We start from the raw sequence: 49,804 nt of genomic DNA on the forward strand, positions 1-49,804 counted from the left end.
GCGGCGGAGGCCGGCGGCCGGGCCGGTGATTCGGCCGCCTCGCTGCCGCCGTCCGTGCCGGGCAGCCCCTGGGTCGCGGCGAGCACGGCGACGGCGACGGTGACCACGGCCAGGGCCGTCCCCGCCACCATGGTCCGTCTGCTCCACGCCGGGCTCCCCGGCCGCATCGCGGAGTAGGCGCCGCGCAGCCGGGGGACCGGCGCCATGGCCAGGGCCGCCTCGGGGTCCTCGCTGAGCGCGCGGGTCAGCGCCTCCCGCACGACCGGGCGGGTCAGCCGCTCCCGTGAGTCCTTGCGGAGCAGCCCCTGCACGACCTGGGTGAGGGGCCCGGCGCGCACCGGCGTGCGCAGCGGCAGCCGGTCCACGCCCTTCAGGGTGTTCTCCGGACGCCCCCGGTCCCGGAACGGCGGGCGCCCCTCGACCATCGTGTACAGGATCGCGCCCAGCGCCCACAGATCCGCAGCGGGGCCGATGCGCTGGTCCCGAGCCTGTTCCGGGGACGCGTACGCCGGTGCCGTCAGACGCGGTGCGAGGGTCGCGCCGGCCAGGCCGAAGCCCGTGACGACGGCCGAGTGGTCCTCGCGTACGAACACCTGGCCCGGGCTGAGTTCGCCGTGTGTGATGCCCTGGGCGTACGCGGCGTCCAGTACGTCGAGCAGCTCCAGACCGATCCGCGCCGCCCGCACGTAGTTGAACGTGCCCTGCTCCGACAGGAGTTCACCGAGCGGGGTGCCGTCGATCCATTCGTTGACGATCCACAGGGCGCCGGCCTCCTCCACGGCGTCGACGACCGTGGCGATGCGGCCGGGGCACAGCAGCGCCATGTTCTCGGTCGTGCGCAGCAGGCGGGCGGCGGCCCGGCGCTCGGCCCCGTGCGGGTCCTGCGGAAGCCCGATCTGGGTCACGAGGCACGGGCGGGAGACGTCGCCGGTCCCGGTGTCCTCGGCGTACCAGCAGATGCGGTTGGTCTCCCGCTGGATGATCTCGAGCAGCCGGTACCGGCCGGCGACCAACTGGTGTGTGGAGACGTGCGCCCTGCCCATGGCCATCCCTCGCTGGAAACCTGGCTCTCACCTTTTCCAGAGGTACGGGGAGTGAGCCCGTGCGCGTTCAAGTGGATCGCAACTCCGTGTTCATTCTTGTCTTTCGTTCAAGAGATGGGATCAAGTGTGCGAGAAAGAACGGTCTTTCGAGGGCTCGGGTGCGGTTCACCTCGGCCGCCGGGGCCGCCACGGGGCGCGAGGAATGCACCCGTAACCGGCCGCTCATTGGCAAAATACGGCCCGGCCTGGTGGTACCGGCGGTAAATGCGAACGTGTACAACGTCTGAACTCAAAGCCCTCCGAAGAATTCCGTGACGGATTCCCCGGCAGTGGCCGGATCGTCAGCGCAGACCGAAGCGGCGCGACCAGGCGAACAGGTCGCCCGTCGTCACATTGCCCCCGCACACCACCAGGCCGAGCCGGGCACCGTCGCCGACCCGCTCCAGGACCTGCCGGGCGGCGGGAAGCAGGCAGCCCGCCGCCGGCTCGACCCACACCTTGGCGTGGTCGGCCAGGTCGAGGGAGCCCTGCACGGCCTCCCGGTCCGGAACCACGAGAACCTCGGTGACCAAGGCCGAGACGTGGTCGTACGTCAGCTGCGACACGGACGGGGCGCTGAGGGTGGAAACGATCGACGACAGGGCGACCGGCAGCGGGCCGCCCGCCGCCAGCGCCTCGGACATGGCCTGCGCGCCCTCGGTCTCCACGCCCCACACCCGAACCCCGGGCCGCAGGGCCCGCAGCGCGGCGGCGACGCCGGCGATCAGACCGCCGCCCCCGATGCTCACGAGGACGTCGGTGAGCTCACCGGCGTCGGCGGCGAACTCCAGCCCCACCGTGCCCTGCCCGGCGATCACCACCGGGTCGTCGAAGGGGTGGACCAGGGTGAGACCCTCCTGCTGGAGCCGCGTCATGAGCGCGAACGCGCCGTCCATGTCGTCGGTCAGCCGCACCGACGCGCCGGCCGCCTCCGCGATCTCGACGGCACGGGCGGGTGCCGAACGCGGCATCACCACCGTCGCCTTCACATCGAGGGCCGCGGCCATGACCGCCAGGGCGATCCCGTGGTTGCCGCCGCTGACCGCCACCACCCCGGCGGCCCGCTCGGCCGCACCCAGCGACAGCAGCTTCGCCACCGCCCCGCGCGCTTTGAACGAGCCGGTGCGCTGCAGCAGTTCGAGCTTGGCGGTGACCGGCGCGCCGAGCAGCTCCGACAGTCCCGGGCTGTCCACCGTCGGGGTACGTACGACGTGCCCGGCGATCCGCCCGGCCACGGCCTCGATCTCCGAAATGCCGATCATGGCAGCCATCCTTCCGGCGCGGGGTCGCGGAACGCGCCGTGTCGAACCCTGACGCGGGGGAGGGGGCGAGGTCAAAGCGATGCGAGCGGCGGAGCGCCCGGCTGAGCCGACTGCCCGCCCGGCCCGGGGTGCCGGGCCGGTACGGGGTCGTCCTTGCCCGTCATCGCGGGGCGTTCCGCATCGGCTCAGGTGGTGTGCCTGGCGCTTGTCCCGCGCCTGTCGACCGGCTGGGGCGTTCCTGCTCGGCGGAGGGCCGGCCGGTCGGGGTGGGTCTCGCGCAGATCACCGTGGCCGTGTGCGAAGCGTTCCGCATCGGCTCAGGTGGTGTGCCTGGCGCTTGTCCGGCGCCTGTCGACCGGTTGGGACGTCCCTGCTCGGCCGGAGGGCGGGCCGTTCCCGTCGGTTCAGGTGTCGCGCCGTACGAGGTAGGTGAGCAGCGACCGCAGGTCGTCGGCTGCTCCCGTGGCCAACGGTGCCCCGGCCAGCGATGTCTCGACGGCGGTGAGATGCCGCCGGGCCTCCCTCATCGCCGCCGAACGGCCGCCCGCCTCCTCGATCAACGCCGCGGCCTCATCCGGCGCGTCCCCCGTTTCCAGGAGTGCTGCGACGCGGCCGCCCAGCGGGGAGCCGAGCGCCACCAGCACCGGGAACGTCTTCTTCCGCTCGCGCAGATCACCGTGGACCGGCTTGCCGGTGACCCGGGGATCACCCCAGATGCCCAGCACGTCGTCGACGATCTGGAATGCGACCCCGAGATGCCGGCCCGCCCGGTCGAGCGCGCCGGCCGTCGCGGGGCCGGCACCCCCGAGCACGGCACCCAGTGCTGCCGCGCAGCCCAGCAGCGCGCCCGTCTTGCGCTCGGACATCGCCCGGTACTCGTCCGGCCTCACCCGCTCCGGCCCTGTCCACGGGCGATCGGCGAACAGGAGGTCGTCCGCCTGCCCGCGCACCAGGTCACCCAGCGCCACGGACAGTGTCCGAACGGCCTCCCCGCCCCGCGGCCGCGCGGCGAGGGTCTCGACGGCCAGGGCGAACAGGGCATCGCCCGCGAGTACCGCGGGCCCCGTGCCGTAGGCCTTCCACACCGTCGGGCGGCCCCGCCGTTGAGCGTCGCCATCCATGATGTCGTCGTGCAGCAGGGAGAAGGTGTGCACCAGTTCCACCGCAACGGCCGCCGCCACCCCGGACCGCTCCGGAGCGCCCGCCGCCTCGGCGCCCAGCACAGCGAGCGCCTGCCGTACGCCCTTGCCGCCGGAGGCGACGGCCGGCGCGCCGCCGGCCTCGCACCAGCCGAAGGAGTACGCGGCCATCTCACCGACCCAGGGATGCAGTCGCCCGACCGCTTCCTCCAGGGCCGGCCGGACCAGGGCGCGGCACCGCCGCAGGACCCGCGGGACGTCACCGGCGCCGATCCCGAGATCACACGGCTCGCCCGGTCGTGCTGCCCGAGCGGCCGGGACACTCCGGCCGGAGCCGGTTGCCGTCGCCGCCGTCACCGTCGCCGCCCTCACCGTCGTCGGCAGCGCCGTCACCGCGCCGCCTCCGTCGCCCGCCCGGCCGCCGGTATGCCGAGTTCCTCGTGGGCCCGGGCCACCATCCGGCGGGCGTGCTGCAGACCGATGCGCTCCAGCAGACCGGCGAGATCGGCCAGTTCGGCCGCCGTCTCGTCAGGGGCACGGCCCAGGCGGGCCAGGGACTTGGCGAGCCCCAGCCGCGACAACGCCTCCCCGCGCGGCTCGCGCATCTCCCGGAACTCTTCGAGCGCCTGCTCGTACAGCTCACGCGCCTGCGCGTAACGCCCCGCCCGGTACAGGACGTTGCCACGCATCTTGTGGTTGTAGGCCAGCGCACTGGACAGCCGCATCGCACGGCACGTCGTCTCCGCCTCGCTCAGCAGTGCCAGCGCCCGCTCGGTGTCGCCGTCGCGCACCGACACCACATCGGCCAGCCCGCGCAGCGCCCAGGCGTGGCCGCGCCTGTCGTCGGCACGGGCGGCGATCCCGGCGGCCTCCTCGAACAGCGCGTACGCCGAGTCGTACCGCCCGGTGTTGCGGTGCATCTGCGCGATGCCCTCCAGCGCCCACACCGTGTGCCGCGCCTCCCCGCGCCGGCGGGCCTCGGCGAGCAACTGCTCGTGCAGCCGGCCGACGGCCTCGTAGTCACCCTGGATGCGGCCGGTCTCGGCCAGGCCGGCCAGGGAGTAGCCGCGGACGACGACGTCTCCGCCCTGTTCGCCCAGATCGGCCGCCAGCCGGAGCAGTCTGCGGGCCAGCGGGAGCGCGCCGCGCTGGCGGGCCAGTGTGCCGCCGCTCCACAGCGCCCAGGCCATCGCCCCGACGTCCCCGGCCTGCCGGGCCGCGCGGTAGCTCGCCTTCCAGGCCCGGTCCGCGTCCTCGACCCGGCCCAGCCGGCGGTGCGCCTCGGCCACCGCCAGCCCGGAACGCGCCGCCTCCGCGGGCTGCCCGGCTCGCTCGGCCGCCCTCAACTGCTCGGTCCCGGCGGCCAGGACGTCGGTCAGTGAGGAGTTGACGGACAGGGTGGTGAGCGCGCCCTGGTACTCCGGGGCGAATGCCTTGCCGTACATCGATGCCTTTCGGTCCGTTATACGCATCATGTATACACAGTGCGTATACATGATGCGTATAGAGGGGTGGAAAGCTGCCCCGGCCACGAGGGCCAGGGCATCACCTGTTGCCGGTCAAGACGTCGGCGGCACGGACCGGGTTGCCTCTGAGGTGCAGATCACCCGACGGGTCTTCAGTGCTGGCCGGCCTTCTGCGGGGTCGCCTCGCTCGGCCGGACGACCACGTAGCCCTCGCCCTGGAGCAGCAGTTGCACCGCCTCTCCGGAGCCGCCGCGCAGCATGGAGCCGATGGACTGGGAGCGGTGCAGGGAGGTCTGCAGGCCCGCGGTCCAGCCGACGATCGCGTCCGTGTCGACGTACACCGGGTACTGCGGCGAGACGGGGATGACGAGCGGATTGCCCTCGCACACCAGGCCCAGCTTGCCGTACCCCGAGAAGACGCTGTTGAACAGGCCACCGCCGGTGATACCGGCGCCCTTCACGGTCGCGATGCGGTACGACAACGTGGCGTCGAAACACAGGACGTTGCGGCCGTTGACGGTGAACTCGTCACCGGGCTCGACGTCGACGATGAAACAGTTCTGCGCCTCGTGCGCGAACCAGGCCTCGCCCTGCCCGCGCACCGCCATCAGCGGCAGCCCCTCACCCGTGACCGCGCGCTTGAGCATGCCGCCCACGCCCTGGCCCTTGCGCTCGAACTGGAGGTTGCCGCGGTAGGAGATCATCGCGCCCTGCCGGGCGAGCATCTCGCCGTTCACCGTGTAACGGACGCACTTGGGGTTCTCGATCGTCATACCCGGCGCCACAGCCGGCTGCACCATGTGCTCACTGGAAAAGAGGTCACCCTTCATACCGGCATCCTCGCCCGGAGCGTCTCCCTCCGCCAAGATCGCGCGATGGCGGGACCCGCCGGGCGGTCGTCGGCGTCACCCCCCGAAGAGCTGCGTCCAGTAGGTGCCCGCCCGGCCGCCCCCGGCGAAGCCGATCCCGAGGTGGGTGAAGCCCGGGTTGAGGATGTTGGCCCGATGGCCGGGGCTGTTCATCCAGCCCTCCACGACGTCGGCGGGGGAACGCTGGCCGCAGGCGATGTTCTCCCCGATGGTCCGCCGGGTCGAACCGGCCGCGGCCGCCCGGTCCCAGGGCCGGGAACCGTCGGGGGCGGTGTGGGCGTAGAAGGCGCGGGCCACCATGTCCGCGCTGTGCGCCTGGGCCGCCGTGGTGAGCGACGGATCGGCGGCCAGGGGCGGGAGCCCCGCCCGGGTGCGCTCCCGGTTGGTGAGGTCGACGACGGCCGCCGCCGTGCCCACCAGTCCGTCCGGCGTGAACGGCCTGGCCCACACCGCTGTCCAGAAGGTGTCACCGGACGGGCCGTCGTGCACGTGGGCGAGTCCTGCGTGGGTGAACGCCGGGTCGTGCAGGGTGCGCCGGGCCCCGTCCGTGCGCACGCAGTACGCGACGAACTCGGCGGCCGTGCGCGGCCCGGAGACCAGATGCTCGCCGATGGTGAGGTACGTGAACCCGGAGCCGACGACACGCTGGTAGACGGAGACGCCGTCGCGCGTCTCCACACCGAGCCGCCCGGCGGCGGCCATGGCGGCGGCGTGCTCCCGGGCCGCCGACACCAGGCGGGCGTCCAGACGGAGGGACGGGGAGCCGGCCGCGGTCCGCGCGGAGTTGACCAAGGGCAGGAACCCCTCGGGGTCGGAGGCGGAGGCGTCGGGGGCTGCGGCTTCGGGGGGTGTGTCGTCGACGACGTCGACGCCGAAGTCCCTTGCCAGGCCCGCCAGTCCGTCGGCGTACCCCTGGCCCAGGGCACGCAGCTTCCAGCGGCCGCCGCGCCGGTAGAGCTCCGCGAGCAGGAGGACCGTCTCCCGTCCAGGGGGCGGCGGGGTGAAGCGGGCGAGCGGGCCGCCGTTCGCGTCGGCGACATGGAGCGTGGGGGAGGGCAGGCCGCCGAGCGCGGTCGCGGGGTCCGAGGGGGTGACGACGACGGTGACCCGGGTCGCGCCGGTGCGCAGCGCCGGCGGGTCCAGGGTGAGCGTGTCGCCCCGCAGGACGGCCCCCGGAGCCGACGGCTGGTTGTAGAAGACGAAGTCGCCGTCGCCCCGGACCTTTCCGCCGTCGTCCGTCACGAGCGCGGACACGTCGAACGGACCGGGCACCCGGATGCTCACCGGACCTTGGGGGAGGATCAGATTTCCCCCGGGAACCCACTCGTTCATCGCGCCGCCCTGCCCTCCCCGTGCGGACCGGTTGCCCGGTCAACGGCCGTCGGAGCACGGGGGTTCCCGCCCGGGCCTCCCCGTCGCGGTCGCCCCGGCCGACGCCGGACGCGTCGTGAAGGGCGGCGACCCGGCCGGCTCAGCGGCGCGGCACGCCCGCCGGGCCACCCCGCACAGGGCCGGCGGCCGCACGACTACCGTGTCGTACGCCGGGACGACCAGCAGGAACCTCGCACGCCGGGAACCTCGTCCCGCGACACCCCGCCCGCATCCGACCGACCGGCCGAAGGAGCGCCGACGATGCCCCGCACCGCACGCCCCCGCTGTCGTGCAGCCCTGGCCGCCCTCTCCATCTGTGTCGCGCTGGGCTGCGGGACGGGCACGGTACCGCCGGGGAGCCGGCCGAGCCCGCCGCCCGGTGCTCCGGCGGCGGCCGGGCGCGACGTGGTCACCTGGGCCTCTTCCGCGGGCCACGTCGGCGAGGCGGCGGACGACCGTGGCTACCGGCTGATGGTGCACACCAGCGTCGGCGGCAGCGACCTCAGGGTGCGGCTGTCCAACGCCTTCGGCGACAAGCCGGTGACGTTCGGCAACGTCCACGCGGGACTGCAACGCCGCGGCGCCGCGCTCGTCCCCGGCAGCAACAAGCGCCTGACCTTCGGCGGCGCCCGCTCCGTGACGGTCCCCGCCGGGGGCATCGTCTACAGCGACCCGCTGCCCGGCCACGTCCCCGCCGGGCGCACCCTCGCGGTCAGCCTGCACGTGCCCCGGGCGGGCGGCGCGCTCACCGGGCACTGGCTGGCGATGCAGACGTCGTACACCACGCACGGCGACCACACCGCAGAGGAGGACGCGGCCCACTGGAAGCGGCGGACCGGCTCCTGGTTCTACCTCGACGCCGTCACGGTACGGCCCCGCAAGGGGACCGGCGCCGTGGCCGCCCTCGGCGACTCCATCACCGACGGCTGGCAGTCCACGACCGGTCTGAACCGCCGCTGGCCCGACTACCTGGCCCGCCGCCTGGCCGCATCCGGCACCACGATCGAAGGCGTGGCCAACGCGGGCATCGCCGGTAACAAGGTCCTCCTCGACGGCCCCGGGCAGAGCGCGCTGAACCGCATGGAGCGGGACGTGCTCTCCCTGCCGGGCGTACGCACGGTGTTCCTGTTCCAGGGCGTCAACGACATCAAGGCCGAACCCGGTCCCACGGGTGCCGGGCTGATCGCCGGGTACCGCGAGCTGATCGACCGGGCGCACGCGGCCGGGAAGTGCGTCGTCGGCGCCACGATCGCCCCCTACAAGGGCTGGCAGGAGTGGGACCCCGCCGGGGAAACGGTGCGACGGCAGGTCAACGCCTTCATCCGCGACAGCGGCGAGTTCGACGCGGTCGCCGACTTCGACCGCGTCCTGCGCAGCCCCTCCGACCCCGAACGGATGCGGCCCGCCTTCGACGGCGGCGACCACCTGCACCCCAACGACGAGGGGATGAAGGCCATGGCCGACGCCGTCGATCCCGGGAGCCTCGACTGCCGGGGCGGCTGACCCCGCGCGCCCTGCCACGGCACAGGCCGGCCGGTCAGCCGGACGCCGACGGCTCCGGGGCGATCAGGCCCTCGCGGTAGGCGACCGCCACGGCCTCGCCGCGGCTCGACGCGCCCAGCTTGGCAAGGATGTTGGAGACATGGACGCTCGCCGTCTTGCCGCTGATGAACAGTTCCTCGCCGATCTGACGGTTGCTGCGGCCCAGCGCGAGCAGCCGCAGCACGTCCTGTTCGCGTGCGGTGAGCACGGCCGCCCCGTCGTCGCCGCCGGGCCTGTCCGACAGCCGGCCGCGACGGATCAGGGTGTCCACCCGGTCCCGCAGGGGCGCGGCGCCCAGGAGGTCCGCCGTCTCCCGGACCGCCCGGGCCTCCGCCGCGGCCTCCTCCCGCTGCCCGGCCGCCACCAGGGCCTCGGCGTGGCGCAGCCGGCACCGCGCCCGCTCGTAGACGTCGCCGTAGCCGAACGCGGTCACCGCAGCCGCCCAGGCCGCCACGTCCGGCCCGGAGCGGGCCCGGGCCCACTCCGCCTCGGCCCGCGCCAGCCAGGCCTGCCCCTCGGGGCCCTGGGCTGCGCCGTTCTCGCCCCGGCCGGCCGTGGCCCGCGCCAGTTCCACCAGTTCCGACGCGGTGTCCGTCCAGCGGCGTACCCCGGCCTCGTCCCCGGTCAGCCGCAGCCCGGCGGCCGCGTCGGCCACCGCCGCCAGCGCCAGGGCGGCGAGCCGGACCGTCACATCGGGACGGGCGCCCGTCTCGTCGGTGAGCGCCGTGACCGTGGACCGCATCCACCGCACCGCTTCCTCCGGATCCCCCCGCAGCGCCGCGGCTTCGGTGAGCACGATGCCCGCCACGAGGGCGGCCATCCAGTCGAACGGCCCCTCCAGCAGGGCACGCGCCCGGTCGGCCGCCGCGACGTCACCCCGGGCGAGGGCCACGAACAGCGCGGGGCCCATCGTGTACCCGCCGGCGGCCGGCAGCACCTCGGCGTCGGCCGCCGCCGCCCGCACACACTCGTCCCAGCGGCCCAGCACGCTGAGCACCAGCAGCCGCAGGTAGCGCATCTCCAGCGGATACGGCGACGACAGCAGCCCGGCGCGCCGGGCCCGGTCCAGGCCCTCCGTCAGAAAGGGCACGCACTCCGCCAGGGCACCGGACTCGTAGCAGCCCATGGCCAGGTTGAACAGGGCACGCAGCTCGACGGGCGCGTTGCCCGAACTCCGGGCGAGTTCACGGGCCTTGAGCAGCCGCTGCCGGCCCTCCGGACCGCGCCGCCCCTCTCCGTCGAAAACGGCCAGCGAGATCAGCAGGTCCGCCTGGGCGTCGGTCACCCGCAGCCGCTCCGCCACTCCCAGGGCCCGGCGGGCGACCCTCAGCGCGGTCTCGTTCTCCCCGACGTGCCGTGCGGCCAGGACATGGGTGGCCGCCGCCCACACCCACGTGTGCGACGGAGGGTCCTCCGGGATCATCGCCAGGGCCTCGCTGCTGTAGGCGAACGCCGCCGTCAGGCTGTCCACCCGCAACAGGTCACCGGCGAGCGTGTAGCGCACCCGGGCGGCGAGTTCGGAGTCGGTGTCCTGGCCGAGCTCCGCCAGCGCGGACCGGGTGAGGGCGACCGCGCGGTGCAGCTCCCCGGCGTGCGCGGCCGCAGCGGAGGCCCGCAGGGTCAGCGTCACCCGGTCGACACCCGCGCCCGGCGGACGGGCCTCGGCTCCGACGGCCGGCCACAGATCGAGGGCCGTTTCCAGATGCCGCTGTTCCTCGGCCGGCGCGCCGACCTGCTGGGCGTGGTCGGCGGCCTCCAGCGAAGCGGCCAGTGCCTCGGCCAGGTCGTGGCTCTCCCGGTAGTGGTGGGCGCGCTCGGCGGCACTCTCGGCCCGGTTCCCGCGCCCGGTGAGCAGCCGCGCGAACGCGCCGTGCAACCTCGCCCGCTCCCCGGGCAGCAGATCGGCGTAGACGGCTTCGCGGGCGAGTGCGTGCCGGAAGGAGTACGTGTCGTCGTCCCCGGCGACGAGCAGTTGCCGCCCCACCGCCGCCCGCAGCGCCGACTCCAGCTCCGTCTCCGGCAGCCCGGCCGCCTCCCGCAGCAGATCGTGATCCACCCGGCGCCCGGCGACGGCGGCGGTCCGCAGGACCTGCTGCGCCGTCTCGGACAACTGCTCGAAACGGATCAGCAGCACATCGGCGAGCCCGCTGGGCACCCCACCGGACTCCGTGTCGGTGGCGGCCAGCAGCTCCTCCGCGTAGAACGCGTTCCCCTCGGCCCGCTCCACGATCCGCCGCACCGTCGCCTCCGGCAGCGGCCTCGGCTCCAGGGCGCGCACCAGCCGGTCCACATCGGGGTCGGCCAGTGGCCGCAACTCCAGCCGCTCGACGACGGGCAGCCGTATCAGCTCCGCCAGCAGGGGCCGCAGCGGATGCCTGCGATGCAGGTCGTCGGTCCGGTACGAGGCGAACACCGCGAGCCGGTGCCGGAGCACGCCCCGGCCGAGCAGGAACCGCAGCAGGTCCCGCGAGGACTGGTCGGCCCAGTGCAGGTCCTCCAGCACGAGCAGCAGCGGCGCGACCTCCGCCACATCGGCCAGCAGGCCCGCCATCCCCTCGAACAGCCGCAACCGCCCGTCCACGTCCCGCACGGCAGCGGATCCGGCGCCCAGCAGCCGCTCGACCACGGGATACGCGGCCAGGGCACCCGAGAACCGCTCGTCGGCGGCCAGCGCCCCCAGGATCTCGGTGAACGGCAGATACGGCAGCCCGACGTCACCGAGATCCACACAGTGCCCGGTGACCACGGTCATGCCCGTCGCGGCAGCCTGCCCCCCGACCTCGTCGAGCACCCGGGTCTTGCCGACTCCGGCGTCCCCGGCGATCAGCACGGCCCTCGCCTCACCACCTCGCGCACGCTCCAGTACACCGGAGAGCCGCGTGAGTTCGGCATCCCGTCCGACGACGGGCGTGACCGATGACGCCTGCTGCACAGAACCAACTTTCGTTTCAGGGGCGCGGGGACGTCGACAAGGTGCGGCCCCGCCGCGTGCATGCTGTCCGACGACGACTAGGAGCGCAGAATCTTCGCCCAGCCGCCGGGCACCCGCCCCGCCGGCCCCGGTGCGGGCTGGTCGGCCGGATGACTCACCGGCTCGGCCAGCTCGGGCCCGCCGTCGTACAACTCGTTCGTCTCGTAGTTCCAGTACCAGTCCTCGCCCGGCTCGAAGCTCTGCACGAACGGATGCCCGGTCTCCCGGAAATGCCCCGTCGCGTGCTTCGCCGGCGAGCTGTCACAGCACCCCACGTGGCCGCACTGCGCGCACCGCCGCAGATGGAACCACCACCCGCCCGCCGCGTCGCACTCCGCGCAGCCGCTGCCGCTCGGCGCGGCGCCCGGGTCGATTCCGTTCTCCGCACTCATGCCGACTCCTCCTCGACCGCTGTCAGCGGAAGCAGTACCTGGAAACGCGTGTCGCCCGGCTCCGACTCCACCTGGATGCTCCCATGGTGCTTGTTGACCACGATCCGCCAGGAGATGTCGAGCCCGAGCCCGGTCCCCTCACCCACCGGCTTGGTGGTGAAGAAGGGGTCGAAGATCCGCCCCCGGTCCTCCGCCGGGATCCCGACGCCGGTGTCACGGAACTCCACCAGCAGCCGGTCGTGGTCCGACGCCGTCCGCACCGTCAACGTCCCCTCCCCGCCCGCACTGTTCACCGCCGCGACCGCGTTGTCGATGAGGTTCGTCCACACCTGGTTGAGTTCGGCCGGATACGCGGGGATCTCCGGCAGCGAACGGTCGTAGTCCTTGACGACCTTGATCCGCTTGCCGATCTTGCCCGACAGCATCAGCAGGGTGGAGTCGAGGAGTTCGTGCACGTCGGCGTGGCGGAAGGGCGCCCGGTCGAGCTGCGAGTACTGCTTCGCCGCGTCCACGAGGTGCGAGATGCGGGCGGTCGAGTCGTTGATCTCGTCCATCAGCAGCTCGGTCTCCACGGTGTAGTTGAGCCACCCGATCGCGCTGGGCAGGATGTCCTCGTCCACCGCCGCCCTGACCTGGTCCAGCCAGTCCACGTCGAGACCGGCCTGCACGAAGGTGGGCGCGATCCGCCAGCCCTCCGGGATCCCCTGGTCGTCCAGCCAGTCGGTCACGGCGTCCTCCCGGTCGGAGGCCTCCAGGGGACTCAGCGCCGGCGCCTTCGCCACCCGTTCTGCCGTGCGCTCCTGGATGTCGATCAGGTTGGCCATGACCTCCGGCGAGTACGACCCCTGCGCGATGACCGCCAGCTTGTGGCGCATCTTGCCGACCCGTTCCCGCAGGGTCGCCGTCGCCCGCACGGCCGCCGCGGCCGGGTTGTTCAGCTCGTGCGTGAGGCCGGCGGACAACGAGCCCAGCGCCAGCAGCCGTTCACGCTGGCCGATGGCCCGCTGCGTGCTCTTCGAACCGAAGAACAGCCCCTCCAGCAGGTGCACCGCCATCGGGAACCACTCCTGCATGATCCCCGCGAACGTATCGGCGGGCAGCACGAAGAACCGCGTCGGCTCCGTGACGCGCATGGAGTTGTTGTAGACCTGCCGCACCCGGTCGCCCAGGTACGCCTGCATCGACCCCGCGTACACCCCGCGCTGGGAGGTGCGGGTCACCTCGACGTCGTCCCCGCCGACCCGGCGGTAGAGCACCACCGTGCCTTCGAGCATCACGTAGAAGCAGGTGGCGGGTTCGCCCTCGGTGTACACGGGTCCGGGCTCGAACCGCTCCACGCGCCCCTCCGCGCACAGCCGGCCGAGCTGCTCGGGCGTGAGCTTCTCGAACAGGAACAGCGCCCCGATCTCCTGCGGGGTGCACGGCCCCGGCCCCGTGCTCACGACTGCTCCAGGTACCGGTGGACGAGCATCACGGCCATGGCTCCCTCTCCGACGGCGGACGCGACCCGCTTCGCGGACTCGGAGCGGGCGTCGCCCGCCACGAACACGCCGGGCACATTGGTCTCCAGGTGGTACGGCGGCCGGTCCAGCTCCCAGCCCTCGGGCGGACGGCCGTCGGCGGTCAGATCGGGCCCGGCGAGGATGAACCCGCGCTCGTCCCGCAGCACCGTGCCGTCCAGCCAGCCGGTCAGCGGGGCCGCGCCGATGAACACGAACACCCACTGGGCGTCGACCTGTTCGGTCTGCCCGCTGTCCACGTCCCGCAGGGTCAGCCGCTCCAGCCGGCCGTCGCCGTGCGCCTCCTCGACGACCGTGCGGGCGCGCACCCGGATGTTGGGCGACTCCTCGATCTGCTGGATCAGGTAGTGCGACATCGACGCCGCCAGCGACTCGCCGCGCACCAGCAGCGTCACCGACTTGGCGCCCCGGGACAGGTACATCGCCGCCTGCCCGGCCGAGTTGGCGCCGCCCACGATGTACACGTCCTGTCCCTGGCAGGCGGGGGCCTCCGTCAGGGCGGACCCGTAGTAGACCCCGCAGCCGGTCAGGTCCTCGCAGCCGGGCGCCGCCAGCTGCCGGTAGGACACGCCGGTCGCCAGGATCACGCTGTGCGCGGCGACCGCCGAGCCGTCGGAGAACCGCACGATGCGGGCGGCGCCGTTGACCTCCAGGGCCGTCACCTCGCGCGCGGTGAGGATCTCGGCGCCGAACTTCGCCGCCTGCCGCCGCGCCCGGTCGGTGAGCTGTGCTCCCGACACGCCGTCGGGGAAGCCCAGGTAGTTCTCGATGCGGGAGCTCTGCCCGGCCTGCCCGCCGGTCGCCGACCGTTCCACCAGGACGGTCCGCAGCCCCTCGGAGGCGCCGTACACCGCCGCGCCGAGTCCGGCCGGGCCGCCGCCGATGACGACCAGGTCGTAGAAGTCGGCCGTCGGCATGGTCGCGAGCCCGACCCGGGCGGCGAGGTCGACGGCCTCCGGCTCGACCAGCGGTGTCCCGTCCGGTGTGATCACCACCGGCAGCCGCATCCCGTCCTCGCCGGCCGCCGAAAGCAGCCGCCGCCCCTCCGGCTCGTCGGCGGAGTACCAGCGGTACGGCACCTGGTTGCGGGCCAGGAACTCCCGTACGTCCGACGAGCGCGACGACCAGCGGTGCCCCACGACCTTGGTGCTCGGTACGGGCCGGAAGTCGCTGGACCGCCACGCCTGGAGCAGATCGTCGAGGACCGGGTACAGCTTCTCCTCGGGCGGGTCCCACGGCTTCAGCAGGTAGTGGTCGAGGTCGACGACGTTGATCGCGTCGATGGCGGCGTTCGTGTCCGCGTACGCGGTCAGCAGCACGCGCCGCGCGCCGGGGTAGACGTCCAGGGCCTGTTCGAGGAACTCGATGCCGTTCATCTGCGGCATCCGGTAGTCGGCCAGGATCACCGCCACGAGGTCGCCGCGCAGCTTCAGCTCCCGCAGCGCGTCCAGCGCGGACTCGCCGGACTCCGCCCGCACGATCCGGTACGACGCGCCGTACCGCCGCCTCAGGTCACGGGCCACGGCCCGGGAGACACCCGGGTCGTCGTCCACGGTCATGATGACGGTCCGCGCCGAATCGGCGGCCTGTGCCATACGTCCCCCACACCGGGCGGTCGACTCACGGCGCGGCGCCCCGGAGCACCGCGCCGACCTGAGCCCATCGTATGTTCGATCGTTGCGCAGCGCTCCGATACGGAGATCGGCAGCGGGGGGCGTAGTGAAGACTGGGGGCAGGTAGTGATCGTTACTAGGGAGGCAGCGGGATGACACGCCCGATCACCGCAGGGGTCGACGGATCGCAGGAGAGCCTCGCGGCCCTCGCCTGGGCGGCGCGGGAGGCGGTACGGCGCGACCGGCCGCTGCGCGTGGTGCACGCCTGGCGGTTCCAGCCGCAGGAGGCGCTGGAAGCGGGGATCGAGGGGGACGCGGACAGCCAGGGCGAGTGGGTGCACAGCGCGGTGAGCGAGGCCGTCGGGACCGTCACCGAACGGCATCCGGACCTCACGGTGACCACCGATGTCATCGAGGGCCCGGTGGCCGACACCCTGGTGGCCGCCGCGGCCGACGCCGAGACGCTGGTGCTCGGCTCGCGCGGGCACGGCCGCATCGTCGGATTCCTGCTCGGCTCGGTCGGCCAGCAGGTGATCGCCGCGGCCACCCGGCCCGTGGTGCTCGTCCGGGCAGGCGACCAGCCCTCGTCCGAGGCCGCCGGGCGCGAGGTCGTCGTCGGCCAGCAGGGCGACCCGCAGGACAGCGCCGAGGCGTTGCGCTTCGCCTTCGAGACGGCCGCCGCGCGCGGGGCGACCGTCCGGGTCGTCCGGGCCTGGAACCTGCCGCCCGTCTTCGCCTACAGCCCGGGCTCGCTGAAGCTCCTCGACGAGGCCGGCGGGCTGGAGCCGTACGAGAAGAAGAGTCTGGCCGCCGCCGTCCGGCCCTGGCGGGAACGCTTCCCCGACGTGCCGGTCGAGGAGCACGTGGAGATGGGCAGCGCGAGCCAGGTGCTGCTGTCGGTGGCCGGGACGGCCCAGCTGATGGTCGTCGGCCGCCGGGCGCACCGCACCGCCGTCGGGGCACGTATCGGCTCGGTGGCCCACGGGATGCTGCACCACGCGGACTGCCCGGTGGCGGTGGTGCCCCACGGGTGAGGGCACCGGCCCCTCATTCCGCCGTCGGTTGCAGCGTCTTGCGGGCCTTGGGCAGGATGGTGCGGATGTAGTCCTCGACCACCGCGTCGAGCCCGATGTCGTGCTGGGCCCGCTCGGACAGGTACCAGCGGTGTTCCAGGAGCTGGTGGTAGATCTCCGCCGGGTCCATCGCGCCGCGCAGTTCGACGGGCACGGCCCGCACGGTCGGCCGGAACACCTCCCGCACCCAGCGGTGGGCCAGCACTTCGGGGCGGGCTCCGAGGGGGTCGCCGGGGGCGTAGTCGTCCTGGGTCGCCATCCAGCTCTCCAGGTCGTTCAGCAGCCGCCGGGCCTGGTTCTCCTCCGTGTCGAGACCGGTCAGGCGCAGCAACTGCCGCTGGTGGTGGCCGGCGTCGACGACCTTGGGCACGAAGCTGACCGTGTCGCCGTTCGAGGCGTGCTCGATCTGCATCTCGGCGACGTCGAACCCGAGGTCGTTCAGGCGGCGGATCCGGCGCTCTATGTAGTGGTACTTGCCGGCCGGGTAGACGGAGGCCCGGGTCAGTTCGTCCCACAGGCCGCGGTAGCGGGCGCAGATCTCCATGCCGAACTCGATCGGGTCCACGGACGGGTGCAGCGCCCCCGACGCCTCCAGGTCCAGCAGCTCCCCGCTGATGTTCACGCGGGCGAGGTCGAGGTCGTACTCACGCTGCCCCTGGCTGAGCTGCGGATGCAGGTCACCGGTCTCGGCGTCGACCAGGTAGGCGGCGTAGGCGCCCGCGTCGCGCCGGAAGAGGGTGTTCGACAGGGAGCAGTCGCCCCAGGCGAACCCGGCCAGGTGCAGTCGCACCAGGAGCACGGCGAGCGCGTCCATCAGCCGGTGCATGGTGGCCGGCCGCATGGTCGTCTCGAACATCGAGCGGTACGGCATCGAACCGCCCAGGTGCCGGGTGATCAGGACGCTCTCCAGCGGGGCCCCGCTCGCGTCGGTGCGGCCCGTGACCACGGCCAGCGGGTCCACCGACGGGATGCCGAGCCGGTCCAGGTCGCGCAGCATGTCGTACTCGCGCAGCGCCGGGCGCTCGGCCAGCTCCTTGACGGCGATCACTTCGTCGCCCGCCCGGGAGTAGCGCACCACGTGCCGGGAGATGCCGCGCGGCAGTGGCACCAGGTACTCCTCCGGCCACTCCTCCAGGGGAACGTCCCACGGCAGTTCCAGCAGGAGCGCGGGGTGCTCCGGGTTGGTCGCGCTGATCTGCAGTGCCATGGGCCGGGTGTCCTTGTCTCGCCGCCGATCGTCACATCAGATTAGAGGGCGCGTTCCCGGGCCCGGAGAGCGGCGTCCCGCACCGGCCCGCGGTGGGCCGGTCCGTGCCCGGGGAGCAGCAGCTCGCCCTCCAGCTCCGCCAGGACGTCCAGGGAGGCTAGGGCGCGCGGCCGCTCGTGGTGGAACATGTCCGGCAGCAGCTGTGGCCCCTCGGCCCGCGCGGTGGGGTGCCCGCTGACCAGGGCGTCCCCGGAGATCAGCACACCGGTGCCGGGCAGGTGGAAGGCGCAGTGTCCGTCGGTGTGGCCGGGTGTGTGCACCGGCACCGGCCGCCCGGGCAGGTCCAGGGCGCCCGCCGCCGGGAAGGCCTGCGGAGCCGTGACGGGGACGTGGTCCGTGCCGCCCGAGCGCAGGGCGTGCACCGCCCACGGCAGCACCCCCGGGCGCCAGCCGTTCTTCAGCACCGTGCCGATGGACACCTGGTGGAGGAACTCCCGGCGTGCGTGCGGGACTTCGGCCTCGTGCAGGTGGACCGCCGTGCCGTGGACGGCCCGCAGGTACTCGGCGGATCCGAGGTGGTCGTTGTGCGCGTGCGTGACCAGGACGGCCGTGACCGCCTCCGGGGCGCTGCCGACCTCCGCGAGCGAGGCGAGGAGTTGCTCCCGGTCGCCCGGGTAGCCCGTGTCGACCAGCGTGACGGCGTCCCCTTCGGTGAGGATCACCCAGTTGGTGTTCGAGCCGTGCACCAGGTAGGTGCCGTCCGCGACGTGCCGTACGCCTGCCCGCATGATCGCCCCGCGTTGAGTGGTCCGCTCCGCTCCCGACGGAAGAAGGAAAGCAGACCCCGCGGCGGACGGAATCGCCGGGTCCGGCCGAACGGGCCGCCGCGGCGGGGAGGTTCGGGGCGGCGCGTCAGTGCACGCCGTGCGGGCGGAACTGGATGCTGATGCGCGGGCCCGCCACGCGCGTGCTCTTGGGGACCGCGTGCTCCCAGGTGCGCTGGCAGGAGCCGCCCATCACGACGAGGTCGCCATGGCCCAGCGGACGGCGGACGGTGTCCCGGCCGCCCCCGACGGGGCGCAGCAGCAGGTCCCGGGGCGCTCCGACCGACAGGATCGCGACCATCGTGTCCTCGTGCGCACCGCGCCCGATCCGGTCACCGTGCCAGGCCACACTGTCGCGGCCGTCGCGGTAGTAGCACAGCCCGGCCGTGGTGAACGGTTCCCCCAGCTCCTCGCCGTAGTGGGTGCCGAGTGCCTCCCGCGCCTCGGTCAGCACCGGGTGGGGCAGCCGGTCGTCCACGCCGTAGAAGGCGAGCAGGCGGGGGACGTCGACCACGTTGTCGTACATCTTGCGGCGCTCCGCCCGCCAGGGAACCTCGGCCGCCAGGTGCTCGAACAGTACGTCCGAGCCGTCGAGCCACCCGGGCAGCACGTCGAGCCAGGCGCCGAAGCCGAGGTGGGTGCGGCTGATCCCGTCCAGAGGGCCGAGGCGCAGCTCGTCGGCCTGGTCGAAGAGGGAACCCTGGAGGTGCATGCAGCCAGCGTACCTCCGAATCGAATAAGTGTTCCATGAGGGATCGGCCTTTCGATACATTGATGTATCCAATACAGTCACGTATCGAAAGGAGGGCCGAACATGGCTGCGGAGGGAAGCGGCGGGCGTATGACGAGGCGCCGGGTCCACACCCGCGCCAACCTCCTCGACGCGGCGTTCTCCGTGTTCGCGGCCAAAGGTTTCGGGCACGTCTCGATCGAGGAGGTCTGCGAGGCCGCCGGCTACAGCAGGGGCGCCTTCTACTCCAACTTCTCCAGCCTCGACGAGCTGTTCTTCGCCCTCTACCGCCAGCGCGCCGACCTGATCGCCGAGCAGGTGTCCGGTGCCCTCGCCCTCGACGGGCCCGACTTCGACGTGCCGGCCGCCGTGGACCGGGTCACGGACGTGCTGCTCCTCGACCGCGACTGGCTCCTGGTGAAGACGGACTTCCTCGTGCACGCCGCCCGTGACCCCGAGGTCGCACGGGGCCTGCTCGAACACCGTGCGCGGCTGCGGCAGGCCATCGCCGACCGGCTCGGCCGGGCCCGCGGGCACACCGCACTGCCCGCCGTCCTGGGCGACACCGACGGCGCCGCCCGTGCCGTGGTCGCCGCGTACGACGGCGTCACCACGCAACTCCTGCTGGACCGGGACGTGGAACAGGCCCGCGCCTGGTTGAAGCAACTGCTCACGGCCCTGCTGACCGATGGCAGCGGCACCCTCGCCCATACAAAGAACTGAAGAAGGGAACGGTCGCCATGGATGCCGATGTCATCGTCGTCGGAGCGGGTCTCGCCGGTCTGGTCGCGGCGCACGAGCTGACCAGCAGGGGCCGGCGGGTCGCCCTCGTCGACCAGGAGAACGCGGGCAACCTCGGCGGCCAGGCCTTCTGGTCCTTCGGCGGGCTGTTCCTCGTCGGCTCGCCCGAACAGCGGCGCCTGGGCATCAAGGACTCCTTCGAGCTCGCCTGGAGCGACTGGCGGGGCAGCGCGGGCTTCGACCGGCTGGAGGACGAGGACTCCTGGGCCGTGCGCTGGGCCCGCGCCTACGTCGAGTTCGCCGCGGGGGAGAAGCGGTCCTGGCTCGACGGGCACGGCATCACGTTCCTGCCCACCGTCGGCTGGGCCGAGCGCGGCGACCTCACGGCACACGGGCACGGCAACTCGGTGCCCCGCTTCCACGTCGCCTGGGGCACGGGCACGGGCGTCGTCGAACCGTTCGTGCGGTACGCCAAGCAGGCCGCCCGCGACGGCCTGCTCACCTTCCACCACCGTCACCGCGTCGACGCGCTCGTCGTCGAGGGCGGCACCGCCCGGGGCGTGCGCGGCACGGTCCTGGCCGAGGACCCCTCGCCCCGGGGTGTCGCCTCCAGCCGCGACGCGGTCGGCGAGTTCGAACTCACCGCCCAGGCCGTCATCGTCACCAGCGGCGGCATCGGAGCGAACCACGACATCGTCCGCCGCTACTGGCCCGAACGCCTCGGCACCCCGCCGCGCGAGATGGTCACCGGCGTCCCCGCCTACGTGGACGGGCGGATGCTCGACATCAGCGCCGAGGCGGGCGTCCGGCTGGTCAACCGCGACCGCATGTGGCACTACACGGAGGGCCTGCAGAACTGGGACCCGATCTGGCCCGGCCACGGCATCCGCATCCTGCCCGGACCGTCCTCGATGTGGTTCGACGCTCTCGGCCGCCGCCTGCCCGGGCCCTTCCTGCCGGGCTACGACACCCTCGGCACGCTGAAGCACCTGCGCACCACCGAGGACATCGCCGGCTACGACCACTCCTGGTTCATCCTCTCGCAGAAGATCATCGAAAAGGAGTTCGCCCTGTCGGGCTCCGAGCAGAACCCCGACATCACCGCCAAGGACCGCGCCGGGTTCCTCAAGGAACGCATCCTCGGCAAGGGCGCACCCGGACCGGTCGACGCGTTCCTGCGCAAGGGCGCCGACTTCGTGACCGCGTCCACCGTCGAACAGCTCGTCGCGAAGATGAACGGACTCACCGACAAGCCGCTCCTCGACGCGGCCGGCATCAAGCGCCAGATCGAGGCCCGCGACCTGCAGATCGCCAACCCCTACGCCAAGGACGCCCAGGTGCAGGGCATCCGCAACGCCCGCCGCTACATCGGTGACCGCCTCGGCCGCGTCGCCACCCCGCACCGCCTCCTCGACCCGGCGGCCGGGCCGCTGATCGGCGTCAAACTGCACATCCTCACCCGCAAGACCCTCGGCGGTATCCAGACCGACCTCGACTCCCGCGCCCTCGGAACCGACGGCAAGCCGGTCGAGGGCCTGTACGCGGCCGGTGAGGTCGCCGGATTCGGCGGCGGCGGTGTCCACGGCTACAACGCCCTGGAGGGCACCTTCCTCGGCGGCTGCCTCTTCTCGGGGCGGGCGGCGGGCCGCGCGGCGGCCAAGCAGACCGCCTGACCTCGCCGGACGGCCCGTCTCACGCCTGGAGGAGGCGGGCCAGTACCGTCGCGTGGCTCTCCTGCGGCGTCTTCGAAGCGGTCAGCAGCGTGACGTCCCCGCTGTGGAGCAGTGCGCGCACACCGTCGAGGGCCTCGGCGGCCTCGTCGGCGGTGAGCTCCGCCTCGTACCGTTCGGCGAACTCCTCGTACGAGCCCTCGCCTCCGTGGTACCAGCGCCGCAGCTCCGTCGACGGGGTGATCGCCTTAGGCCACTGGTCCACCCGCGCCGCGTCCTTCGCCAGCCCGCGCGGCCACAGCCGGTCGACCAGGACCCGCACCCCGTCCTCCGGCTCGGCGGGATCGTAGACACGGCGCACGCGCACGCTCATGGTCGGCTCCTCTCCTCGGCGCCCCGGAATGCCGCGAGCCTAACCCCGGCCGGGTGTTCGCACCGCCGGAGCCGGACGACCGGTTCCGCTCGTGCGTGACGGGTACTCCGTCCGCCTGACCAGGTAGAGGAAGGAGGTGGGGACATGGGCGCCCCCGACGACCTGCGGCTCGTGCGCACACTCGACGAACTCGCCGAGCTCGTGGAACACCACCGGGGCCTGTACGTCCGCTGGTCGCGCGGCCCGGAGATCGATCTCCTCAAGGTGTCCAGCACCGACGATCTGACGGGTGTGTCCCTGCCGGGGCTGTCCGCCAGCCCGCTCGGGGTCGAGGAGTGGTGGGAGGACCGGCCGGTCCGCGTGTGGGTGGCCCGCCGCCTGCACGACTACGCCCATCTCCCGCACGACAAGGGGCCGGGCGTCCACCCTTGGGTGCTCGCCGGCAAGGAGGCCGCCCGCGGCCCCGACAACGAACCGCTGGTCACCGACGTCCACCCGCTGTGCCGGATCGACCCGAAGGTCATCGACGAGGCGAAGGCGGAGGTCGCCCGGCAGGGAAACCCCTGGGGACCGCTGCGGCGCAGCTGAGTCCCCAGGGGTGGTGGCCGGTGTCAGCCGGAGCGGCGGCGGGCGGCCGTGCGGCGCTTGAGCGCACGCCGTTCGTTCTCGCTCGTCCCGCCCCACACACCGATGGACTGCCCCGTGTCCAGGGCCCATTGCAGACACTGCTCCTGCACCGGGCAGCGCCGTCGGCACACTGCCTTGGCCTGTTCGGTCTGCAGCAGAGCCGGGCCGGAGGTGCCGATCGGGAAGAAGAGCTCGGGGTCCTCGTGCCGACAGGCAGCGTGGTCTCGCCAGTTGTCCATCGAAGTCACCTGCGTCGCAGTAGAAACGTGCTCTCTCGGATGCTTACTCCTCTTCGGGTCACCTGTCGATGGCTCGTGAAACAGGGCACTCCCGGACAGCCCTTCACTGCTCCCGCATGCCCCAGGGGGAGCCGTAGTCCGTCAGCAGGTCCAGGAAGGGCCGTGCCGGGAAGGCCTCCGGGCCGAGGACGCCCGCACCGGACCAGGCGCCCGTCGCGAGGAGTTCGAGCGCGACCACGGGGTTGACCGCCGTCTGCCACACCACGGCCTGGGAGCCGTACTCCGCCATGGACCACTGGTTGTCGACCACGTGATAGAGGTACACCTCGCGGGGCTCGCCGTCCTTCACGCCCCGCACCCAGGTGCCCGCGCACGTCTTGCCGTGCATCCGCTCGCCGAGCGTCGCCGGATCGGGCAGACACGCGGCGACCACGTCCCGCGGCGAGACCGCCACCGGGCCGTCCGGCCCGGGCACGGTCACCGGGTCGGTGCGGTCAAGACCCAGCAGGTGCAGCGTCTTCAGCTTCTCGACGAACTCCCGGCCGAGACCGTACTTGAAGGTCACCCGGCGGGCGTCGACCCAGCGCGGCACGAGCAGCACCTCCTCGTGCTCCACGTTGACGCACTCGACCGGGCCGATGCCCTCGGGGAAGTCGAAGACCTCGGGCTCGCTGAAGGGCTCGGTGGTGAACCAGCCCGTGCCCGTCTCGTAGACGACCGGCGGGTTGAGGCACTCCTCGATGGTGGTCCAGATGCTGAAAGAGGGTGCGAAGTCGTAGCCGTCGACGGTCAGGTTCGCGCCGTCGCGGATGCCGATCTCCTCTATCGCGTCGAAGAGTTCGTCGGCGGCGTACCGGGCGAAGACGTCCGACAGGCCCGGCTCCACACCCATGCCGACGAGGGCCAGCAGCCCCTCCTTCTCCCAGTCGGCGGCCTGCGCGAACTGCTCGTCGCCGAGCTTGACCCCGCACTCCTCGAACGGCCGCTCGGCGTGCGGGCGGGACAGCGACATCGCCATGTCGAGATAGGTGGCGCCCGCGGCGCGGGCGGCGCGGAACAGCGGCATCACGAAGCGCGGGTCGGTGGCGTTGAGGAGGACGTCGCACTGGTGCCGGGCGAGCAGGCGGGTCACCGCCGTCTCGTCACCGGCGTCCACCTGCTCGGCGGTGAACCGCGCATCGCCCTCCAGCGCCGCGACCGCCGCCTCGGCCCGGGCCGGGTCGTAGTCGGCCACCACCAGGGCCTCGAAGAACGGCCTCCGGGCCGCGATCCGGGTGATCGCCCCGCCCACACCACCGGCACCCACGAGCAGTACACGCATGACAGAAACTCCCTATGTGCGAAGAACGCGACGCGCCCTTGGGGAGATGAAACGCCGCCCTCTGTCATAAGGTCAATGGCGTTGGCATAAGGACCGGGGCCGGTCCCCGGGGAGGGAGTCCACCGTGCCCAAGCCCGTGGTGCCGGAGGAGAAACGCCGCCGGCGCAGGCCCACCAAGAGCGGCACCGTGCTGTCCGAGGAACTGATCGTCGAGACCGCGCTGCGCATGCTGCGCGAACACGGCAGCGCGGGACTGACCGCCCGTCGGCTCGGTCTCGCCCTGGACGCCGACCCGAGCACGCTCTACCGCTACTTCCGGGGCATGGACGACCTGACCCTCGCCATCGGCGACGCGCTCATCGGCCAGGCCCTCCAGGGCTGGCGGCCCACGGGGGAGTGGCGGGCGGACCTGCGGTCCTTCGGGCTGCGTATCCACGCCGCGTACCTCGCCCATCCGCAGGCGGCCCTGCTGACCACGAACCGGGTCACGGGCCGGGCTCATGAGCTGGCCGCCGACGAGGCCGTCCTGGACGTCCTGCGCACGGCCGGGTTCCCGCTGCCCGACACCGTGCGCATCTACCACGCCTTCATCGACCAGACCCTGGCCTTCGCCGCCCTCGACGCCGCCTCCCTGGCCCTGCCCAGTGACTCGCTGCACGCCGACGAGGACATGTGGCGCTCGACGTACGCCCGCCTGCCCGCCACGACCCACCCGCGCATCGCCGAGGCCGCGCCCCTGCTCGCGACCCGCATGCTCTCCAGCGCCTATCCGGCGGCCCTGGAGATGCTGCTGGACAGCGCGGCGGCGCGGCTGGAGGCCGTCCGGGACTGAACCGTCAGGGCCGCAGCGCCTGCGCCGCCGTCGCCGTCACCGTCTCCGCGACCTGCGCAAGGGCGGGGGAGTCGAGCTTCCACTGCTGCCAGTACAACGGCACGTCGACCGTGCGGCCCGGGGCGATGCCGACGAGCCGGCCCTCGTCCAGCAGCGGATCCGCCTGGCGCTCCGGCACCAGGCCCCAGCCCAGCCCGGCTGCCACGGCCTCGACGAAGCCCTCCGAGGTCGGCACGTAGTGCCGCAGCGCGCTCGCGCCGCTCCGCCCCCGGGTGAGCCGCCGGACGAAGCCGTCCTGGAAGTCGTCGCGCCGGTCGAAGACCACCACGGGCACCTCCGTCAGCGTCTGTGTCAGGGGCCCGCCGAGGTGGCGCGCGGCGAAGCCCGGGGCGGCCACGGGGAGGTAGCGCATCCGCCCGAGCGACCGGACCGAGCATCCCGGCACGGGATCCGGGGACGAGGTCACCGCCGCCATCACCGTGCCCTCCCGCAGCAGAGCCGCCGTGTGGTCCTCGTCCTCGCGGCGCAGCTCGAAGCAGAGCCGGAGCTCCTCCGGAACGCGCGCGAGGACGGGCAGGAACCAGGTGGCCAGTGAGTCCGCGTTCACCGCCACGGACACCCGGGTCGGCTCCCCGGCGCCGCTCAGTCCGAGCTCGACGTGCGCGTCGTGCTCCAGCCGCGCCACCTGGCGGGCCAGCCGCACCAGCACCTCACCCGACTCGGTCGGCCGCACCGGCTTCGTCCGCAGCAGCAGGACCCGGCCGGTGCGCTGCTCCAGCGCCTTCACCCGCTGGCTGATGGCCGACGGCGTCACGTGCAGTGCGGCCGCCGCCGCGTCGAAGGTGCCCTCGTCCACGACGGCGAGCAGGGTCCGCACCTGATCCAGCGGCAGATCCGTCATCATCATGCCCGCTAATGATACGTAACAATCCTTAGCTGGACCTCAGACCGGTGCCTCCGTAGCGTCGACGCCATGACCAGCACCTTCACCGCCGGCGCCGTCGGTTTCGGCACCGGCCTGTCTCTCATCGTCGCCATCGGAGCCCAGAACGCCTTCGTCCTGCGCCAGGGCATCCGCCGCCAGGCCGTCCTCGCCGTGGTCGCCATCTGCGCCCTGTCGGACGCGGCGCTCATCGCACTCGGGGTCGGCGGAGTGGGCGCGGTGGTGGTGCGGTGGCCGGGCGCGCTGACGGCGGTCGGCTGGATCGGCGGCGCGTTCCTGCTGGTCTACGGAGCCCTGGCCGCCCGCCGGGTGTTCCGGCCCGGCGGCGACGCGCTGCGGACGGAGGGGGAGGCGGCCGGATCGGTGCGCCGGGCCGTCCTCACCTGCCTGGCGATGACCTGGCTGAATCCGCACGTCTACCTCGACACCGTGTTCCTGCTGGGCTCCGTCGCCGCCGACCACGGTTCCCTGCGCTGGACGTTCGGCCTCGGCGCGGTGCTGGCCAGCCTGTGCTGGTTCACCGCCCTCGGTTTCGGCGCCCGGATGCTCGGCCGGTTCCTCGCCAGACCCGCGGCCTGGAGGGTCCTGGACGGACTGGTCGCCGCCACCATGATCGTGCTCGGGGCCGTGCTGATCACGGGAAGCTGAGACCGGCCGCCGGCCCGGCCGTGACGGGTGCGATAGTGATCCCCGCCCGGAAAGATGTAGCGAGCATCGAGGAAGCGGCGCGTGGACGCGAGCGAGAGCACGACCGAAGAGCGGGAGCCCACACCTCGGCCGCCCGGGCGGCGCGGCCGGCGGCGCTGGGCCATGGACACCCGCCCCCTGCGCCGTCCCGCCTACCGGCGGCTGTGGAGCTCGACCATCGTCACGGCCGTCGGCAGCCAGCTCACCGCCGTCGCCGTCCCCAAGCAGATCTACGACATCACCGGCTCCTCGGCATGGGTCGGCGCCGCGAGCCTGGCCGGGCTCGTGCCGCTGATCGTGTTCGCGCTGTGGGGCGGGGCGATCGCCGACGCCATGGACCGGCGCAGACTGCTGCTGATCACCAACAGCGGCATCGCCGTCACCTCGCTGCTGTTCTGGCTCCAGGCCTTCGTGGGTCTTGAGTCGGTGGGAGCGCTCATGCTGCTGCTCGCCGTGCAGCAGGCCTTCTGGGGCCTGAACGCGCCCGCCCGCAACGCCTCCATAGCCCGGCTGGTCCCCGAGGACGAACTGCCCGCCGCGAACGCCCTCGGCTCGACCGTGATGCAGACCGGACAGGTGGCCGGCCCCCTGCTCGCCGGTGCCCTCATTCCCGTCATCGGGCTGCCCGAGCTGTACCTCATCGACGCCCTCGCCCTGTGCGTGACGGTGTGGGCGGTCTACCGGCTGCCGTCGCTGCCGCCCCTGGACGACACGGCGGTGCGGCGCGCGGGAGTGAAGGAGATCGCCGCCGGTTTCCGCTACATCTCCGGGCACACCGTGCTGCTGCTGTCGTTCCTCGCGGACATCATCGCCATGGTCCTCGGCATGCCCCGTGCCCTGTTCCCGCAGCTCGCCTCCCAGACGTACGCCCCGTACGGCGAAGGCCTGGCGCTCGGCCTGCTGTTCGCCGCGATCCCCGTCGGCGCCGTCCTGGGCGGGCTGTTCTCCGGGACCTTCTCCCGGGCCCGGCGTCACGGCTGGATGGTCATCGGCGCGGTCGTCGCCTGGGGTGTGGCCATCACCGGCTTCGGGCTGAGCCGCAGCCTGTGGGTGGCGGTGGCGTTCCTCGCCCTGGCCGGGGTGGCCGACATGGTCTCCATGGTCTTCCGCGGGGCGATCCTGCTGTCCGCCGCCACCGACGAGATGCGCGGGCGCATGCAGGGCGTCTTCACCGTCGTCGTGGCGGGCGGCCCGCGCCTGGCGGACGTGCTGCACGGCACCGCGGGATCCGCCTTCGGACCCCGCACGGCCGTCGCGGGCGGCGGACTCCTGGTCGTCGCGGTGATGCTGGTGCTGGCGGCAGCCGTACCGGCGCTGCGGCGCTACCGCGTCTGACGCCTCACAGCGCTCCGCGCCGGTGCAGCGTGTACTGCTCCATCAGCTTGCCCCGGGTCATCTCCAGCCGGTGCGCGAGCACCTCGGCCACGTTGCGCACCAGCATCATCCCCAGCTCCGGATCCTCCTCGCACAGCCCCAGCACGGCCTGCGCGTCGAACTCGTAGGCCCGCACCGGGCTGAACGCCACCGCGCCGAAGTCCCAGGTGTACGGCGGGAAAAGCCAGGACCAGCCGAGCAGGTCGCCCGCGCCGAGGCTGGCCACGGTCACCCGTTGCAGGGAGTTCACCTGCTGGTCCAGCGAGACGGCGCCCGAGCGGATGACCCAGAAGCGGTCGGCCCTGCCGTCCGCCTCGAAGATCCGGGCGTCCTCGGGGAAGGACACCTCCCGGGCGAGGGTCATGAGACGCTGCCGCTGGGGCGGAGGCAGGGCGGTCAGGAGTTTGATCGCTTTGGTCATGCGGAGCTCCTCGCCGGGCGGTCGACTGCGGTGCTGTCCCTACAGCCATTTCAGCCGCTGCCGGGGCCTTGGGCACCTCGGCGTACCGGACTTCTTGCGACGGCCCGTGCGGGCATGAAAAAGCCCTGGCTGGACGGGGGAGACCAGCCAGGGCCGCAAGCGGTGGCGCAGGAGGACGAGGGGTCGACTCCGTCACCACGTATGAATGAACGGTAAACCATCTGGGCGGCGTCTGCGCCCCAAAGACCGGGTGGCGTGACCTGTTTCACGCCGGGCCGTCACTTCGCGAGCACGCGGACCGTCTCCAGTTCCGGGTCCTCCGGGTCCGGCAGGTGCATGCCCGCGTCCAGCCCCGTCCGCAAGTACGCCAGCACCGGCCCGGTCAGGCGCTCCCCCGGGAGCACTGCGGGGATGCCGGGGGGATACGGCGTGATCATCTCGGCCGCGACCCGACCGGCCGCCTCGGACACCGGCACGCTCTCGGCCGGCCCGAAGAACGCGTCCCGGGGCAGCTCCGCCTGCTCCATCCGCAGCTCCGTCGGTGACGGCACCTCCACCTCCGGCGCCCTGGGCAGGTCGCCGGCCGCCCGGGCGAGGTCCCGCAGCGCCTCCAGGAGTTCCCCGGTGGTCTCCCGGTCGTCGCCGTGAGTGATCTGGGCGCCGATGCGGCGGTGATCCACCAGATGAGCGTCGATACGCCGGTGCTCACGCAGCCAGTCCGCCGCCTGGAACCCCGTGATCCCGAGGCCGGTGAGGTCGATGACGCCGGGCAGCGGGTCGAGGTCGTCGGCCAGGCCCGGGCCGCAGAAGTCGTTGCGGTCGTTGACGTGCAGCCCGTCGATCTCCTCGATGGCGGCCCGGACCCCGGCGGCGAGTTCCAGCGCACCGCCCATCAGCTCCCTGCCGTGCAGCGCCATCTGCCGCCGCCAGCCGTCCAGGCCGGCGAAGATCAGCACCGAGGGGCTGGTGGTGCCCAGCAGGTCCGCGCGCATGCCCAGCAGCTCCGGCGGCACCAGGTCGCCCTGGAGGTGGAAGACCGAGCCCTGCTCCAGGCCGCTGCCCATCTTGTGGATGCTCGTCACGCAGATGTCCGCGCCCGCGTCCATCGCCCACGACGGCAGGTCCGGGTGGAACGGCAGATGCGCGCCCCATGCCTCGTCGACGATGAGCGGCCGTGAGCGCCGGTGACAGACGTCGGCGATCGCCCGCAGATCCGCGCAGCCGCCGTAGGGCGTGGGACTCGTGACCAGCGCGCCACGCGCGTCCGGACAAGCGTCGAAGGCCCGGTCGAACTCCTCGGCGGACGGGGGATGGGCGAGCTTGCGCTCGGCGTCCCACCGTGGCTCGACCCAGACGGGCTCGATGCCGGAGATGATCAGCCCCGCGACGACCGACTTGTGGGCGTCGCGCCCGACCAGCAGCTTCTCGTGCGGGCCCGCCACCGACAGCATCGCGGCCTTCACGGAAAGGGAACTCCCGCAGGTGCTGAAGTAGGTGTGCTCGGCGTGCACGGCGTCGGCCATCAGCTCCTGGGCGCGTTGCAGCACCCGGCCCCGGGTGAGCCGGTCGTCCAGACCGCCCGAGGCCAGCACGTCCCCGTGGAACACCGCGTCACCGAGGATCTCCCGGACCGCCGGATCCGCTCCGCGGGCCTGCTTGTGCCCCGGCGGTGTGAACGACAGATGCCCCTTGCGTCGGTACTCGTCCAGGGCTTCCAGAACCGGTGCTCGCGTGTGGTCGGCTGTCATGCGCACCGGGTTCCCGGCGTGTGCCCTCGCAATCCGGCCAAGCGCGCACCGGCCCCGGCCCGCGTCCGGTCACCCCTCCGGGGCGTGTTTGCCCGGAGCCACGATCTCGTCCAGGACCCGCAGCACAGCCTCGTACGACATCCGCCGCACGGTGGCGTCCCGGGCCCCCTGCGGATCCGTCGCGTCCAGCTCCTCGCTCCTGGTCCGCCACGTCCGTTCCTCCTGCACCGCGCACTCCCTCGCACGCTGGATACGCCGCAACAGCTCGTCGGAATCCACCACATCGGTCATGCACCCCGCCTACCCGTCCACGGCGCGGTGATGACATCGAGTCACGGCCGTCCGGGGCGTTTTCGGGTCTTGCGGCCGCACCGGAGGTTTGCAGGTGCGGGGAGAGGTGAGCCGAAGAGTATGACCGCGGCGCTCGCGCGGTGCGCGCCCCCGGATGTCGCGGCAGGTCGAGGCAAGCAGGGGTCCGCGGGCCCCCGGGGCAGGCCCGTGCGGGCGGTTCCGGAACGCGGTCCGGACCCCTTTTCCGTCCGTGCTGTCAGGGAGCTGCAGAATGTGCGAGGAGCACATGATCGATTCAGTGTTCGAGCCGCCCGGCGCTCACCGGGCCCGGCCGTGCAAACCCGCCGAGGCACGCCGGGCGGTGGAGCGGGCCGTGGCCGAACGCTGCCGCGCCACCCACACCCCGTGCGACACGGACGCCCTGTCCGACGCGCTGCTCGTCGCCTCGGAACTCACCACCAACGCGATCCTGCACGGCGGCGGCGTCACCGACTTCCAGGTGGACGTCGACGGCCCCGGTGTGCGTGTCTCGGTGAGCGACCGCAGTGACGCGCTGCCCGTGACCGCGCCCCGCACCGATCCGCACGGCCGGCTGCGGCACGGCGGCCACGGCTGGCCCATCGTCTGCCGGCTCGCCCGCGACGTCAGGGTGTCGGACCTGCCCGCCGGGGGCAAGTGCATCACAGCTGTCGTCCCCCTGTCCTGAACGCCCGTGAGCCGGCACTCGACAGATTGCACTGCAAAGCGGAGTTTGTTCCACCGGGGTCAGGGCAGACGCAGTTTCGTGCTTCGGACCGGAGGCGCGCCAGCGGGAGCGGTATGACTGCCCCGGAGGCCTCCAGGCGATCCGGGCAGCGTCCTTCCCGCGGTCAGTCCCTGAAACCACCGTTCAGGAGCGAATCCGCATGCTCATCGAAACGCCCACCCATCGTCCCGGCACGCCCGAAACGACGTCCACCGCTTCCCGGCGGCGTCACGACGACGCCCCCGACACCGCCGCTCTCTTCGCCCGGATGGCGGAGCTGGAGGAAGGCCCCGAGCGGGAGGCCGTCCGCGACGAACTGGTCACCCTGTGGCTGCCCATGGCCCACCGCATCGCCGGCCGCTTCCGCGACCGCGGTGAGTCGATCGAGGATCTCCGGCAGGTCGCCGCACTGGGCCTGGTCAAGGCCATCGACCGGTTCGACCCGAGCCGGGGTGCCTTCGAGAGTTACGCCGTCCCCACCATCACCGGCGAGGTCAAGCGGCACTTCCGGGACCGCATGTGGGCCCTGCGGGTGCCCCGCCGGGTGCAGGAACTGCGCAACAAGGTGCGGGTGGCACGCCGTGAACTCACCCAGAACCCGGGCAGCCCCGAGCCCTCCGTGGCGGACCTCGCCACGCACACCGGCCTCAGCGAGGAAGAGGTCAACGCCGGGCTCGAAGCCCTTGACAGCTTCAGCACCCTGTCGCTGGACGCCGAGCTCTCGGCCGACGACGACGGCTACAGCCTGGCCGACACCCTCGGCGCGGCCGACTCGTCCTACGACATCGTCGTGGACCGCGAGTCCGCCAAGGAAGGCCTGCGCCGGCTGCCGGAACGCGAACGGGCCATCCTCTACATGCGCTTCTTCGAGGACATGACCCAGAGCCGTATCGCCGACCACCTCGGCATCTCCCAGATGCACGTCTCCCGCCTCATCAGCCGCAGCTGCGCCCGTGTGCGCGACGAGGTCCTGGGGCAGCGGACGGGCAACCGGGGGAGCGGCGGCACCTCCACGACGGCCTGACCATCCGACCCCACGAGGAGCGAACGACCATGCTGAGGCCCCACCCCGACGTGCTGCGCAGACTCGTCGACGAGTACGAGGCACTGGCGGCCGCCGAGGCCGCCCGCGGACCGGCGGAGCCGAACCCCCGGGCCCGCGACCTGGCGTACACGCTGTGCGTGTCCACCGGCACCCGGGACGTCAAGCGCGCCCTGGAGGCCGCCCATCAGTGGCTCGCGGCCGCACCCGCATCGGCCCGCGCACCCGTCGCACCGATGGCCGGACAGCGCATTCCGGCCACGGAGCCCGCCTGATCCCGGCGCGCCCCTGACGCCGGGGCAGACGCAGCGCGACGAGGTCCGGCCGACGGCACAAGCCGCGGCCGGGCCTCCGCGCGTCATGACGACGACACCCTAGGAGTTCCATGTCCACAGCGGGGCGGGCGGCAGCCGCCGCCGACGGCGAGCTGGAGCGCCTGCGCGCCGAGCTGCGCGACCTGCGGGCCCGGGCCCGGGTGCGCCCGCTGATCTCGCAGGCGCAGGGGATCCTCCAGGAGCGGTACGCGCTGCCGGACGGGGAGAGCGCCTTCGCGCTGATGCAGCGGGCGTCCCAGCGCTACAACGTCAAGCTGCACACCCTCGCCGGAGTCCTGGTGACCGCACCGCGCCCCGAGGCGCCGGACGCCCTGTGGTTCCCGCGCCGCGTCCGCGGGCCGGAGCCCGAGCTGACCTTCACGCAGGCGCACCGGTCCGGGTCCGGCAGCCGCAGTGCCGTCCTGAAGGCCGTGCTGAGGTCCACCCTGACGGTGACCGGCACCGACATGGGCAACGTGCAGCTCACCGACCCGGCCCGCGGAGGGCTGCGCATGGAGCAGCACACCGGCCTCACGGCCGACTTCGTCGACTTCTTCGCCCACGTGGGCGAGGACGGCACGTCCTGCGCCCAGGCAGCCAAGGACGTCGCCCAGGTCACCGTGCGTGACGTGGAGAGCGACCCGGTGTTCACCGAACCGGCCCGCCGGGCCATCCTCGCCGCGGGCAGCAGAGCCTGCCACAGCGTCCCGCTGACGACCGAGTCCGGGCTGTGCGTCGGCATGGTCTCGGCCCACATGGACCGGCCCCTGGACGGACTGACGACGGCCCAGACCAAAGCCCTCGACACCGTGGGCGGCCAGGCCGGACGCTGGCTCGCCTGGCACGACCGCACTGTGGTCCTGGACGCCCTGGAGCACCTGCACACCCTTGGCCGCGCCGGCCGGGGTTCGAGGTTGCGGCGGTCCTGAGCCCGCTACGGGAGGGGCGCCGTCGTACGGCTGGGAAGCCGGCACCCGGCAGGGAACCGGAATCCCCTGGTCCGGGCGTTGTGCAGGGTGTGTGAACGCCGACCCGGGGCATCCGCACAGCCGGGAGGTCGACATGAACACGAGTGCGATGGCACAGAGCGGTCGGTTCCGGACCCGGCGGATGGCGCGGGGCTCGGTGACCGAGGGGGCGGCACGGGCGGGTTTCGCCGCCCGGGGCGTGATCTATCTGCTCGTCGGAGCGCTGGCCCTGCAGATCGCCTTCGGCGACACCGGCCGACAGGCCGACCGAGGGGGTGCGTTGCAGGAACTGGCGCAGAAGCCGTTCGGCGCGGTGCTGCTGTGGGCGCTGGGCATCGGGCTCGTCGGCATGGCCCTGTGGCGGCTGTCCGAGGCGCTCTTCGGCTCGGTCGGCAAGGACGGCCGCAGCGCCCGCAAGCGGCTGATGGCGACGGCCCGCTTCGCCTTCTACGTCTTCGTCGCCTACTCGGTGCTGACGTTCGCACTCAGCCGCCACCAGAGCGGCGGATCCAGCGACCAGCAGTCCCGGGACGCCACGGCCAGGGCCCTGGAGATACCCGGCGGCCAGTGGCTGGTCGGCGCCGCCGGCCTCGTGATCATCGGCGCCGGGGGCTGGATCGCCGTACGCGCGGTGCTGCGCAAGTACCACGACAAGCTCCGGCTGGGGCAGATGAGCCGGCGGACGCGGCAACTCGTGGACGTCACCGGCGTCGCCGGCGGCGCCGCCCGCGGGCTGGTGTTCGCGGTCGCGGGGATCTTCGCCGTCCGCGCCGCCATCGACTACGAACCCGACAAGGCCAAGGGCCTCGACGACACCCTGCGCACCTTCGCGGAGACCCCGCTCGGACCCTGGCTGCTGGTGTGTGTCGCAGCCGGGCTGGTGCTCTTCGGAGTGTTCTCGTTCGCCATGGCCCGGTGGCGGCGCGTCTGAGCCGCGTCTCGTGGGGAACACGAAGCGAATGAGCGATTCCGAGATTCCGCATGGCGACGGCCGGCCCGTGGACGTGTACCTGGACCTCCTGCGCATCCGGATGGACACGGAGGACTACCGCCTTCTGATGCGCGCGGTGGAACCGGTCCTCGAGGCGATCGAAGAGGAGCGCCTGTCCAGCCTCGACTTCGCGCTCGACTCCGGGCCCGACGACGAACTGCCCCAGGAGGTCCGTGACGAGGTGGCCCTCGTCATCGCCACCGCCGTCACCGGCCGCCTGGACAACGAAGTCGTCGAACTCCACGTCGACGACACCGGCCCGGTCCGGATCGTCACGGACGCCACCACCGCGTCCGATCCGACCCGCCTCGGCGAGATAGCCGACTACATCCGGGACCGGCACAAGCAGACCGAGGAACTACGGGGCATCGCCGAGGTCAGTGGGCTGCCCACGGACTTCTGACGGCGGTCGTCAGCCGCCGGCGAGTCACCCCTTGGGAGCCGCCACCGGCACGCCCAGCGGCCGGGCGAGGCCCACCACGGCCTCGTCCAGCCGCTCCAGATGCCGCAGCACGCGGTCGGTGATGCGGCCGTAGCGCGGTGTGCCGGCGTCGGTCCCCAGCAGGGAGGCGATGCTCGGCCCGGTCTCGACCTGCGCGCCCGCGTGCTCGTCGGCGACCCGGGCGGCGATGACGCCGATGTTGCGCACCGTGCGTCCGGCGGCCCCGCGCAGTCGCGGGTCCGCCGCGATCGAGGGGTGCGTGGGCAGCAGCTCGGCCGTCGCGGCGAGGGTCCGGGCGTGGTAGGCGCACGTCTCCAGCAGCGCCACCACGTACCGGGCCGTGTGACGGCGGGTCCGCAGCGGGGTGACCGGATGGATCAGCGGCTGGGTCGCGGCCCGCAGATCGGCCAGCGCCTGGTCGAGGTCGCGCGCCTTGTCCAGCAGTTCGTCCGCCGGTCCGCCGCTGAGCTGGCCGACCGCGGCCTCGGTGACCTCGGCCAGCCGCTCCAGCACGGTGCCGAGCAGTTCGTTCGTACGGCGGTCCGTCTGCACGGGCAGGACCAGCGCCGCCGCGACCACTCCACAGGCCGCGCCGAGGGCCGTCTCCTGGATCCGCAGCACGAGCACGTCGAGGCTGTAGGTGTGCAGCAGCGTGTACAGCAGCCCCAGCATCGCCGTGACGAAGAACGACATCAGCGTGTACGACAGAGGCGCCGTGTAGAACATCGCGAAGATCAGCACCAGGACCAGGGCGAACGCCGTCCAGGTGTGCCCGCCGACCAGCCCGGCCAGGACGATGCCGGCCACCACGCCGAACACCGTGCCCAGCAGCCGCCGGTACCCCTTGACCAGGATCTCGCCCGTCGACGCGGTGTTGAGGAAAACGATCCAGCACGTCAGCACCGCCCAGTACCAGCGCTGCGTGGACAGCAGTTCGCCGCCCACGATGGCCAGTGAGGACCCGACGGCGACCTGCACGGCCGCCCGCGTGGTGGGCCGCCGCAGCCCGGTCTGCTCCTCCTGCGACGCTTCCTCGCCGCCGCCGTCGATCGCGGCGTCCTCGGCGTCCAGTTCCTCGCGGGACCGGGCCGTCGCGGGACTGTCGTCCGACTCGTCCTGCGGGCCGTCCAGGGCGATCCGCAGCCCGAGCACCGCGCGGGCCGACTCGCCGATGCCGCGGAAGACGTCCTGGACGGCGGCCGAGGCGGGCGGCAGATTCTCCTCGTCCCGGTAGCCGAGGAGCCGGTTGCGCACATGCGCGAGACCGGTGCCCGTGTCGCCGCTGCCGGCCCGCAGCACCAGGGCGTGCAGCGCCAGCAGATCGCGGCGGAGCGTGGCGCCCGCCTCGTCCGGCAGCTCGGGCCCGGCCACCGACGGGGCGGGTGCACCCGGCAGGTGCAGGGTGAGCGTGTCGGCCCGTTCGGCGGTCCGGGCGGTCAGCAGCAGCAGGCCGAGCCGCTCCGCGGCGATCTCGGCGTCCGCGATCCTGCGCTGCACCAGCCGCGCCGCCGACTCGTCCGGGGTGCCCTCCTCCAGCCGCCCCTGAATCATCATCGCCGTCTCGTGGAGCCGTGCGGTGCCCTCGCGGACGGCCTCCAGCGCCTTGTCCATCTCGTCCGCGGGGGCGTCGAGGAGTTCGGCCTGCGCGGCCACCAGCTGGGCCAGCCGTGCCCGGAAAGCCAGGCGCAGCCGCAGCAGCACACCGGTGGGCGTCGCGGGTACGACCGCGAAACGCATCAGGGCACTGGAGCAGAACGCCACGGCCATGGCACCACACAGCGCGGGCAGCGTGGCGGCCGTGGCGCCGACGAACAGGGACAGGAAGTAGACCTGGAAGCCGATCAGACCGAGCGCGGTGCCCCGGTCGCCGAACCGGCGGCCGTAGACCGCGCAGAAGATCAGGACGACGAAGAAGACGTCACCGACGAAGAGACGTGTGTTGAGAACGGCGCCCAGGGACACCGACGCCAGGGCCACCGGCAGCCCCAGGACCAGCGTCACGGCCTGCGCGGCCGGCTGCTTCTCCCGGATGGCGAAGGTGGCGACCATCGCCGCCATGGCCCCCGCCACCAGGATGTGCACATCGGCCCGCAGCAGGGAGAGCACGGCCAGAGTCAGCGTGATCGCGCCGACCGTCCGCAGCCCGGCCGTCAGACGCAGCAGACCGGGGTCGGACGCCGCGATCCGGTCCCGCAGCCGTGCCCGCACCGCGCGTCCCGCTGCCCTCACGCCGCCGCACTTTCTCCCGACTCACACCAAGATCCGTATCTCAGCATGACATGCCACGGGCGGACGCTCCGTCCGGCCCGGTCCTACTCCGTCCGGCCGGACCCCTCGACCTGCGCCCGCACCTGCTCCCGCGTCAGATAGGCGTCCGTGTACTCGAAGTCCTTCAGCCGCGCTGCCTTGCGGGCCTGGAACCCCGTCCGTACGAAGTCGTCGCCGGCGACGGCGTTGAGCAGCCAGTTCGTCATCACCCGCGTCTTGGCCACGTTGGTGCGCAGCGCCGACCAGTGATAGCCGCGGGCCACGGCCTGGGCGGGCAGCCCCCGCAGTTCGATGCCCAGCGGCTTGGAGACCGCGTCGGTGCCGCCGAGGTCGACCACGAGCCCGAGGTCCTTGTGGACGTAGGGCTTCATCGCCTGGCCGCGCAGTGACGCGATGACGTTGTCGGCGACGTGCCTGCCCTGCCGCAGGGCGTGCTGCGCGGTGGGCGGGCACATGGCCCCGTCGCCCTTGGCCAGGTCGGGCACGGCGGCCGAGTCGCCGAGCGCGAACACCCCGTCGTCGCCCGGCAGGTTCATTTCCGGGGCGACCGCGAGCCGCCCCTTGACCGTCTCCGCGCCGAGCGTGGCGATGAGCGGGCTGGCGACGACCCCGGCGGTCCAGATGAGTGTGCGGGTCGGGATCACCCTCCCGTCGGTGAAGGTGACCTCCTCGGGGCCCGCCTTGGCGATGGAGGTGCCCAGGGAGATCTCGATGCCCCGTCGGCGCAGGATCTCCTGCGCGCTGCTGCCGAGCTTGTCGCCCAGCTCCGGCATGAGCTTCGGCGCGATGTCGATCAGGTGCCACTTGATCAGAGCCGGGTCCAGCCGCGGGTAGCGCTTGACCGCCGCGTGCGTCAGCCGCTGCAGGCACGCCGCGGTCTCGGTGCCCGCGTAACCGCCGCCGACCACCACGAACTGCAACCGCGAGGCCCGCTCCACCGGGTCCTGGCTCGCGTCGGCCAGGTCCAGCTGCGAGATGACGTGGTCACGGATGTACGCCGCCTCGGCGAGGGTCTTCATCCCGAACGCGTGGTCCGTCAGCCCCGGGATGTCGAAGGTCCGGGTGATGCTGCCGGGCGCCAGCACGATGTAGTCGTACGGCTCGTTGACGATCTCGTCGGTGATGGTGCGGATGACACACACCTTGGACTTCAGGTCCACGCCGATGGCACCGCCCGGAATGATGCGCGTGCGGTACTTCTTGCTGCGGCGCAGCGAGACGGCGATCGACTGCGGCGTCAGCACGCCGGAGGCCACCTGGGGGAGCAGCGGCAGGTAGAGCTGGTAGGCGAACGGCGTCACCAGCGTGACGTCGGCCTCGTCCGGGGAGAGTTTCCGTTCCAGACGGCGGACGCACTCCACGCCGGCGAAGCCTGCGCCAACCACCAGGATCCTGGGTCGTGTCACGGTGTTCATCCCTTTCTGCGGCTCCAGGCGGTCTGCCTCGAACGCCTTCCGACTGCCCCTGGATCGCTGGTTCGCACCCTTTCGATCCCACCGTGTGTCCCACGGGCGCGCCAGTCGGACGCGGCAGGCAGACGAACGCGTCGATCACCACCATGCCCGCACCGTGGCCGAAAAGCACCAGGCAGGAGTGAAGAACGCGTGCACACCCGGCCGGCCGGACCCGCCGTCAGGAGCCGGCGCCACCTTGCACATGACACAGCAACAGGCACACGTCGTCGTCCCGCTCGGAATCGCTCAGCAGCGGATGCAGGAGCCGGTCCGCCGAGCCCTCCAGGTCCGCTTCCAGCTCCGCTGAACGGAACCCGCCGAGCGCCGAGGCCAGCCGCTCGATCCCCGGGTCTATGCCCTGCGCACGCCGCTCCACCAACCCGTCCGTGTACAGCGCGAGCGTCGAGCCGGGCTCCAGCTGCTCCGTGTGGTCGGCGATCTCCTGGGTGAGCGGGATGCCGAGCATCGCGCCGGGCTTGGCGTCGAGGGTACGCACGGTGCCGTCGGGCAGGCGCAGCACCGGTGGCGGGTGTCCCGCGGCGGCCCAGGTCAGCGTGGGCTCGTCCGGGTGGAACCGGGCGATGACGGCGGTGGCGTACAGGTCCGGCTGGAGATGGTGCAGGAACCGGTGCAGCCGGGTCAGCAGCCGGCCCGGGCTGTCGCCGTCGACGGCGTACGCCCGCAGCGCGGTGCGCAGCTGGCTCATCATGACCGCCGCGTGCAGACCGTGTCCGGTCACATCGCCGATGACGGTGATGAGACCGCCGTCCCGCTGGGGGAACGCGTCGTACCAGTCGCCGCCGATGTTCAGCCCGTGGGTGGCCGGAAGGTACCGCGCGGCCAGGCTGAGGCCCGGCGTGGCGGGCAGGTCGGTCAGCAGGGCGCGTTGCAGCGTCTCGGCGATGTCGCGGTTGTGCTCGAAGCGCCGGGCGTTGTCGATGGCGATGCTGGCCCGCCGGGTGAGCTCGATCAGCATCACCGCGTCGTCCGGGTCCCAGCGCCCGCCGGGCGGCGACAGCGTCAGCACTCCCAGAGGCGCCCGTCGCGTGGGCAGCGGCACACACAGCAGCGGCCGCCCGGGATCCAGCGCCGACGGCGGCTGGTCCTCGACGCCGGGCAGGTTGCCCGGGTGGTCGGCGGCGTACTGGGGCCGCCCGGTGCGGGCCGCGACGACGGCGGCGGCCGGATGGGGCGCCGACCGGTGCTTGTCCTCCTCGTGGTCGAAGAGCCAGACGTCGACGCTGCTCGCGTACTCCGGCACCAGCAGGTCCGGGAGCCGGCGCACGATCTCCTCGTGGTTCAGCGACGCCGTCAGCACGGCACTGGCGTCCGCGAGGAACGTCAGCCGGCGCCGGGCGCTCTCCGCCTCGTTGCGGGCGCTGCGCTCGGCGGCGAAGGCCTCGCGCTGGGCCCGCCCGGCCGCGTCCAGTTCGGCGTGCAGGGCCAGGACGCCCTGGTTGGTCTGGTGCAGCTCCTCGCGGTGGAAGAGGACCAGGTCCTCCTGCTCCGTGAGCTTGTCCAGGACGACGGCCGTGTCCTCGTCGGCGCCGAGCAGCGCCTCGGACAGTGCTGCGGGGTCGGCGGCGACGGTGCCGTGCTCGGCGGCCTCGGCCGTCTCGGGGCAGGGGACCGTGACCTCCCAGAGCGGCTCCCCGGCGGCGCAGGCCTCCGGCGACGGGGTCACCACGACGTGCAGCAGCCCCTCCTCGGCGGGGGAACCGGCCAGGTCCATGGTCAACCGCCAGGTGCCGCCCTTGGTGAGGCACTGACGCAGGTGGGCGCTGAGGGCGGAGGCCAGCCGGGTCCGTTCGACGGTGGGCACACCGTACGCGGCGGCCAGGCGCGCGAGCGAGATGCGTGCGCGGGCCGCGTCGGTGACGGTGGTGATCTGCCAAGTGCGCATCATGGGTGTTCCGGCGGTGTCGAGGTCAGCACGGCCACGGCGGTGTCGTCCCGCACCGGACGGGCGGGACTGCTGGCGTCACGTATCGTCACAGCGGCCGTCACGGCCGGGTCGACCGGCGCCGGCCCGGGACCGGGCAGCGGCGTCCAGCGGCTGGGCAGGCCGTCGGTGTGCAGGATCAGCAGGGGGTCGTCCGTCCAGGCGGCCTCCTCCTCGCGGAGGGTCGCGGGCCGGTGAACGCCGACGATGCCGGGCCGCGACAGCAGGGCGCGCCAGGCACCACCGGTGCGCAGCCGTGCCCCCACGTTGCCGATGCCGGCGAACCGCAGCCGCCCGGCCCACAGGTCGAGCTGGGCCACCGCGACGGCCGCGCCCCGGGTGTCCCGCAGCGCGTCGTGCAGCCGCCGCAGCGACTCGGCGGGGGAGAGGTGGGCCCAGCGGTGCAGCGCCGTGACCGCGGCGGACGACGCCCGCGCGGCCTCCGGCCCGTGCCCCAGCCCGTCCGCCAGCATCAGCGTCACCCGGTCCCCGGCCCGGACCCAGCCCCAGGCATCCCCGGAGTACTCGGCTCCGCCGTACGGGATGTTCACCCCGCCGGCCCGCACCCCTGCCACCGGCAAGGAACGGTTCTGCGAGGCGGCCCCCGGGACGCTGCGGACCGGTGCTCGGTCGTCCGGCTCGTACCTGCGCGGGCCCCTGCCCGGGCGCCCGCCGTCTGCCGGCTCCTGGGCCGGCGCGGCCTGGTCACCGGTCCGGCGGCCGGACATCCCGGGGCCCGACGGGTCGTGCGCCGCTGCTGCCGGGGGGCGAGCCTGTTCGCCGGGCGCGACCATGCCCGCCGTGGCGTGTGCCGCTGCCCAGGGGGACGTCGCGTCGGCGTGCGGAGCGCCGGCGACGGCGAGGCCGTGGGCCGGTGCCGCGTGCGGCCCGGGCCGACCGCCGGACATGCGGTGAGTGCCGGGGACGTCGTCGTGTCCCGGTGCTCCGTGGGGCCCCGGCTCGGCAGCGGGTGCACGGCCGGCCACTGCCCGGCCCTGTCCCGGAACGTCCTGCGCGGCGCCGGGCACCGCCGCGTGGCCGGTCAGACCGCCACAGGCCACCGCGCCGAACGGCGACTCGCCACCCTGCCACCGTCCGCCGGCCGACACCGTGCCCGAGGGCGGCACCGACGCCTCACCGGCGCCGGGCGCCGCACTCACCCGGGCCACCGCGACCGTGCCGCGGCCGGGAACACTGTGCAGGGCGAAGTCGTCGGAGAGGCGCAGGCACGTGCCGAGGCCCGCGCCGAGCGAGCGGGTCGTGGAGAAGCCGTCGCGCAGCGCCGCGGGGACGTCCTCGATGCCCGGGCCGTGGTCGATCGCGGCGATCTGCACCACCCTGGACCCGTCCCGGTCCCCCCGCAGCACGGGTGGGGCGACGATGTCGATGAGCACCTGACCGCCGTCGGCGTGCTTCAGCAGATTCGTGGCGAGCTCGGTCGCGACCAGCGCGGCCGCCGCGGTCCGCCGCTCGTCCAGCCCGGCCAGCGCGGCCGCGCCCTCCGCCGCGACCCGCGCGTCGCGCACCCTGGTCGCGTCGCGCACCGGCACGTCCCACACCCGCGGCATCAGACCTCCTCGCGCGGACGCGGCGGCCGGCCCACCCAGCAGGTCACCCGCACCGTGGTGCCCGACCCCGGCGTGGTGTCGATGTCGAAGTCGTGCACCAGGCGCCGCGCGCCGCTCAGCCCCATCCCCAGACCGCCGCCGGAGGTGTAACCGTCGCTCAGCGCCAGGTCCAGGTCGGCGATGCCCGGCCCCTCGTCGGTGAAGGCCAGCCGCAGCCCCTGCGCACCCGCAGTGCCGACCTGCGTCGCCTGCATCTGTCCGCCGCCGCCGTGCACCAGGGTGTTGCGGGCCAGCTCGCTGGCCGCGGTGATGAGCTTGGTCTGGTCCACCAGCCCGAAGCCGAGGCGGGCGGCGGCCTGCCGCACGTGCTGTCGCACCCACACCAGGTCCATGTCCGACCGGATGGGCAAGCAGGCCTCCACGCCCGCGGCGGTGTGCATCACGGACTCTCCTGACGTGGGCCGCCGGGACGGCGCACCGGAGCCTGCCGCGCGAGGAGCTCCATGCCCGCCTCGGTGCTGAGCGCGGTGCTCAGTCCCGGCAGCGTCAGACCCAGCTCGACCAGGGTGATGGCGACGGCCGGGCGCATACCGGCCACCACGGTGCGCGCGGCCAGCAGCTTGGCCTGCGCGGCGATCTCGGCCAGCACCCGGCCGAGGAAGGAGTCGACGATCTCCACACCGGAGATGTCGATGAGGACCCCGCGCACCCCGGTACGGGAGATGGTCTCGGCGAGGTCCTGCTGGAGCTGCTGCGCCGTGCTGTCGTGCAGGTCCCCCTGGAGCGTGACGAGCAGGACGTCGCCGAGCCGGAGGACCGGCACGTGGCCGCTCACGGGACGGGGGCGGGCGTCGTTCACCGCTGACCCGTGCCCGGGTTCACGATGTCCGCGCCGAGCTCGTGCAGCGCGTATCCCAGTGCGTCGGCCAGGTTCGCACGCGTGATGACGTCCAGGTCCAGCCCCAGATGCACGATGGTCTGCGCGATGGCGGGGCGGATGCCCGAGACGATGCACTCGGCGCCCATGAGCCGCGTCGCGGCGACCGTCTTCATCAGGTGCTGCGCCACCAGCGAGTCGACGGTCGGCACCCCGGTGATGTCGAGGATCGCGAACCGCGCGTGCTGCTCCACGACCGCGTTCAGCAGCGTCTCCATGACGATCTGGCTGCGGGCGCTGTCGAGCGTCCCGATGAGCGGCACGGCCACGATGCCGTCCCACAGCCGGATCACGGGCGTGGCCACCTCCATCAGCTGCATCCGCTGCCGGTCGCTGAGCGCCTGCCACTCACTCAGCGCCGTCTGCATGGCGACCAGCCGCAGGGTGCCCATCAGCACCGTCAGCGAGGTCGAACAGGCCAGCAGGTGTTCGGCCGGCGCCTGCTCGAGGTCGGCTGCCAGCAGGTTCTCCACGGGCGGCCGCAGGGCGGCCAGCTCGCTGGAGACCTGGGTGTTGGACAGCCCGGCCCGGGAGCGCGCCGCACCCATCCGGGCCAGCTGCTCGCGCACGCCGCTGAATCCCGCGGCGTCCGGGTCCTCCACCTGCTCCGAGTCGGCCACCTGGGCCAGTGCGTCCACGACGGCCTTGCCCGCTTCCACCGCCTCGTCGCGCGAGACGGTGAACACGGTGCGGAACAAAGGCTCGTCCGCCCACCGCTGGGCGATCTGCTCACGTCGGCGGTGCAGGAAGTCCCTCACCTCGTGGCTGGGCGTGGCGAGCTGTCCGTCCGCTTCGTGCTCCGGCACCTGGTTCTCTCCTCATCCGCGTTGCGTCGACCGAGCCCGCTTCTGGCAACGAGACGGCGATGTGACACTTGCCGGGCGACAACTCTAACCATGCGCCGACCTCGCACGACACCTGCTCCGGCGCAAGCGATCCGGTTCAGGGGAACGGCGGTTGGAGCCGCCGTCAGCGGGGGTGCGAAGAGTGAGCCGTCGTCCGGGCAGGGCGGAGCGAGGGCACCGGGCCACCGGCCTTCGCCGGCGCCCTGCCCTTCGGTGAACCCGGACCGTCAGACGTGCGGCCCCTCCGGCTCCCCGGGCTGCTGCGGCCCTTCGTCGACACGGGTCAGAGCATCGTCGACACTCTCCGATATCGGCACGGTGATGCTGACGCCGGTCAGGTCGAGGATGCGCCGCACGGCCGGTGCCGGATTGATGACGTGCACGCCGCCCTCGGTCTTACGGGTCTCCTGGTACACCCGCAGGATGATGTTCATCCCGGACGAGTCCATGAAGGGAACGGACGACAGGTCGAGCAGGAAGTGCCGTCGGCCGTGGTGGAGTTGGTTGGCCAGATGGGCCTGGAACTCGGTCGCGGTGTCGACGTCCAGGTAGCCGTCGACCGTGATCAGGGCCACGTCCTCCCGGGGCAGTTCGACTTCCACGGACAGCGGGTTCTGGGCGAGGGGCACGGATACCTCCAACATGTACTACGGCCTGGGCTGGTCACCTCTGGGGATGACCGCGGTGCGAGGGGTTCCCGGTCGTTCTCCGGACTCGGATTCCGTTGCTCACGCGCCTCCCTTCACCGGCGGCGGACTCGGATGTCACCGCGCACCCGCGATTACCCCGGAAACCGTCCTCCATGCCCCCTCGGCGGAACATCGTCGGGGCCGGCCGGCGGAGGTCGCGTGCGGTAGCAGGCATGTGCGCCGAATGCGCTTGCGACAGAAGGGTAATTGCTGCTGTGGGACGGGGCGGGCGCGAGGCGCCCGCCGCAGAGGATGCGATCCGCACATCGCCAGGGAGGATGGGGCAGCGTGGCCATCGACAGAATCTGGTCGTACACGCCGGACAGCGGTCACACGGAGGGGCAGGACCTGACGGGTTTCGCCGTCGCCGCGACCGACGGCACGATCGGGCACGTGGACCGGGAGGCCGCCCCGCACGACATGCGGCACCTGGTCGTCGACACCGGCGTCTGGGTGTTCGGCCGCAGTGTCCTGGTACCAGCGGGGGTCGTCACCGGCATCGACATGGCGGAGAGGAAGGTCACCCTGGCGTGCAGCAGGGGAGACACCAAGGCGGCGCCACGCTTCCAGACCGACAGCGAGACCAGGGACCGCGAGTACCTGCGGGCCGTGGGTGACTACTACGACCGGCTGCCGCCACGCGAGACGGCCACGGTCTGAGCCGTCGGAGCCGGTCACGGGCGCGGCGCGCCCGTGACGCTCCGGCTCACCAGGGCAGGAACACGTGCACGTCCTTGCCCCGGTCGTCGGCCACCACGCTGACCTGGTCGCACAGCGTGTGGATCAGATGCCAGCCGATGCCCCCGCCGCCACTGCGCGGATCGAAGGGGCGGGGGGCGGGCTCCGTGGTGCTGGTGTCGTGCAGGACCACATGCACCCCGTCGAACGTCCGGCGCATGCGCAGCGCGAACGGACCCGGGGCGTACTGGACGGCGTTGGCGGCCAGTTCCGTCACCACCAGCAGGATGTCGTCCCAGTACTCGGGGGCAGAGGGCGGGGAGGAGCGTGCCAGATCACGCAGGAACTCCTCCGCTGCCAGCCGCGCGCCTGTCACGTCATGCGGCTCGCCCACGAAGCTGTTCGTGCGGCTCGGGATCTCCTCGGAGGTCAGGGCGTCGTCCCCACGCGGCTCGGTTGACATATCGCCTTTCCGGCCCGGGCGTCAGCTAGGGCTGTCGTCAGGGCTGTCGTCCTTTCTCTTGCGTCGCCACTGTTGCGTGTTCCCGAGCGGACGAGGCCTACGCGTCCGCTCGCCCGCTCACCGGAACACGTTGTCGGATTCGTCCCAGTTCGACGGTTCGTCCGGGGTGCTCGGCCGCCCGGGACGCCTCCGTGACTGGTACATGGCGTCGATCTCGGAAGCGTAGTGCCGCACGATCTCGTCCCGGCGCAGCTTCATCGACGGCGTGAGCAGCCCGTTGGTCACGTCGAACGCCTCCGGCAGAACGCGGAACACCCGGATCGACTCCGACGGCGACACGACGCTGTTGGCCGCGGCCACGGCCCGGGCGACCTCCTCCCGCAGCGCGTTCTCCTCCCGGGCCTCCCGCATCTCCCCCTGGAGCGCCAGCCCGGCCCGCCAGTGCGCGAGGAACTCCGGATCCAGCGTGATCAGGGCGCCGACACAGGGCCTGTTGTCGCCGACCACCACCGCCTGGTGGATGAGCGGGTGCATCCGCAGCCGCTGCTCCAGTGCCAGCGGGGCGACGCTCTTGCCGCTGCTGGTGATGATGATGTCCTTCTTGCGGCCGGTGATCGTCAGGTAGCCCTCCGTGTCCAGCTGCCCGAGGTCACCGGTGGCGAGCCACCCGCCCCGCAGCGCGGCCCGGGTGGCGGCCTGGTCGCCCACGTAGCCCTGGAACACCGAGGGGCCCCGCACCAGGATCTCCCCGTCCTCGGCCACCTGGATCTCCATGCCCGGCAGGGCCTGCCCGACCGTCCCGGACTTCTCCCGGCCGAGCGGCTGCATCGTCACCCCGCCCGCGGTCTCCGTCAGGCCGTACCCGTCGTGCACGTAGACGCCCATGCCCTCGTAGAAGAGGGACAGCTCACGGCTGAGGGGGGAGCCGCCCGACGTCGCCCGCCGCACCCGTCCGCCCAGCGCGGCCCGCAGTCTGCGGTACACCGTGCGCTCGTACAGCGCGTGCTGGAGCCGCAGGTCGAAGCCGGGCCCGCGGCCGCGGCCCAGCCGCTGGCGCTCCAGGGCCGCGGCGAAGTCCCGGGCGGTCTCGGCGGCCCGCTCGAAGAGGGCGCCGTGGCCGCCCTGCTGGGCGGTGCGCAGGAAGTTCTTGTAGATCTTCTCCAGAATCGAAGGAACCGCGTAGAGGTACGTGGGCCTGAACGACCGCAGCGCCGCGGACAGCGCCTCCCCGCTCAGGTCGGCCTGGTGTCCCATCAGCAGTCCGCCGCGCACGCACAGACCCTGGATCATCAGCCCGTACACATGGGAGAAGGGCAGGAACGCGAGCACGGAGCCCTGCTCCCCGCGCGGCGCCGCCGTGTGCCCCCAGCCCGCCAGCAGCGTGTCACAGGGGCCGGCGAGGTTGCGGTGGCTGAGCGCGCAGCCCATGGCCCGGCCGGAGGTGCCGGAGGTGTAGGCGATGACGGCCGTGGAGTCCGGCAGCACGATGCGGCGCATCGAGTCGACCGTGGCGAGCGGGATCAGCTCGCCGCGCACCGTCAGGTCCGCCAGGGCGCCCGCGTCCAGCTGCCAGACGTGACGCAGCAGCGGCAGCGACGCGCACACCGAGCCCACGGTCATCACACCCTGCTCGTCCTCGACGACCACGGCCACGCAGTCGGCGTCCCGGAGGATCCACTCCACCTGGTCGCGTGACGCCGTCGGGTAGATCGGGACGACCTCGGCGCCCACGGACCACAGCGCGTAACACAGGATCGTCCACTCGAACCGGGTGCGCGCCATGATCGCCACACGATGGCCCGGCGCGATCCCCGAGGCGATCAGGCCCTTGGCGGCGTCCACCACCTCGTCGCGCAGCTCGATCGCCGTCACCTCCTCCCAGGCCGTGGAGGCGGGGTCCGCCCGGCGGGCGAGCATCGGCCGGGCCGGTTCGCGGTCCGCCGTCTCGAAGACGCTGTCGGCGAGCCCGCCGGTCAGGGGCGCCACGGCCGGGGGAGCGAGGGCGAGGTCGCGCATGCACTGCTCCTGACGTGTACGGGGTGTGACATTGCCGACGGGTACCGTCATCGGCGGTGCTCGAATGTAGTCGAGTCGAGACGCTTCGGGGTCGGAAAATACGGAACTGGACCCGCTGATGATCTCGGCGTGATCGGGGGACCCGGTCTGCATGACTCACATCAGCCCCGATCCCGAACCCGAACGCACCCCAGGTCTGGAACCCGGCGGCGGTGTACCGCCGGGCGAGACCCCGCCCGCGGAGAGCAGCATGCCGGAGACGCTGCCCCGCGAGACGCACAACCCCACCAAGGGCTGGGCCAAGGCCCCGCTCACCGTGATCATCGTTGTCACCGTGCTGATCGCGGCGTTCTTCCTGGCCTACGCCCTCGTCCTGATCCTCTGAGCCCACCGTCCGGGCACGGCGGGACCCCTCACGCCTGCGTACGGCGGACGCACTCCGTGACGACGTCCCGCAGACTGCCCGTGCGCTCCATCAGTGCGCGCTGCACCTGAGCCCCGTTGCCCTCCCGCAGCAGCTCGTCACAGGCGGCCTCGGCCCGCGCCAGGTCGCCCGTACCGTCGAGGGCCTCCTCCACGTGGGCCAGCAGGGCGCGGACGACGGCTTCGGCGGGCATCCGCCGCATGGTCGCGGGGTGCAGCAGCTCGCCGGCGAGTCCGGACCGGGCCGCCTGCCAGTCGGCCAGCCGCAGCAGACTGACACTGTGGTCGAGCGGCTCACCGCCGGCTCGCCACTCGCGCGCGGCCGTCTCGACCAGCCCCCGGACCAGCGTGGCGATCAGTACGGCCGTGCCGGAGTGCAGACAGACGTCCGAGACGCGGAGTTCCACGGTCGGGTACCGCTGCGACAGCCGCGCGTCGAAGTAGATCATCCCGTCGTCGAGGAGCGCCCCGGTGGCCACCATGTCGGCGATCAGACGGTGGTACCGCTCGGCCGAGCCGAAGATCTCGGTCGGGCCGGCCGAGGGCCAGCGCAGCCACACCCGGCTGCGGTAGCTGTTGTAGCCCGTGTCCTTGCCCTGCCAGAACGGCGAGTTCGCGCTGATCGCCCGCAGCACCGGGAGCCAGGGCCGCAGCCGGTCCACGACCGCGACGCCCTCCTCGTCGGACTCGACCGACACGTGCACGTGGCAGCCCATGACGAGCTGCTCCCGGGTGGCGATGCCGTACTGGTCCGCCATCCACTGGTAGCGCCGGCCGAAGCCGACGGCGGGGCTGACCGGCAGCGGTGAGGTGGCGAGTGCCGCCACGGTGCAGCCGATCTCCTCCGCGTGCCGCGCCGCCTCCGTACGGCAGCGGACGATCTCCGCGCGCAGGCTCTCCATCGACGACTGCGGATGCGTGGCGAACTCCAGCATCTGCTCGTGGAGTTCCTCCTCGAACACATCCTGGTCCGCGCCGTTCTTCTCCGCCCGGGCGAGCACCGCTGCGGACAGCGCCCGCGGTTCCCCCGTCTCCGGATCGACCAGGAGGAGTTCCTCCTCCACTCCCACGGTGCGCACCTGATGCCCGCCCTTCTGAGCCCTGCCCCGTCGTACCACCGGGTGCTCCCGGCGGTACGACCTCCAGTGCCCCTCTCAGCGGGGAGGACACCTGGTGGGACGGCGGGACTTCACACGGCGGACGGCGTCAGCCACACCGTGGCCAGCGGAGGCAGCGTGATCCGGACGTGGCCGTCCTCCGGTTTGACCGGATCCGGGTTGGCGACGCCACTGCCGCCGTAGCGCGTGTCGTCGGTGTTGAGGCGCTCCTCCCAGGCGACGACGTCACCCGGCACCCACAGGCCGTAGTCCTGCCGGACGACGGGGGAGAAGTTCGACACCGCCAGCAGCGGCCCGCCCCCGGCGTCGTAGCGCAGGAACGCGAAGACGTTGTCGTCGGCCGAGTCCACCGCCACCCACCGGAAGCCCTCCGGGCGGGTGTCGCACTGCCACAGCGCCGGAGTCGCCCGGTACGCCGCGTTCAGGTCGCGCACCAGATCGCGCACGCCCCTGTGGTCGCCCGCCGAGTGGTAGTCGTCGTCGAGCAGCCACCACTCCGGGCCGTGCTCCACCGACCACTCGGCACCCTGCGCGAACTCCTGCCCCATGAACAGCAGTTGCTTGCCCGGGTGG

47 protein-coding genes and 2 pseudogenes are annotated in these 49,804 nt (G+C 72.8%); 16 read left to right on the plus strand and 33 right to left on the minus strand.

What is annotated here, in order from left to right; translation table 11 throughout:
• The 6 genes from GTY56_RS29720 to GTY56_RS29745 form a co-directional block, all read right to left on the minus strand.
• Positions 1–1,043 (minus strand): serine/threonine-protein kinase (locus GTY56_RS29720; protein WP_161368398.1); only part of this gene is annotated, 1,043 nt, incomplete at its 3' end.
• A 341-nt stretch (positions 1,044–1,384) separates the two neighbouring features.
• The gene (locus GTY56_RS29725; RefSeq protein ID WP_161368399.1) at positions 1,385–2,344 is read right to left on the minus strand and encodes a threonine/serine dehydratase family protein; all 960 of its coding nucleotides are present in this window, start codon (positions 2,342–2,344) and stop codon (positions 1,385–1,387) included.
• A 404-nt stretch (positions 2,345–2,748) separates the two neighbouring features.
• Entirely contained in the window at positions 2,749–3,876 is a 1,128-nt protein-coding gene (locus tag GTY56_RS29730; RefSeq protein WP_524540154.1) for a polyprenyl synthetase family protein, read from the minus strand.
• The gene (locus GTY56_RS29735; protein WP_161368435.1) at positions 3,873–4,928 is read right to left on the minus strand and encodes a tetratricopeptide repeat protein; all 1,056 of its coding nucleotides are present in this window, start codon (positions 4,926–4,928) and stop codon (positions 3,873–3,875) included. The genes GTY56_RS29730 and GTY56_RS29735 overlap by 4 nt, the downstream gene beginning before the upstream one ends.
• 173 nt (positions 4,929–5,101) lie before the next feature.
• Positions 5,102–5,779, minus strand: a complete 678-nt coding sequence (locus GTY56_RS29740; RefSeq protein WP_161368400.1) for an AIM24 family protein — start codon at positions 5,777–5,779, stop codon at positions 5,102–5,104.
• Positions 5,780–5,854: 75 nt separating this feature from the next.
• Entirely contained in the window at positions 5,855–7,150 is a 1,296-nt protein-coding gene (locus GTY56_RS29745) for a CAP domain-containing protein (protein ID WP_161368401.1), read from the minus strand.
• A gap of 300 nt (positions 7,151–7,450) precedes the next feature.
• Between GTY56_RS29745 and GTY56_RS29750 the strand changes: the two genes are divergently transcribed.
• Positions 7,451–8,692 carry an SGNH/GDSL hydrolase family protein gene (locus GTY56_RS29750; RefSeq protein WP_161368402.1) on the plus strand — a complete coding sequence of 414 codons (1,242 nt, stop codon included), beginning with the start codon at positions 7,451–7,453 and terminating at the stop codon, positions 8,690–8,692.
• A 34-nt stretch (positions 8,693–8,726) separates the two neighbouring features.
• On the opposite strand, the gene GTY56_RS29755 is transcribed toward GTY56_RS29750, so the two are convergent.
• From GTY56_RS29755 to GTY56_RS29770, 4 genes are all read right to left on the minus strand, one after another.
• Complete coding sequence (locus GTY56_RS29755) at positions 8,727–11,663, minus strand: AAA family ATPase (protein ID WP_161368403.1); 2,937 nt, start codon at positions 11,661–11,663, stop codon at positions 8,727–8,729.
• Between the two features lie 77 nt (positions 11,664–11,740).
• On the minus strand, positions 11,741–12,094 hold the full coding sequence (locus GTY56_RS29760) for a UBP-type zinc finger domain-containing protein (protein WP_161368404.1): 354 nt from the start codon (positions 12,092–12,094) through the stop codon (positions 11,741–11,743).
• Entirely contained in the window at positions 12,091–13,536 is a 1,446-nt protein-coding gene (locus tag GTY56_RS29765) for an ATP-binding protein (RefSeq protein WP_161368405.1), read from the minus strand. The genes GTY56_RS29760 and GTY56_RS29765 overlap by 4 nt, the downstream gene beginning before the upstream one ends.
• Positions 13,533–15,209, minus strand: coding sequence for an NAD(P)/FAD-dependent oxidoreductase (locus GTY56_RS29770; protein ID WP_161368406.1), 1,677 nt, complete (start codon positions 15,207–15,209; stop codon positions 13,533–13,535). Before GTY56_RS29770 ends, GTY56_RS29765 begins: the two co-directional genes overlap by 4 nt.
• Before the next feature lie 170 nt (positions 15,210–15,379).
• Between GTY56_RS29770 and GTY56_RS29775 the strand changes: the two genes are divergently transcribed.
• Positions 15,380–16,261, plus strand: a complete 882-nt coding sequence (locus GTY56_RS29775; RefSeq protein ID WP_161368407.1) for a universal stress protein — start codon at positions 15,380–15,382, stop codon at positions 16,259–16,261.
• Between the two features lie 13 nt (positions 16,262–16,274).
• Here the strand turns inward: GTY56_RS29775 and GTY56_RS29780 are convergent, their stop codons facing one another.
• The 3 genes from GTY56_RS29780 to GTY56_RS29790 form a co-directional block, all read right to left on the minus strand.
• Positions 16,275–17,507, minus strand: coding sequence for a DUF4032 domain-containing protein (locus GTY56_RS29780; RefSeq protein ID WP_161368408.1), 1,233 nt, complete (start codon positions 17,505–17,507; stop codon positions 16,275–16,277).
• 41 nt (positions 17,508–17,548) lie between these two features.
• Complete coding sequence (locus tag GTY56_RS29785) at positions 17,549–18,295, minus strand: MBL fold metallo-hydrolase (RefSeq protein ID WP_161368409.1); 747 nt, start codon at positions 18,293–18,295, stop codon at positions 17,549–17,551.
• A gap of 124 nt (positions 18,296–18,419) precedes the next feature.
• Positions 18,420–19,043, minus strand: coding sequence for an alpha-ketoglutarate-dependent dioxygenase AlkB (locus tag GTY56_RS29790; protein ID WP_161368410.1), 624 nt, complete (start codon positions 19,041–19,043; stop codon positions 18,420–18,422).
• Positions 19,044–19,145: 102 nt separating this feature from the next.
• Here GTY56_RS29790 and GTY56_RS29795 point away from each other — a divergent pair, with 102 nt between their 5' ends.
• Together GTY56_RS29795 and GTY56_RS29800 are read left to right on the plus strand one after the other, a co-directional pair.
• Complete coding sequence (locus tag GTY56_RS29795; protein ID WP_161368411.1) at positions 19,146–19,784, plus strand: TetR/AcrR family transcriptional regulator; 639 nt, start codon at positions 19,146–19,148, stop codon at positions 19,782–19,784.
• 17 nt (positions 19,785–19,801) lie between these two features.
• The gene (locus GTY56_RS29800; protein ID WP_161368412.1) at positions 19,802–21,475 is read left to right on the plus strand and encodes an FAD-binding dehydrogenase; all 1,674 of its coding nucleotides are present in this window, start codon (positions 19,802–19,804) and stop codon (positions 21,473–21,475) included.
• Between the two features lie 19 nt (positions 21,476–21,494).
• Here GTY56_RS29800 and GTY56_RS29805 read toward each other — a convergent pair whose 3' ends face one another.
• Positions 21,495–21,845 carry a DUF488 domain-containing protein gene (locus GTY56_RS29805; RefSeq protein ID WP_161368413.1) on the minus strand — a complete coding sequence of 117 codons (351 nt, stop codon included), beginning with the start codon at positions 21,843–21,845 and terminating at the stop codon, positions 21,495–21,497.
• Positions 21,846–21,989: 144 nt separating this feature from the next.
• Between GTY56_RS29805 and GTY56_RS29810 the strand changes: the two genes are divergently transcribed.
• Positions 21,990–22,433, plus strand: a complete 444-nt coding sequence (locus GTY56_RS29810) for a DUF6098 family protein (RefSeq protein WP_161368414.1) — start codon at positions 21,990–21,992, stop codon at positions 22,431–22,433.
• Between the two features lie 23 nt (positions 22,434–22,456).
• Here the strand turns inward: GTY56_RS29810 and GTY56_RS29815 are convergent, their stop codons facing one another.
• Together GTY56_RS29815 and GTY56_RS29820 are read right to left on the minus strand one after the other, a co-directional pair.
• Positions 22,457–22,711 (minus strand): WhiB family transcriptional regulator, encoded by a 255-nt coding sequence (locus tag GTY56_RS29815; protein WP_030844076.1) that lies wholly within the window; start codon positions 22,709–22,711, stop codon positions 22,457–22,459.
• A gap of 103 nt (positions 22,712–22,814) precedes the next feature.
• Complete coding sequence (locus GTY56_RS29820) at positions 22,815–24,032, minus strand: saccharopine dehydrogenase family protein (protein WP_161368415.1); 1,218 nt, start codon at positions 24,030–24,032, stop codon at positions 22,815–22,817.
• A gap of 124 nt (positions 24,033–24,156) precedes the next feature.
• Between GTY56_RS29820 and GTY56_RS29825 the strand changes: the two genes are divergently transcribed.
• The gene (locus GTY56_RS29825) at positions 24,157–24,864 is read left to right on the plus strand and encodes a TetR/AcrR family transcriptional regulator C-terminal domain-containing protein (RefSeq protein ID WP_161368416.1); all 708 of its coding nucleotides are present in this window, start codon (positions 24,157–24,159) and stop codon (positions 24,862–24,864) included.
• Between the two features lie 4 nt (positions 24,865–24,868).
• Here GTY56_RS29825 and GTY56_RS29830 read toward each other — a convergent pair whose 3' ends face one another.
• Complete coding sequence (locus GTY56_RS29830; protein ID WP_161368436.1) at positions 24,869–25,768, minus strand: LysR family transcriptional regulator ArgP; 900 nt, start codon at positions 25,766–25,768, stop codon at positions 24,869–24,871.
• Between the two features lie 69 nt (positions 25,769–25,837).
• On the opposite strand from GTY56_RS29830, the gene GTY56_RS29835 reads away from it, so the two are divergent.
• On the plus strand, positions 25,838–26,455 hold the full coding sequence (locus GTY56_RS29835; protein WP_161368417.1) for a LysE/ArgO family amino acid transporter: 618 nt from the start codon (positions 25,838–25,840) through the stop codon (positions 26,453–26,455).
• A gap of 81 nt (positions 26,456–26,536) precedes the next feature.
• The gene (locus GTY56_RS29840; RefSeq protein ID WP_161368418.1) at positions 26,537–27,829 is read left to right on the plus strand and encodes an MFS transporter; all 1,293 of its coding nucleotides are present in this window, start codon (positions 26,537–26,539) and stop codon (positions 27,827–27,829) included.
• Positions 27,830–27,833: 4 nt separating this feature from the next.
• Here GTY56_RS29840 and GTY56_RS29845 read toward each other — a convergent pair whose 3' ends face one another.
• The 3 genes from GTY56_RS29845 to GTY56_RS29855 all read right to left on the minus strand — a co-directional run bounded on the left by GTY56_RS29845 (position 27,834) and on the right by GTY56_RS29855 (position 30,328).
• Positions 27,834–28,289, minus strand: coding sequence for a cyclic nucleotide-binding domain-containing protein (locus tag GTY56_RS29845; protein WP_161368419.1), 456 nt, complete (start codon positions 28,287–28,289; stop codon positions 27,834–27,836).
• Between the two features lie 278 nt (positions 28,290–28,567).
• On the minus strand, positions 28,568–30,037 hold the full coding sequence (locus GTY56_RS29850) for an aminotransferase class I/II-fold pyridoxal phosphate-dependent enzyme (RefSeq protein ID WP_161368420.1): 1,470 nt from the start codon (positions 30,035–30,037) through the stop codon (positions 28,568–28,570).
• Positions 30,038–30,106: 69 nt separating this feature from the next.
• Positions 30,107–30,328 carry a hypothetical protein gene (locus tag GTY56_RS29855; protein ID WP_033309548.1) on the minus strand — a complete coding sequence of 74 codons (222 nt, stop codon included), beginning with the start codon at positions 30,326–30,328 and terminating at the stop codon, positions 30,107–30,109.
• Positions 30,329–30,599: 271 nt separating this feature from the next.
• On the opposite strand from GTY56_RS29855, the gene GTY56_RS29860 reads away from it, so the two are divergent.
• The 6 genes from GTY56_RS29860 (at position 30,600) to GTY56_RS29885 (ending at position 34,791) form a co-directional block, all read left to right on the plus strand.
• Entirely contained in the window at positions 30,600–31,034 is a 435-nt protein-coding gene (locus tag GTY56_RS29860) for an ATP-binding protein (RefSeq protein ID WP_062924912.1), read from the plus strand.
• 199 nt (positions 31,035–31,233) lie between these two features.
• Positions 31,234–32,097 carry an RNA polymerase sigma factor SigF gene (locus tag GTY56_RS29865; RefSeq protein ID WP_161368421.1) on the plus strand — a complete coding sequence of 288 codons (864 nt, stop codon included), beginning with the start codon at positions 31,234–31,236 and terminating at the stop codon, positions 32,095–32,097.
• Positions 32,098–32,126: 29 nt separating this feature from the next.
• Entirely contained in the window at positions 32,127–32,390 is a 264-nt protein-coding gene (locus tag GTY56_RS29870) for a DUF5133 domain-containing protein (RefSeq protein WP_161368422.1), read from the plus strand.
• Between the two features lie 110 nt (positions 32,391–32,500).
• Positions 32,501–33,358: an ANTAR domain-containing protein gene (locus GTY56_RS29875; RefSeq protein ID WP_161368423.1), complete on the plus strand. Its 858-nt coding sequence runs from the start codon at positions 32,501–32,503 to the stop codon at positions 33,356–33,358.
• Positions 33,359–33,491: 133 nt separating this feature from the next.
• Entirely contained in the window at positions 33,492–34,328 is an 837-nt protein-coding gene (locus GTY56_RS29880; protein ID WP_161368424.1) for a DUF1206 domain-containing protein, read from the plus strand.
• Positions 34,329–34,356: 28 nt separating this feature from the next.
• Positions 34,357–34,791, plus strand: a complete 435-nt coding sequence (locus tag GTY56_RS29885) for a hypothetical protein (protein WP_161368425.1) — start codon at positions 34,357–34,359, stop codon at positions 34,789–34,791.
• A gap of 24 nt (positions 34,792–34,815) precedes the next feature.
• Here GTY56_RS29885 and GTY56_RS29890 read toward each other — a convergent pair whose 3' ends face one another.
• From GTY56_RS29890 to GTY56_RS29930, 9 genes and pseudogenes are all read right to left on the minus strand, one after another.
• Complete coding sequence (locus GTY56_RS29890) at positions 34,816–37,059, minus strand: FUSC family protein (RefSeq protein ID WP_161368426.1); 2,244 nt, start codon at positions 37,057–37,059, stop codon at positions 34,816–34,818.
• 83 nt (positions 37,060–37,142) lie between these two features.
• Positions 37,143–38,513: an NAD(P)/FAD-dependent oxidoreductase gene (locus GTY56_RS29895; protein ID WP_161368427.1), complete on the minus strand. Its 1,371-nt coding sequence runs from the start codon at positions 38,511–38,513 to the stop codon at positions 37,143–37,145.
• Between the two features lie 217 nt (positions 38,514–38,730).
• Positions 38,731–40,458 (minus strand): PP2C family protein-serine/threonine phosphatase, encoded by a 1,728-nt coding sequence (locus GTY56_RS29900; RefSeq protein ID WP_161368428.1) that lies wholly within the window; start codon positions 40,456–40,458, stop codon positions 38,731–38,733.
• Positions 40,455–41,072, minus strand: a pseudogene (locus tag GTY56_RS29905) (SpoIIE family protein phosphatase); the annotation flags it as partial. The gene GTY56_RS29900 and the pseudogene GTY56_RS29905, both read right to left, overlap by 4 nt.
• Before the next feature lie 516 nt (positions 41,073–41,588).
• A pseudogene (locus tag GTY56_RS29910) lies at positions 41,589–42,062 on the minus strand (anti-sigma regulatory factor); the annotation flags it as partial.
• Positions 42,062–42,502, minus strand: a complete 441-nt coding sequence (locus GTY56_RS29915; RefSeq protein WP_161368438.1) for an anti-sigma regulatory factor — start codon at positions 42,500–42,502, stop codon at positions 42,062–42,064. The pseudogene GTY56_RS29910 and the gene GTY56_RS29915, both read right to left, overlap by 1 nt.
• Positions 42,502–42,921, minus strand: coding sequence for an STAS domain-containing protein (locus tag GTY56_RS29920; protein WP_161368429.1), 420 nt, complete (start codon positions 42,919–42,921; stop codon positions 42,502–42,504). The genes GTY56_RS29915 and GTY56_RS29920 overlap by 1 nt, the downstream gene beginning before the upstream one ends.
• Positions 42,918–43,805, minus strand: a complete 888-nt coding sequence (locus GTY56_RS29925) for an STAS domain-containing protein (protein ID WP_161368430.1) — start codon at positions 43,803–43,805, stop codon at positions 42,918–42,920. The genes GTY56_RS29920 and GTY56_RS29925 overlap by 4 nt, the downstream gene beginning before the upstream one ends.
• A 266-nt stretch (positions 43,806–44,071) precedes the next feature.
• Positions 44,072–44,473, minus strand: coding sequence for an anti-sigma factor antagonist (locus GTY56_RS29930; protein WP_161368439.1), 402 nt, complete (start codon positions 44,471–44,473; stop codon positions 44,072–44,074).
• 348 nt (positions 44,474–44,821) lie between these two features.
• Here GTY56_RS29930 and GTY56_RS29935 point away from each other — a divergent pair, with 348 nt between their 5' ends.
• Positions 44,822–45,193 carry a PRC-barrel domain containing protein gene (locus tag GTY56_RS29935; RefSeq protein WP_161368431.1) on the plus strand — a complete coding sequence of 124 codons (372 nt, stop codon included), beginning with the start codon at positions 44,822–44,824 and terminating at the stop codon, positions 45,191–45,193.
• Positions 45,194–45,239: 46 nt separating this feature from the next.
• On the opposite strand, the gene GTY56_RS29940 is transcribed toward GTY56_RS29935, so the two are convergent.
• Entirely contained in the window at positions 45,240–45,674 is a 435-nt protein-coding gene (locus GTY56_RS29940; RefSeq protein WP_097214726.1) for an ATP-binding protein, read from the minus strand.
• A 117-nt stretch (positions 45,675–45,791) separates the two neighbouring features.
• Positions 45,792–47,690: an AMP-dependent synthetase/ligase gene (locus tag GTY56_RS29945; protein ID WP_161368432.1), complete on the minus strand. Its 1,899-nt coding sequence runs from the start codon at positions 47,688–47,690 to the stop codon at positions 45,792–45,794.
• Positions 47,691–47,841: 151 nt separating this feature from the next.
• Here GTY56_RS29945 and GTY56_RS29950 point away from each other — a divergent pair, with 151 nt between their 5' ends.
• Complete coding sequence (locus tag GTY56_RS29950) at positions 47,842–48,075, plus strand: DUF6480 family protein (protein ID WP_107460137.1); 234 nt, start codon at positions 47,842–47,844, stop codon at positions 48,073–48,075.
• Between the two features lie 28 nt (positions 48,076–48,103).
• On the opposite strand, the gene GTY56_RS29955 is transcribed toward GTY56_RS29950, so the two are convergent.
• Together GTY56_RS29955 and GTY56_RS29960 are read right to left on the minus strand one after the other, a co-directional pair.
• On the minus strand, positions 48,104–49,192 hold the full coding sequence (locus GTY56_RS29955) for a glutamate--cysteine ligase (protein WP_161368433.1): 1,089 nt from the start codon (positions 49,190–49,192) through the stop codon (positions 48,104–48,106).
• Positions 49,193–49,302: 110 nt separating this feature from the next.
• Positions 49,303–49,804: alpha amylase C-terminal domain-containing protein (locus GTY56_RS29960; RefSeq protein WP_202510908.1), on the minus strand; the 502-nt coding region annotated here is incomplete at its 5' end.

This window comes from Streptomyces sp. SID5643 (assembly GCF_009872555.1).
GTDB classification, from domain to species: domain Bacteria; phylum Actinomycetota; class Actinomycetes; order Streptomycetales; family Streptomycetaceae; genus Streptomyces; species Streptomyces iakyrus.

Bases quoted from the DNA above. Each gene is read 5' to 3' on its own strand.
- GTY56_RS29725 (WP_161368399.1), bottom strand. From the start codon at position 2,344: ATGATCGGCATTTCGGAGATCGAGGCCGTGGCCGGGCGGATCGCCGGG.
- GTY56_RS29735 (WP_161368435.1), bottom strand. From the start codon at position 4,928: ATGTACGGCAAGGCATTCGCCCCGGAGTACCAGGGCGCGCTCACCACC.
- GTY56_RS29740 (WP_161368400.1), bottom strand. From the start codon at position 5,779: ATGAAGGGTGACCTCTTTTCCAGTGAGCACATGGTGCAGCCGGCTGTG.
- GTY56_RS29745 (WP_161368401.1), bottom strand. From the start codon at position 7,150: ATGAACGAGTGGGTTCCCGGGGGAAATCTGATCCTCCCCCAAGGTCCG.
- GTY56_RS29750 (WP_161368402.1), top strand. From the start codon at position 7,451: ATGCCCCGCACCGCACGCCCCCGCTGTCGTGCAGCCCTGGCCGCCCTC.
- GTY56_RS29760 (WP_161368404.1), bottom strand. From the start codon at position 12,094: ATGAGTGCGGAGAACGGAATCGACCCGGGCGCCGCGCCGAGCGGCAGC.
- GTY56_RS29770 (WP_161368406.1), bottom strand. From the start codon at position 15,209: ATGGCACAGGCCGCCGATTCGGCGCGGACCGTCATCATGACCGTGGAC.
- GTY56_RS29775 (WP_161368407.1), top strand. From the start codon at position 15,380: ATGACACGCCCGATCACCGCAGGGGTCGACGGATCGCAGGAGAGCCTC.
- GTY56_RS29780 (WP_161368408.1), bottom strand. From the start codon at position 17,507: ATGGCACTGCAGATCAGCGCGACCAACCCGGAGCACCCCGCGCTCCTG.
- GTY56_RS29785 (WP_161368409.1), bottom strand. From the start codon at position 18,295: ATGCGGGCAGGCGTACGGCACGTCGCGGACGGCACCTACCTGGTGCAC.
- GTY56_RS29790 (WP_161368410.1), bottom strand. From the start codon at position 19,043: ATGCACCTCCAGGGTTCCCTCTTCGACCAGGCCGACGAGCTGCGCCTC.
- GTY56_RS29795 (WP_161368411.1), top strand. From the start codon at position 19,146: ATGGCTGCGGAGGGAAGCGGCGGGCGTATGACGAGGCGCCGGGTCCAC.
- GTY56_RS29800 (WP_161368412.1), top strand. From the start codon at position 19,802: ATGGATGCCGATGTCATCGTCGTCGGAGCGGGTCTCGCCGGTCTGGTC.
- GTY56_RS29805 (WP_161368413.1), bottom strand. From the start codon at position 21,845: ATGAGCGTGCGCGTGCGCCGTGTCTACGATCCCGCCGAGCCGGAGGAC.
- GTY56_RS29810 (WP_161368414.1), top strand. From the start codon at position 21,990: ATGGGCGCCCCCGACGACCTGCGGCTCGTGCGCACACTCGACGAACTC.
- GTY56_RS29815 (WP_030844076.1), bottom strand. From the start codon at position 22,711: ATGGACAACTGGCGAGACCACGCTGCCTGTCGGCACGAGGACCCCGAG.
- GTY56_RS29820 (WP_161368415.1), bottom strand. From the start codon at position 24,032: ATGCGTGTACTGCTCGTGGGTGCCGGTGGTGTGGGCGGGGCGATCACC.
- GTY56_RS29830 (WP_161368436.1), bottom strand. From the start codon at position 25,768: ATGATGACGGATCTGCCGCTGGATCAGGTGCGGACCCTGCTCGCCGTC.
- GTY56_RS29835 (WP_161368417.1), top strand. From the start codon at position 25,838: ATGACCAGCACCTTCACCGCCGGCGCCGTCGGTTTCGGCACCGGCCTG.
- GTY56_RS29845 (WP_161368419.1), bottom strand. From the start codon at position 28,289: ATGACCAAAGCGATCAAACTCCTGACCGCCCTGCCTCCGCCCCAGCGG.
- GTY56_RS29850 (WP_161368420.1), bottom strand. From the start codon at position 30,037: ATGACAGCCGACCACACGCGAGCACCGGTTCTGGAAGCCCTGGACGAG.
- GTY56_RS29855 (WP_033309548.1), bottom strand. From the start codon at position 30,328: ATGACCGATGTGGTGGATTCCGACGAGCTGTTGCGGCGTATCCAGCGT.
- GTY56_RS29860 (WP_062924912.1), top strand. From the start codon at position 30,600: ATGTGCGAGGAGCACATGATCGATTCAGTGTTCGAGCCGCCCGGCGCT.
- GTY56_RS29865 (WP_161368421.1), top strand. From the start codon at position 31,234: ATGCTCATCGAAACGCCCACCCATCGTCCCGGCACGCCCGAAACGACG.
- GTY56_RS29870 (WP_161368422.1), top strand. From the start codon at position 32,127: ATGCTGAGGCCCCACCCCGACGTGCTGCGCAGACTCGTCGACGAGTAC.
- GTY56_RS29875 (WP_161368423.1), top strand. From the start codon at position 32,501: ATGTCCACAGCGGGGCGGGCGGCAGCCGCCGCCGACGGCGAGCTGGAG.
- GTY56_RS29880 (WP_161368424.1), top strand. From the start codon at position 33,492: ATGAACACGAGTGCGATGGCACAGAGCGGTCGGTTCCGGACCCGGCGG.
- GTY56_RS29885 (WP_161368425.1), top strand. From the start codon at position 34,357: ATGAGCGATTCCGAGATTCCGCATGGCGACGGCCGGCCCGTGGACGTG.
- GTY56_RS29895 (WP_161368427.1), bottom strand. From the start codon at position 38,513: ATGAACACCGTGACACGACCCAGGATCCTGGTGGTTGGCGCAGGCTTC.
- GTY56_RS29900 (WP_161368428.1), bottom strand. From the start codon at position 40,458: ATGATGCGCACTTGGCAGATCACCACCGTCACCGACGCGGCCCGCGCA.
- GTY56_RS29915 (WP_161368438.1), bottom strand. From the start codon at position 42,502: ATGCACACCGCCGCGGGCGTGGAGGCCTGCTTGCCCATCCGGTCGGAC.
- GTY56_RS29940 (WP_097214726.1), bottom strand. From the start codon at position 45,674: ATGTCAACCGAGCCGCGTGGGGACGACGCCCTGACCTCCGAGGAGATC.
- GTY56_RS29945 (WP_161368432.1), bottom strand. From the start codon at position 47,690: ATGCGCGACCTCGCCCTCGCTCCCCCGGCCGTGGCGCCCCTGACCGGC.
- GTY56_RS29950 (WP_107460137.1), top strand. From the start codon at position 47,842: ATGACTCACATCAGCCCCGATCCCGAACCCGAACGCACCCCAGGTCTG.